The 57671-nt window shown below is 38.3% G+C and carries 59 protein-coding genes and 1 riboswitch (1 of these 60 running past the window's edge); of the genes, 25 read left to right on the top strand and 34 right to left on the bottom strand.

The genetic code is table 11. The features are described from left to right. Positions 1-482 carry the 5' end (the start) of an NADPH dehydrogenase NamA gene (gene namA / locus AC3WV0_RS17440; RefSeq protein ID WP_488847369.1) on the bottom strand. 571 nt of this gene lie to the left of the window's left edge, so 482 of the gene's 1053 nt are visible here — the first part of the coding sequence; the start codon lies at positions 480-482; its stop codon lies beyond the left edge, outside the window. Between the two features lie 102 nt (positions 483-584). Here namA and AC3WV0_RS17435 point away from each other — a divergent pair, with 102 nt between their 5' ends. The 3 genes from AC3WV0_RS17435 (at position 585) to AC3WV0_RS17425 (ending at position 4611) form a co-directional block, all read left to right on the top strand. Next, complete coding sequence (locus AC3WV0_RS17435; protein ID WP_488847368.1) at positions 585-1067, top strand: cytidine deaminase; 483 nt, start codon at positions 585-587, stop codon at positions 1065-1067. A gap of 458 nt (positions 1068-1525) precedes the next feature. Continuing rightward, positions 1526-1702, top strand: a riboswitch (cobalamin riboswitch). Positions 1703-1731: 29 nt separating this feature from the next. Then, on the top strand, positions 1732-3558 hold the full coding sequence (locus AC3WV0_RS17430; RefSeq protein WP_488847367.1) for a TonB-dependent receptor plug domain-containing protein: 1827 nt from the start codon (positions 1732-1734) through the stop codon (positions 3556-3558). A 12-nt stretch (positions 3559-3570) separates the two neighbouring features. Beyond that, positions 3571-4611 (top strand): YncE family protein, encoded by a 1041-nt coding sequence (locus AC3WV0_RS17425; protein ID WP_488847366.1) that lies wholly within the window; start codon positions 3571-3573, stop codon positions 4609-4611. A 149-nt stretch (positions 4612-4760) separates the two neighbouring features. Here AC3WV0_RS17425 and AC3WV0_RS17420 read toward each other — a convergent pair whose 3' ends face one another. Next, positions 4761-6182 carry a CCA tRNA nucleotidyltransferase gene (locus tag AC3WV0_RS17420; protein ID WP_488847365.1) on the bottom strand — a complete coding sequence of 474 codons (1422 nt, stop codon included), beginning with the start codon at positions 6180-6182 and terminating at the stop codon, positions 4761-4763. A 9-nt stretch (positions 6183-6191) separates the two neighbouring features. Next, a complete protein-coding gene (locus AC3WV0_RS17415) occupies positions 6192-6557 on the bottom strand; it encodes a winged helix-turn-helix transcriptional regulator (RefSeq protein ID WP_488847364.1) in 366 nt (121 codons plus the stop codon). Between the two features lie 93 nt (positions 6558-6650). On the opposite strand from AC3WV0_RS17415, the gene AC3WV0_RS17410 reads away from it, so the two are divergent. Continuing rightward, positions 6651-7049, top strand: coding sequence for a hypothetical protein (locus AC3WV0_RS17410; RefSeq protein WP_488847363.1), 399 nt, complete (start codon positions 6651-6653; stop codon positions 7047-7049). 18 nt (positions 7050-7067) lie between these two features. Here the strand turns inward: AC3WV0_RS17410 and AC3WV0_RS17405 are convergent, their stop codons facing one another. From AC3WV0_RS17405 to gldB, 10 genes are all read right to left on the bottom strand, one after another. Further along, a complete protein-coding gene (locus tag AC3WV0_RS17405; protein ID WP_488847362.1) occupies positions 7068-7616 on the bottom strand; it encodes an L-threonylcarbamoyladenylate synthase in 549 nt (182 codons plus the stop codon). Positions 7617-7670: 54 nt separating this feature from the next. Beyond that, entirely contained in the window at positions 7671-8108 is a 438-nt protein-coding gene (gene tnpA, locus AC3WV0_RS17400) for an IS200/IS605 family transposase (protein WP_488847361.1), read from the bottom strand. A gap of 63 nt (positions 8109-8171) precedes the next feature. After that, on the bottom strand, positions 8172-8639 hold the full coding sequence (locus AC3WV0_RS17395) for a hypothetical protein (RefSeq protein WP_488847360.1): 468 nt from the start codon (positions 8637-8639) through the stop codon (positions 8172-8174). Further along, on the bottom strand, positions 8636-9139 hold the full coding sequence (locus tag AC3WV0_RS17390) for a DinB family protein (protein ID WP_488847359.1): 504 nt from the start codon (positions 9137-9139) through the stop codon (positions 8636-8638). Before AC3WV0_RS17390 ends, AC3WV0_RS17395 begins: the two co-directional genes overlap by 4 nt. An 84-nt stretch (positions 9140-9223) precedes the next feature. Beyond that, positions 9224-9661 (bottom strand): GNAT family N-acetyltransferase, encoded by a 438-nt coding sequence (locus AC3WV0_RS17385; protein ID WP_488847358.1) that lies wholly within the window; start codon positions 9659-9661, stop codon positions 9224-9226. A 74-nt stretch (positions 9662-9735) separates the two neighbouring features. After that, on the bottom strand, positions 9736-10875 hold the full coding sequence (locus tag AC3WV0_RS17380; protein WP_488847357.1) for a cystathionine gamma-synthase: 1140 nt from the start codon (positions 10873-10875) through the stop codon (positions 9736-9738). 84 nt (positions 10876-10959) lie between these two features. Continuing rightward, on the bottom strand, positions 10960-11286 hold the full coding sequence (gene gldC, locus AC3WV0_RS17375) for a gliding motility protein GldC (protein ID WP_072885393.1): 327 nt from the start codon (positions 11284-11286) through the stop codon (positions 10960-10962). Between the two features lie 32 nt (positions 11287-11318). Continuing rightward, the gene (locus AC3WV0_RS17370) at positions 11319-13520 is read right to left on the bottom strand and encodes an ABC transporter permease (protein WP_488847356.1); all 2202 of its coding nucleotides are present in this window, start codon (positions 13518-13520) and stop codon (positions 11319-11321) included. An 11-nt stretch (positions 13521-13531) separates the two neighbouring features. Then, positions 13532-14434, bottom strand: coding sequence for an ABC transporter ATP-binding protein (locus AC3WV0_RS17365; RefSeq protein WP_488847355.1), 903 nt, complete (start codon positions 14432-14434; stop codon positions 13532-13534). 134 nt (positions 14435-14568) lie between these two features. After that, positions 14569-15549 (bottom strand): gliding motility lipoprotein GldB, encoded by a 981-nt coding sequence (gldB, locus tag AC3WV0_RS17360; RefSeq protein ID WP_488847353.1) that lies wholly within the window; start codon positions 15547-15549, stop codon positions 14569-14571. A 53-nt stretch (positions 15550-15602) separates the two neighbouring features. Here gldB and AC3WV0_RS17355 point away from each other — a divergent pair, with 53 nt between their 5' ends. From AC3WV0_RS17355 to AC3WV0_RS17335, 5 genes are all read left to right on the top strand, one after another. Beyond that, positions 15603-16238: a leucine-rich repeat domain-containing protein gene (locus AC3WV0_RS17355; protein ID WP_488847351.1), complete on the top strand. Its 636-nt coding sequence runs from the start codon at positions 15603-15605 to the stop codon at positions 16236-16238. A gap of 4 nt (positions 16239-16242) precedes the next feature. Further along, positions 16243-16767 (top strand): GNAT family N-acetyltransferase, encoded by a 525-nt coding sequence (locus AC3WV0_RS17350; protein ID WP_488847350.1) that lies wholly within the window; start codon positions 16243-16245, stop codon positions 16765-16767. Between the two features lie 63 nt (positions 16768-16830). Further along, positions 16831-17625: an NAD(+) synthase gene (gene nadE, locus AC3WV0_RS17345; RefSeq protein WP_488847349.1), complete on the top strand. Its 795-nt coding sequence runs from the start codon at positions 16831-16833 to the stop codon at positions 17623-17625. Positions 17626-17761: 136 nt separating this feature from the next. After that, on the top strand, positions 17762-18265 hold the full coding sequence (locus AC3WV0_RS17340) for a ribonuclease domain-containing protein (RefSeq protein ID WP_488847348.1): 504 nt from the start codon (positions 17762-17764) through the stop codon (positions 18263-18265). Positions 18266-18272: 7 nt separating this feature from the next. Continuing rightward, positions 18273-18554, top strand: a complete 282-nt coding sequence (locus tag AC3WV0_RS17335; RefSeq protein ID WP_312901708.1) for a barstar family protein — start codon at positions 18273-18275, stop codon at positions 18552-18554. Positions 18555-19448: 894 nt separating this feature from the next. Here AC3WV0_RS17335 and AC3WV0_RS17330 read toward each other — a convergent pair. The 3 genes from AC3WV0_RS17330 to AC3WV0_RS17320 form a co-directional block, all read right to left on the bottom strand. Beyond that, complete coding sequence (locus AC3WV0_RS17330; RefSeq protein WP_488847347.1) at positions 19449-20183, bottom strand: DNA-binding domain-containing protein; 735 nt, start codon at positions 20181-20183, stop codon at positions 19449-19451. 106 nt (positions 20184-20289) lie between these two features. Then, positions 20290-21882, bottom strand: coding sequence for a fibrinogen-like YCDxxxxGGGW domain-containing protein (locus tag AC3WV0_RS17325; RefSeq protein ID WP_488847346.1), 1593 nt, complete (start codon positions 21880-21882; stop codon positions 20290-20292). A 234-nt stretch (positions 21883-22116) separates the two neighbouring features. Continuing rightward, the gene (locus tag AC3WV0_RS17320) at positions 22117-22686 is read right to left on the bottom strand and encodes a hypothetical protein (RefSeq protein WP_488847345.1); all 570 of its coding nucleotides are present in this window, start codon (positions 22684-22686) and stop codon (positions 22117-22119) included. 688 nt (positions 22687-23374) lie between these two features. Here AC3WV0_RS17320 and AC3WV0_RS17315 point away from each other — a divergent pair. Continuing rightward, positions 23375-23971 carry a Crp/Fnr family transcriptional regulator gene (locus tag AC3WV0_RS17315; RefSeq protein WP_488847344.1) on the top strand — a complete coding sequence of 199 codons (597 nt, stop codon included), beginning with the start codon at positions 23375-23377 and terminating at the stop codon, positions 23969-23971. A 35-nt stretch (positions 23972-24006) separates the two neighbouring features. Here the strand turns inward: AC3WV0_RS17315 and pafA are convergent, their stop codons facing one another. Next, complete coding sequence (gene pafA, locus AC3WV0_RS17310) at positions 24007-25653, bottom strand: alkaline phosphatase PafA (RefSeq protein ID WP_488847343.1); 1647 nt, start codon at positions 25651-25653, stop codon at positions 24007-24009. A gap of 241 nt (positions 25654-25894) precedes the next feature. Between pafA and AC3WV0_RS17305 the strand changes: the two genes are divergently transcribed. The 3 genes from AC3WV0_RS17305 to AC3WV0_RS17295 all read left to right on the top strand — a co-directional run bounded on the left by AC3WV0_RS17305 (position 25895) and on the right by AC3WV0_RS17295 (position 27320). After that, positions 25895-26227 (top strand): hypothetical protein, encoded by a 333-nt coding sequence (locus AC3WV0_RS17305; RefSeq protein ID WP_488847342.1) that lies wholly within the window; start codon positions 25895-25897, stop codon positions 26225-26227. Between the two features lie 26 nt (positions 26228-26253). Further along, positions 26254-26799 (top strand): GNAT family N-acetyltransferase, encoded by a 546-nt coding sequence (locus AC3WV0_RS17300; RefSeq protein ID WP_488847341.1) that lies wholly within the window; start codon positions 26254-26256, stop codon positions 26797-26799. Positions 26800-26876: 77 nt separating this feature from the next. Continuing rightward, positions 26877-27320 carry a hypothetical protein gene (locus AC3WV0_RS17295; RefSeq protein WP_488847340.1) on the top strand — a complete coding sequence of 148 codons (444 nt, stop codon included), beginning with the start codon at positions 26877-26879 and terminating at the stop codon, positions 27318-27320. Between the two features lie 88 nt (positions 27321-27408). Here the strand turns inward: AC3WV0_RS17295 and AC3WV0_RS17290 are convergent, their stop codons facing one another. From AC3WV0_RS17290 to AC3WV0_RS17275, 4 genes are all read right to left on the bottom strand, one after another. After that, positions 27409-28335 carry a malate dehydrogenase gene (locus tag AC3WV0_RS17290; protein WP_312900347.1) on the bottom strand — a complete coding sequence of 309 codons (927 nt, stop codon included), beginning with the start codon at positions 28333-28335 and terminating at the stop codon, positions 27409-27411. A gap of 194 nt (positions 28336-28529) precedes the next feature. Beyond that, the gene (locus AC3WV0_RS17285) at positions 28530-29084 is read right to left on the bottom strand and encodes a biliverdin-producing heme oxygenase (protein WP_488847339.1); all 555 of its coding nucleotides are present in this window, start codon (positions 29082-29084) and stop codon (positions 28530-28532) included. A gap of 27 nt (positions 29085-29111) precedes the next feature. After that, entirely contained in the window at positions 29112-31304 is a 2193-nt protein-coding gene (locus AC3WV0_RS17280) for an ATP-binding protein (protein WP_488847338.1), read from the bottom strand. 315 nt (positions 31305-31619) lie between these two features. Next, the gene (locus AC3WV0_RS17275) at positions 31620-32633 is read right to left on the bottom strand and encodes a nucleoid-associated protein (RefSeq protein ID WP_488847337.1); all 1014 of its coding nucleotides are present in this window, start codon (positions 32631-32633) and stop codon (positions 31620-31622) included. Between the two features lie 212 nt (positions 32634-32845). Here AC3WV0_RS17275 and AC3WV0_RS17270 point away from each other — a divergent pair, with 212 nt between their 5' ends. The 4 genes from AC3WV0_RS17270 (at position 32846) to AC3WV0_RS17255 (ending at position 34030) form a co-directional block, all read left to right on the top strand. Then, positions 32846-33007 (top strand): hypothetical protein, encoded by a 162-nt coding sequence (locus tag AC3WV0_RS17270; RefSeq protein WP_488847336.1) that lies wholly within the window; start codon positions 32846-32848, stop codon positions 33005-33007. A gap of 12 nt (positions 33008-33019) precedes the next feature. Further along, the gene (locus tag AC3WV0_RS17265; protein ID WP_488847335.1) at positions 33020-33376 is read left to right on the top strand and encodes a DUF7674 family protein; all 357 of its coding nucleotides are present in this window, start codon (positions 33020-33022) and stop codon (positions 33374-33376) included. A 79-nt stretch (positions 33377-33455) separates the two neighbouring features. Continuing rightward, positions 33456-33587: a hypothetical protein gene (locus AC3WV0_RS17260; protein WP_488847334.1), complete on the top strand. Its 132-nt coding sequence runs from the start codon at positions 33456-33458 to the stop codon at positions 33585-33587. 47 nt (positions 33588-33634) lie between these two features. Further along, a complete protein-coding gene (locus AC3WV0_RS17255) occupies positions 33635-34030 on the top strand; it encodes a DUF7674 family protein (RefSeq protein WP_488847332.1) in 396 nt (131 codons plus the stop codon). A gap of 48 nt (positions 34031-34078) precedes the next feature. Here AC3WV0_RS17255 and AC3WV0_RS17250 read toward each other — a convergent pair whose 3' ends face one another. Beyond that, positions 34079-34594 (bottom strand): DUF255 domain-containing protein, encoded by a 516-nt coding sequence (locus AC3WV0_RS17250; protein WP_488847330.1) that lies wholly within the window; start codon positions 34592-34594, stop codon positions 34079-34081. Between the two features lie 417 nt (positions 34595-35011). Between AC3WV0_RS17250 and AC3WV0_RS17245 the strand changes: the two genes are divergently transcribed. The 4 genes from AC3WV0_RS17245 (at position 35012) to AC3WV0_RS17230 (ending at position 38373) form a co-directional block, all read left to right on the top strand. Next, entirely contained in the window at positions 35012-36031 is a 1020-nt protein-coding gene (locus AC3WV0_RS17245) for a sensor histidine kinase (RefSeq protein ID WP_488847329.1), read from the top strand. Further along, positions 36028-36804, top strand: a complete 777-nt coding sequence (locus tag AC3WV0_RS17240; RefSeq protein WP_488847328.1) for a LytR/AlgR family response regulator transcription factor — start codon at positions 36028-36030, stop codon at positions 36802-36804. Before AC3WV0_RS17245 ends, AC3WV0_RS17240 begins: the two co-directional genes overlap by 4 nt. Before the next feature lie 100 nt (positions 36805-36904). Continuing rightward, positions 36905-37291: a DUF4890 domain-containing protein gene (locus AC3WV0_RS17235; RefSeq protein WP_488847327.1), complete on the top strand. Its 387-nt coding sequence runs from the start codon at positions 36905-36907 to the stop codon at positions 37289-37291. Continuing rightward, entirely contained in the window at positions 37288-38373 is a 1086-nt protein-coding gene (locus tag AC3WV0_RS17230) for an alpha/beta hydrolase (protein ID WP_488847326.1), read from the top strand. Before AC3WV0_RS17235 ends, AC3WV0_RS17230 begins: the two co-directional genes overlap by 4 nt. Positions 38374-38481: 108 nt before the next feature. On the opposite strand, the gene AC3WV0_RS17225 is transcribed toward AC3WV0_RS17230, so the two are convergent. The 11 genes from AC3WV0_RS17225 to AC3WV0_RS17175 all read right to left on the bottom strand — a co-directional run bounded on the left by AC3WV0_RS17225 (position 38482) and on the right by AC3WV0_RS17175 (position 52568). Beyond that, positions 38482-38688 (bottom strand): YgaP family membrane protein, encoded by a 207-nt coding sequence (locus AC3WV0_RS17225; RefSeq protein ID WP_488847325.1) that lies wholly within the window; start codon positions 38686-38688, stop codon positions 38482-38484. A gap of 17 nt (positions 38689-38705) precedes the next feature. Beyond that, entirely contained in the window at positions 38706-39005 is a 300-nt protein-coding gene (locus tag AC3WV0_RS17220) for a hypothetical protein (RefSeq protein ID WP_488847324.1), read from the bottom strand. A gap of 38 nt (positions 39006-39043) precedes the next feature. Beyond that, on the bottom strand, positions 39044-42271 hold the full coding sequence (locus AC3WV0_RS17215; RefSeq protein WP_488847323.1) for an efflux RND transporter permease subunit: 3228 nt from the start codon (positions 42269-42271) through the stop codon (positions 39044-39046). Between the two features lie 91 nt (positions 42272-42362). Further along, positions 42363-43451: an efflux RND transporter periplasmic adaptor subunit gene (locus AC3WV0_RS17210; protein WP_488847322.1), complete on the bottom strand. Its 1089-nt coding sequence runs from the start codon at positions 43449-43451 to the stop codon at positions 42363-42365. Positions 43452-43535: 84 nt separating this feature from the next. Further along, positions 43536-44843 carry a TolC family protein gene (locus AC3WV0_RS17205; protein WP_488847321.1) on the bottom strand — a complete coding sequence of 436 codons (1308 nt, stop codon included), beginning with the start codon at positions 44841-44843 and terminating at the stop codon, positions 43536-43538. Positions 44844-44978: 135 nt separating this feature from the next. Next, complete coding sequence (locus AC3WV0_RS17200; RefSeq protein ID WP_488847319.1) at positions 44979-45413, bottom strand: OsmC family protein; 435 nt, start codon at positions 45411-45413, stop codon at positions 44979-44981. 4 nt (positions 45414-45417) lie between these two features. Further along, on the bottom strand, positions 45418-45729 hold the full coding sequence (locus AC3WV0_RS17195) for a rhodanese-like domain-containing protein (protein ID WP_488847318.1): 312 nt from the start codon (positions 45727-45729) through the stop codon (positions 45418-45420). A 65-nt stretch (positions 45730-45794) separates the two neighbouring features. Next, entirely contained in the window at positions 45795-46403 is a 609-nt protein-coding gene (locus AC3WV0_RS17190) for a Crp/Fnr family transcriptional regulator (protein ID WP_488847317.1), read from the bottom strand. 582 nt (positions 46404-46985) lie between these two features. Beyond that, on the bottom strand, positions 46986-48272 hold the full coding sequence (locus AC3WV0_RS17185; RefSeq protein WP_488847316.1) for a TolC family protein: 1287 nt from the start codon (positions 48270-48272) through the stop codon (positions 46986-46988). Between the two features lie 93 nt (positions 48273-48365). Then, positions 48366-51506, bottom strand: a complete 3141-nt coding sequence (locus tag AC3WV0_RS17180; protein WP_488847315.1) for an efflux RND transporter permease subunit — start codon at positions 51504-51506, stop codon at positions 48366-48368. 21 nt (positions 51507-51527) lie between these two features. Beyond that, positions 51528-52568 (bottom strand): efflux RND transporter periplasmic adaptor subunit, encoded by a 1041-nt coding sequence (locus AC3WV0_RS17175; RefSeq protein ID WP_488847314.1) that lies wholly within the window; start codon positions 52566-52568, stop codon positions 51528-51530. A 438-nt stretch (positions 52569-53006) separates the two neighbouring features. On the opposite strand from AC3WV0_RS17175, the gene AC3WV0_RS17170 reads away from it, so the two are divergent. The 4 genes from AC3WV0_RS17170 (at position 53007) to AC3WV0_RS17155 (ending at position 55451) form a co-directional block, all read left to right on the top strand. Further along, complete coding sequence (locus tag AC3WV0_RS17170; protein WP_488847313.1) at positions 53007-53192, top strand: hypothetical protein; 186 nt, start codon at positions 53007-53009, stop codon at positions 53190-53192. A gap of 585 nt (positions 53193-53777) precedes the next feature. Continuing rightward, a complete protein-coding gene (locus AC3WV0_RS17165; protein WP_488847312.1) occupies positions 53778-54224 on the top strand; it encodes an SRPBCC family protein in 447 nt (148 codons plus the stop codon). Next, the gene (locus AC3WV0_RS17160; protein WP_488847311.1) at positions 54202-54462 is read left to right on the top strand and encodes a hypothetical protein; all 261 of its coding nucleotides are present in this window, start codon (positions 54202-54204) and stop codon (positions 54460-54462) included. Before AC3WV0_RS17165 ends, AC3WV0_RS17160 begins: the two co-directional genes overlap by 23 nt. A gap of 83 nt (positions 54463-54545) precedes the next feature. Next, entirely contained in the window at positions 54546-55451 is a 906-nt protein-coding gene (locus tag AC3WV0_RS17155; RefSeq protein ID WP_488847310.1) for a helix-turn-helix domain-containing protein, read from the top strand. Positions 55452-55529: 78 nt separating this feature from the next. On the opposite strand, the gene dnaK is transcribed toward AC3WV0_RS17155, so the two are convergent. Continuing rightward, positions 55530-57425, bottom strand: a complete 1896-nt coding sequence (dnaK, locus tag AC3WV0_RS17150) for a molecular chaperone DnaK (protein ID WP_488847309.1) — start codon at positions 57423-57425, stop codon at positions 55530-55532. Positions 57426-57671: the final 246 nt, after the last annotated feature.

The following is a 57671-nucleotide window of genomic DNA, read 5'->3' as shown; positions in this document are numbered from 1 at the left end:
TTTACAGCTCTTTTTGCTGCATTTTTAAAATTCTGAACCTGTTCTTTAATTTCTTCAACCGTCAAAACGTGAGGAATTCTTTCAGTCGGGTGATATGGAATCGGGCTGGGTGCAATGGTTTCCCATCCTTCTTCCACAGGGATCTGAATAGTATTTTCCGTAGAACCCTTTCTGCCGGAGTGCGACAGTTGGATTCCGATTTTACTCTCTGAATTTTTATGAACAAATTCTACGATCTTCTTGAGGCTTTCTGCCTGTTCATCATTCCAGATTCCCATACAATGGTTGGTAATTCTTCCGCGAGGCTCTACGCCTGTAGCTTCCACTATAAGTAAGCCTGCACCACCCTGAGCCCGGCTGCCATAATGAACAAAATGAAAATCATCAGCAAGCCCGTTTTCGCTGGAATACATACACATAGGCGACATTACCCACCGGTTTTTCAATTCAACATTTCTGAATCTGATTGGAGTATACAACATTTTAAATTTATTTTTAAAATTGAGAATTGCAAATAGGAGGCCCTTATTGTCCACCTCATGAAAAAGAAGTAATTTTATCCCCCTTTTTTTAATCCACAATATATGAAAAAAGAAACTCACATCAGTTACGAATATTTTAAGAATAGCAGCGAACTGAACGATATAGAAAAACAATTATTCGAAAGAGCGAAAGACGCCCGTGAAAATGCTTATGCTCCCTACTCTAATTTTCTGGTAGGCTGCTCGGTATTGCTTGAAAACGGAGAAATATATTCCGGTAACAACCAGGAGAATGCGGCTTTTCCTTCGGGACTTTGCGCAGAAAGAACGACTTTATTCTGGGTAGCAGCCAATTTTCCTGAAGTGAAAATTAAGAAAATCTTCGTAGTTGGAGGCCCCAGGGAATTTAATGAGAAAAACCCTCCTATTCCGCCGTGTGGTGCGTGCAGACAAAGTTTAATGGAATACGAAACCAAGCAGAATGAAAATATTGATCTTTATTTTTCGAGCATGAATGAAGAAGTTGTAAAAGTGCATTCTATAAAAGATTTGCTTCCTTTTTATTTTGATTCTACATTTTTGTAGTCATTCTTTTTAGTGAATGGTGAATTTTGCTTCGCAAGTGAATGGTGAATTTGAAAAAAATTGAAAAATTGACAAGCGAAGCAAATTGACAGTTCACAGTTGACTTTTGAATTAGTGTTTTAAACCACCCCGTCTTAATTTTCTCTGAAATTAATCCACCCTTCCAAGGGAGGGGAATTCTTGCCGTGAAAATTCTTAATGTACAAAAGACTGAGATTTCTATGGTGGCTGAGCCTGTCGAAGCCACTTGTCCTGCTATTTTAGCCCTGATTGCAACGAAAATCCCGGAATGGAGCGGCGGAGCCTTTTGCCGGACTCAGGACGGCCAAGGCTCCGCCGCGTAATGAGGAATTGCAGTGGAAAGCAGGTTCCCGGCTCCTGAAAATTTAAAAATCTATTGATTTAAAGTTGTAATGCAGCTTTGTCATTTGTGTTTTTGGATTTCAGCGTAATAAGTTTATATTTGCAGAAATTTTGGTTTCCAATTATTTGGAATGAAAAGGGAATCGGGCGAAAATCCCGGACTGTCCCCGCAACTGTAGATCGCAAAAAAAAATTTCTACGACGAACCACTGTGCAAACGGGAAGGTGTAGAAAGCGAAAGTCAGGAGACCTGCCAGAATGGTAACTTAATACATTGCTTTCGGAGGAAAAGTAAAATAGAATGGATATAAAAAAATCTTTACTACTGATTTTTTCGGCTTATGGTTGCTTTCTTTCCGCACAGGAGAAAGCCATTGACACGGTTTTTATTTTTGACAACCAGATGAATAAAGTTAAACTTTTTCATAAAGTCAACACCATTAAACCGCAGGATTTTGAAAAAAACTCTACCAATCTTTCCGAGCTTTTGCGTTTTCAGTCACAGGTTTACATTAAGGAAAACGGGCGTGGCGCCGTATCATCACCATCTTTCAGAGGAACAAGCGCAGGACATACCGCTTTTGTATGGAACGGAATCAATATCAACTCAACATTTCTGGGACAGGGAGATGTGAATAATATCCCGCTTTTCGGGTACGACGAACTTGAGGTAAAAGCAGGCGGCGGAAGCGTACAGTATGGAAGTTCGGCCATTGGGGGAAGTATTCATCTTAATAATAATCTGGAATTTAATAAAGGATTCCATGCTCTTCTTTATTCGGAAGCAGGGTCTTTTGACACTTTTAATAATTTCCTGAAGGGTTCTTTTAGCAATGATAAATTCAGTTTTAAGGTTTCCGGAAACTATTTTATCAGCCAAAATGATTATGAAGTTCCGGAAAAGGAGTACATCAACAGAAACGGCAGATATTATAATACTTCCATCAACATCGGGACTTCTTACAAAATTGCGCCCCACCAGACGATTTCGTGGCAAAATCAGATCTTCGACGGTTCTCAGCATTACCCGATTTTCACTGAAAATGGCAATAAAACAAAGTATAATGCCCAGACACTGAGAAGCCTTATTTCATGGGATATTTCCAGAAATGATTTTTCAAACAGCCTGAAAGCGGCTTACACAGAAGACAATTTCCAATATTTCGGGGATATCGATAAACCGAAAGAAAGCGGTGCGGAAGGTAAAAATTATATTTTCAGGAATGATTTTAATTATTTTATCACTCCGAAACTTAATGTAAATGTAATTGGCGAATTCCAGGTAAACAAAGGACTGGGTTACCAGTCGGGCATTGGCGATATCAGCAGAAATATGGGTTCCGTTGCCGGACTTGCCAGGTATTTTGTGAGCCAGAAACTTCGTTTTGAAGCCGGATTTAAAAAAGATTTTGTAGAAAATATATCTTCGCCTGTTCTCTATTCCTTTTCAGGAAAATGGGAGCCGTTGAAATGGTATCATATAGGATCAAGTGTTTCAAGAAATTTCAAAATTCCTTCATTTAATGATCTTTACTGGCAAAAAGGAGGGAATCTTGATTTGGTTCCTGAAACTTCGACCAATTTGGATATGGATCATGAATTTATTTTGGGGGATTTCAGGCTGACATTGAGTCCGTATTATATGGACATTAAAAATTACATCGGCTGGCTTCCTACATCGGCTGGCTATTGGGCGGCCTTCAACACTTATAGTGTAGAAATATACGGACTTGATTCTCAAATCACTTATCAAAAGAATTTTGGAAATCACCATTTCAGGGTTAATGCAGGGTACACGTATTCGAAATCTACCAACAAACAGACAGGAATGCAGATGATGTATGTTCCGCTGCATAAAGCGTTTGGAAATATGGATTACCGTTATCGTTTCCTGAATGTTTATGTTCAGGGACTTTTCAACGGTTTGACCTATACCACTACTGATGAAAAAAGGGCTGATGCCATTGATCCTTATTTTGTGCTGAATACGGGAATTTCGGCTAATCTTTTAAAACATTACACCTTAGGGTTTAAAGTAAATAATATTACTGATACTGTATATCAGACCGTTTCATATTATCCTTTACCCAAAAGGAATTATAGTGTTTATGTACATATTAATTTTTAACATTTAAATATTATGAAAATAACTAAACTTCTGACTCTGATTTTAGCTTTTACTTTGCTGTTTAATGTCTCTTGTAGCAGTGAAGACGGTATAACAACAGGAGAAATGTACTACAGCAACGGATTTTTACTCAGTAATGAGGGGAATTTTGGGAAACCAAATGCTGATGTCACTTTTGTAAGTTCAAATCTCGCCAGTAAGCAGGATAATATTTTCTCTGCCAACAACGGAGGATCTAATCTTGGTGATGTTTTGCAGATGATTGCCTTTAATGGTGATAATGCTTATCTGTTGCTGAATAACTCAAATAAAATTCAGGTTGTCAACAGGTTTGATTTCAAAAAAGCAGGAGAAATTACCACTCAGCTGAATTCACCACGTTTCATGGCCTTCGCGAACAACAACATTTATGTAACCAATGACAAATACGGAGGTGACAAATTTGTAAGTATTTATAAAAGTTCTGATTTGTCTTTTGTGAAAAAGATCAATTTTACGGATACGGTTGAAAGAATTGTAGAAGCGGGAAACAATATTTTTGTACAAAATGCCTCTTTTGGATTTGGTGATAAAATTACTTACATCACGACTTCTAATAATGAAGTTCAATCTACCATTACGATCCCTAACGGCAATATCAATAAAATGATTGTAAACAACGAAACGGTATATGCTATTGCAGCAGGAACCAGCGATTCTTACATTTATCAGATTTCAGCTACGGGAGTTACAAAGACATACACTTTAACAGGTATTGCTGATGCTAATAATCTTGAAATTGAAAATGGTAAATTTTATTTTACCTCAGGACTTAAAGTATACACCATGGACCTAACGGCTACTTCAGCACCTTCTGCCCCATTATTTACAGTAGATAACAGCGTTGATCCTTATTCTAATTTATATGGATTCAGCGTTGTAAACGATAGAATTTTTGTTTCGGATGCTAATGGATTTACCGAAGACAGCAAGATCAGCGTATATTCTAAAAACGGTCTTCTGCTGAAAAGTTTTACAGCAGGTAAAGCTACAAACGGAGCGTACTGGAACTAACAGTAAATTGTATTAAACCTTAATACAACTTTTTTTCATCATTTGTGTTTTTTTCCGGGCGGTTTCTTCGAAACCGCCCGGATTTTATTTTAATTCAATAAAAGCAACAGACCGGAATCTATTGCTTTGGTATTTTTAATATTACATTTTCAGGCTAAAGTTAATCCTAATTTTAATGCTTCTTCGATCACAAATTGCTTTGCCTTTTCGCCGTCGTTTTCAATCTCGCCTTCAAGGATGGCTTCTTTTACCTTTTCTTTTAAGATTCCGATTTCACGGCCGGGTTTCAGATTAAACATCGCCATGATTTCTTCTCCCGAAATGGGCGGCTGGAAATTTCTCACCTGGTCTTTTTCCTCTACTTCTTTAATTTTTACTGCAACATATTCAAAATTTTTCTTGAATTTTTCCTGTTTTTTTGAATTCTTTGTAGTGATATCGGCTTTACAAAGTGTGAAAAGGTCTTCCAGATCCTCTCCTGAATCAAATAACAGTCTTCTTAATGCAGAGTCAGACGCATCATCGGTGATAAGTGCAATCGGACGTGAGGAAAGCTTTACCATTTTCTGGACATACTTCATATCGTTTCCTAAGGGCAGTTTCAGCCTTTGGAATAATGTTTTCACCATTTTTGAACCTAAAAACTCATGTCCGTGGAAAGTCCATCCTGTTCCTTCAACGAATTTTTTTGTCGGTGCTTTTCCGATATCGTGAAGCAGTGCTGCCCAACGTAGCCATAAATTGTCTGTATTTTCCGCGATATTGTCTACCACTTCAAGGGTATGGTAAAAATTATCTTTATGGGTTTGTCCTTCCACTTCTTCTATCCCTTTCAGATCGATGAGTTCAGGAATGATTAATTTCATCAGACCGGTTTCCTCCATCAGTTTAAGACCGATAGAAGGCTTTTTGGAAAGCATGATCTTGTTAAATTCAACCATGATTCTTTCCATGGAAACGATTTTAATTCTTTCCGCTTCCTGTTTTATGGCGTTAAGCGAATTTTCTTCGATCCGGAATTGGAGTGTAGAAGCAAAACGGATGGCTCTCATCATTCGCAATGGATCGTCAGAATAGGTTTGTGCAGGTTCAAGCGGTGTTCTGAGAATTCCTTTTTCCAGATCATCAATGCCGTTAAAAGGATCTATGAGTTCGCCAAAATTCGTCTTATTTAAAGAAATTGCCATTGCATTAACTGTAAAATCCCTTCGTTTCTGATCATCTTCTATCGTACCACCTTCCACTTCGGGTTTACGGCTGTCTTCGGAGTAGCTTTCTTTCCTGGCTCCTACAAATTCAAGCTCGAGATCTTTATATCTGATCATCGCTGTTCCGTACGTTTTGAAAACAGAAACTTTCATTTTGGGATCAATTTCTCTTCCTACGTTTTGGGCAAGTTCAATTCCACTTTGTTCAGTCACAAAATCAATATCTGTAGACGCCTTTCTTTTCATGAGTAAATCACGGACATAACCTCCCACGATGTACACCGACTGGCCATTCCTTTCCGCGACTTCAGAAATTATTTTAAAAAGTTTAAGGTTTTTATTTTGATTAAGATTGATATTCATTGTAAATATTCAAAATTCAGAGTCTGCAAAGATAAGCGTATCATCCTTTTGTTCTATAATTAATTTTCTATGTTTTTGTCCCCATTCCACGATCGATTCTATGAGAGGCTCTAAAGATCTGCCATGTTCTGAAAGCATATAATAAGAAGTATTGTCACGTTCTTTTTTAGTAATCAGTAAGTTTTGCTCCAAAAACTTGAGTTCCCTGATCAGCGTTCTTGCAGTAATATGCTGAAGATCTCTCTGTAATTCATTAAATCGTTTTTCTTTATCACATAAGCTGGCAAGAATGGCACTTTTCCATCTTCCTCCGATAATATAAATAACGTCATTGACGTCTCTAAGTTGCAGTTGCTTTTGTTTATTTTTCATCATCCTGTTTTTCCGGTATCCTGAAAGATACTTATATTTTCATCAAAGATATTACAGCAAATTGGATTTTTATTTAATTTTACCAAAACATTTATGATGAAAGACAAATTACATGTACATCAAAGCATTCCCTTATCGGTAAAAATATTCTCGTGGATTCTTATTGTAGCGGGAATATTTTTCTTTTATGTTTTCACCTTCAATCCCGGATTATCTTTTCCGGGGGCAAGTATTACAGATTATTCCTCACAGCTGGGATTTAGCAGCACAGGAGTAAGGGTATTAGGCAGTGTCGTTGCTTTACTGATCTCTGTCATCTTTAATAAACCTCAATGGCTTTTTATTACTTTAATTTCAAGATTGGTCATAGAAGCCGGTGATATTATTGTTAATATAGTTACGGATGGTACTATGGTCAACACCATTATGATCGGAATAATAGCCATTCTTGAATTTTGGGCTGTTGTAAAGCTGTACCGAATTATTAAAACTTAGTTCGGCAATGATTCTACATTATTCCCTAAGAACCTTTATTCTGTTATCGCTCCAGATTTTGATGACGGATGAACCCGAATATTTTGAAACTTTCTCTCTGTCCTCTTCCACCGCATAATCTACCAAATTGATAATTTCAGGAGAAATATCAGAGAATTTCAAAGGACTTTTTTCACCACTGAAATTGGCTGAAGTTGAAACCAACGGCTTATTTAATTTTGTGATTAATTTCTTACAAAATTCATTTTTAACCAGCCGGATTCCTATGCTTCCGTCTTCAGCAAGAAGTTCTTTCGGCAGTCCTCTGGGATTTTCATAAACGATTGTTACCGGCTTTTCGCTCAAATCAATGATTTCCCAAGCCATTTCCGGAACGTCAACTAAATCCTGAAGCCTCTTTTCAGATTCTACGAGGATGATCATGGATTTGTTTTTTTCGCGTTTTTTGATCTCAAAAATTTTATTGACGGCTTCTATATTTGTCGCATCACAGCCAATTCCCCAGATCGTATCGGTTGGGTATAAAATGGTGCCGCCGGATTTTAATATTTGTATGATGTTTTCCATAATTCAGTAGGGACGGGCTTTAGCCCGTCTTCAAAATTAAGCATTCATTCGGCTTTAGCCAAAGCCTAATTTAAAATTATATTTTTCAATGAATTCCAGATATTCTTCTGTAAAACTTTTTTTCCTGTGATGAATTTCCTGATTCTTAATATAATTTCTGATAGATTCAATCATAGATTCTGATATAGAAACTGCAAAATATTCATCCTGCCACGAAAACTTTTCTTTTGTTAATTGATTTTTGTTAATCCAATGAGAAGACTCTCCTTTCAATAATTGTACAACTTTTTCAATATTCTGATTCGAACCAAGAGAAATCAGACAATGACAATGATCCGAATAACCATTAATCATATCTAGAAAAATTCCTTTTTCTGAAGCATTTTTTTTTATATGCTTCCAAATTTTGAGTCTTAATTCAGGAGAGTTTAAATAAGGAATTCTATTTCTAGTCGAAAAAACAATATGAATATAAATTTTAATAAATGGCATTTGTGTTGTTTGTCCAAAAATATAAATTTATTTTAGATTTTGGCTAAAGCCAATTAAATTGTATTAAATAGAAAGCGGGCTAAAGCCCCTATTGATGGTTGTAAAATTGTTTTTAATTCTCAAATAAACAGAAGAACACATTATAAATAAAATTGAAGCCAGCCATAAAAAATATCCGATTTCTAGGCTGTAAATAGGAGCTTCTCTTCCACTTTCTGAAACTAATACAGAATTCCAGAATAGAAAAGATACAGAAATTAATAAAGCAATGATGCCGGTAACAATTGAAGCAAAAAATTTCTCAAAAAAGAAGCAGGCTATTGAGATAAAAAACCAAATATTTGCTGACCAAATAAAGAATTCCAAAATTCCACCACCTAGAAAACTTATACCACCGATTAGTAAAAGCTCAAAAGAACTAAAATCTCTAATTTCCTTGGATTCTGTAACTTTAAAAGCAGTAAAGAAGAGAGAGGCTATAAAAGTTAGCAGACTTATGAGAGCTAAAATATTTTTTAGGGAATACTTCATAATACCGGCAAATATCTTTCCTCAATAATATTCAGATGATGTACATTGTGACCGACAATTAATTTCCCGATAGTTTCTACGGAAATTTCATTTCCATTGACTATTCCGGTATTGTTTAAAACAGAAGGATTCAATGTTTCCAGCAATAACTGTGAAGATTTTCTCACGGTCTGATATTCGTCCAGTAAAGAACTCAGGCTTCTTTCATTCGCATAAGAATTTTTGGCGTAATTTTCTTCGTCAAAACCGGGAAGTTCATTTTTATCGCCTCTTGCGAAAGCCAGAATTCTATATTGAAAAACCCTTTCGGTATCCGACAGGTGTAAAAGCAATTCTTTAAGAGTCCATTTTCCTTCGGCATAAGCGAAATGCGATTGTTCTTCCGAAAGTTTACTATAAATTCCGACTGTTTTCTTTTCTGTTCTTTTCAATTCTTCCAGCCAGTTTTCAGAAGGAATCAAATCTAAATATCGCTGTACGTATTTTTGAAATTCTGTCATAACTTATGTAAGTTTAACAATGTATCAATCTAGCAATGTAGTAATTTATCGGTAAACTGCTACATTATTAAATTGTTACATTAATTATTTGGTCCATTCATAGAAATTCACTTCGTCGTAAATTTTAAATCCGCAGGATGGATATAATTGATTTCCGATATTATTCGATTTCCCGGTTTCCAGAAGAATTCCGCAGGCATCAGTTGTTATTGCCATTTTCTTGGCTTCTTCAATCAATTGTTTAGAATAACCGTTTCCACGGTGATTTTCATTAACATATAAATCATTCAGCAACCAATAGCGTTTCATCCTTGTAGAGGAAAACAATGGATATAATTGTACAAAACCTACCAATTCGCCTTGATTTTCAGCAACAAAAATTTCAGAATCTTTATTTTCAATTCTTTCTGTTAGGAATTTTTCGGCTGCAGGAATATCAGATTCTTTATGGTAAAATATCCTGTATTGATCGAACAATTCAGACAATTGTCTCACATCCTGAATGGTGGCTTTTCTTATCATGATATTAGGTTGTAAAAACTTTGTCAAAGTTAAAAGCGTTGAAATCTAACTTTGACAAAGTTGTGAAATTCAAATTAAGAGAATGCTCTTTCCAGATCGGCGATCAGGTCTTTCGCATCTTCAATTCCTACGCTTAAACGGACTAAATCGTCTGTAATTCCTAATTCTGCACGTTTTTCTGCAGGAATAGAAGCGTGAGTCATTAAAGCCGGATGATTTGCCAAAGATTCTACACCACCCAAAGATTCAGCCAAAGTAAATACTTTTACTTTTTCCAAAAACTTAATTGCATCTTCTTTCTTACCAGATTTGAAAGTGAAAGAAACCATTCCTCCGAAATCTTTCATCTGGGATTTTGCCAGCTCAAACTGAGGGTGGGATTCCAATCCCGGATAGATGACTTTATCTACTGCAGGATGAGATTCAAGATATTTTGCCACGGCCATTCCGTTTTCCGAATGCCGCTGAACTCTTAATGCCAATGTTTTAATTCCTCTTAATACTAAATAAGAATCGTGAGGGCCTAAAATTCCACCGCTAGCAAACTGGATAAAGTGAAGCTTTTCTCCCAATTCAGCATCTTTTGCCACTAAAGCACCCGCGATCACATCGGAGTGACCTCCTAAATATTTCGTTGCAGAGTGCATCACGATATCTGCTCCAAGATCGATTGGTCTCTGAAGATAAGGTGTCGCAAACGTATTGTCTACGGCAACCAGAATATCTTTTCCTTTTGCAACTTCCACAACCGCTTTAATGTCTACGAGTTTCATTAAAGGATTAGTCGGCGTTTCGACCCAGATCAGTTTGGTTTTATCGGTAATAACGTCAGCGATTTTTGAAACATCATCGAAATTCACGAAAGTAAATTTCAACTGGTATTTCTCGAAAAGTCTGGTAAACATTCTGTAAGTTCCGCCATATAAATCATCTACAGCGATTACCTCATCTCCGGGATTTAATAATTTTAAAACACAATCGATTGCTGCCAGCCCCGATCCGAAGGCTAGTCCTCTGGCTCCATTTTCAATGCTTGCCAGAGAATCTTCCAACGCCTGTCTTGTAGGATTTGCCGCTCTGGAATACTCATATCCTGAGTGTACGCCCGGGCTTTTCTGTGCAAATGTTGATGTTAAAAATACAGGAACATTCACAGAACCTGTCGCCGATTCGTGGTGTTGCCCACCGTGTATAACTTTTGTATTGAAATTCATAATCTTAATAATTTAACAATGTATCAATGTACCAGTTTACCAATAATTGTTACATTGCTAGACTGATACATTATTAATTAATTTTTACATTTTTATCGCAGATTTTACGGCAAACTCTTCTGCCATCTCCTCCATCCACTGGGCTACATCTTCTTCTCCCGTTGCTCTCTGGTAGGTATTTCCGAGAGACACTAAAATCTGATGGATAAACATTTTCATCTGATCTACCGGCATTTCTTTTGTCCAAAGATCGATTCTTAAAGCTTCCATGGCTTTATCATCCCATACCGAGATCATGGTAGCTTTTGTCGCCTCTTTCTCAATACCACCGTCCTGCGCATTCCAGGTAATGTTTTCCGGGATGTGATTTTCGTCCAGTTCTACATCTATCGTAATCTGAGTTTTTCTCATAACTTTCTTTTATTTCTAAATTTGTTGCAAAGTTAATACTTCTTAAGCTTATCCAAAATTTCTACAAAGTTATCTTCATCCGGGAACGGTGTATTCAGGTTAAATATTTTACCTTCAGGATCAATAATGATAAATCTCGGAATCGACTGAATTTTATACGCTGCAAGAAATTTTTCGGTATTTTTAAGCCAAAACTGGGGAACACCTGACGGTTTTGTCTTTAAATAATTTTTCCACTTCGACTGATTTTCATCTACGCTTACAGAGATAAACTGAAGATTCTGATAATATCTATATTGATTATTTCTTGCTTCAAAAACCGGCCGGATTTGTCTGCACGGTGCACACCAGGTTGCCCAAAGATCGATAATGACATATTTTCCTCGGAATTTTGAAAGGTTTACAGTTTTTCCGTTGTCATTTAAGAAAGTAAGATCCGGAAACAAGGCTCCCTTTTGGGACCTATTGATCTGATCCATTTTTGAATACAACATGCTCCGGTAATCGGAATTTTTGACATTATTGATTTTACCTGCGAATAATTTATTTCTCGCCAAACTATCGGTTTGCAACTCCATTGTTTTAGACAAATGTTTCGACAACAGTCTGTCTTTTTCTAATCCTTGCGGCAGTTTATTGATTTTCGCGAAAAGGATACTGTCTGCATTGATCGACTGGTCTTTATCCGTAAGAAGATGGTCCAGCTTGAACTGAAGGTAATTTTCGTTTTTGCTTAAAAGCCGTGATGGTTTACTGATATTGGCATTCAGTTCATCCACAAAAGCTTTAGGAGGGGAAAATTTAGGATCATTCCACGAGGTCATTTTTCGGTAATTGCTAATCTCATTTAAGTAATTAATGGCCATCAACTGTGTTCTGTACGTTTTATATTCATCGGAAAGCGCATTGTTAGCAGGATCAGCAAAAACATTCAGAATTCTTTTCTTCTCTTTCCAGTCATCCTGAGCTGCCTCGTAGAATTTTTCCGGTTCATTGTTGTAGGGTTGGTCATTCAGCACATACGTAAAATCCCTTCCAAAGGAATCCTGCTTTTCACGATAGGACTGATCTGCTTTACGATTTGACTTTATATAAGTCACCATTACGGTGTTATTAAATTTAAAATCAAGATCAAACCAGTCGCCGCTTCCCATCACCAGGATCAGCTTTTTATTCCCGATTTCAATAATATATTCATCCAACGGAAGTTTTTCTTTTGTAGCCCAGCTGAATGTATTATTGATTACAGGTGCGGCTCCGACTTTCTTGTGAAAATCTGAAGTGTAAATTTTAACGGAATCAATTTTAAGATCAGTATCTAATGTTCCTTTCATGAAAACTCCTGCACCACTGCTTTTATAAGGCTTCGGCAACTGAATAAAATAGAGAAAACAAAATCCGGCAAAAAATAGTACCGATGAGATGACGATCTGTTTTTTATTTTTACCAAAAGCATTTTTAAATCCTTTTTTGCTGTACCAGAAATATCCTATGATGAGAAAAATTACCATCCAAAAAATACTCATATATTCCGAGTGTGAAATAAAAGTATTGAGGTTCCTGATCTCCGGAGCGTTCCAAAAGGTATATAAAGAACCATAGGGATTAAAGAAGAATGACTGCTTCTGAATGAGTGCTGTAATATTTGAAGCAATACCCAAAGAACCAATCAGGAAAGACCAGATAAATCCATGAAAAGCTACCGAAATACAGAGCTGAAGAGCTGCAATTCCTAAAACTGTAATGCATATCCTGATATATGTTTTAATAGCCCATACTACATCAAAATCCATCAGTTTTACGGCATTCGGATGAATATAATAATCTGCCGTTGCCATGATCATACTAAATATAAAATATGAAGTGATGCACATTACACTCAGGATCACCACAATGATATATTTTGACAGATAAAGCTGCAAACGGCTTACCGGCTGTGTTTCCATAAGTTGCCATCCGTTGTTTTTATGGTCAGTCTGGGCAATCCTGTTTGCGGCCACAATAATCAGCAGCGGTAATATGAAAAACACAAAATATTTTAACTGATCACCACCGATAGCATCTTCAAAAACAGAAAATTTCAATGTTCCTTCCGGAACCGTTTCCGGCATAAAAAACGAAGGAACATATACCAGAATCGGAAGTAAGCCACCTAAAACAATGGCAATATAAATGATTCCTAATCCTTTAAGCTTCAGCCATTCCGTACCGGCTGTTGTGAGTAATTTTTTCATTGATCTGCGTTTTAATTTTTAGTAATTTCCATGAACCATTCTTCCAGTCCCGCACTGTTTTTGACTTCAAAGATGGCGGCATCCTTCAGCACAAGTCTCTTTACAAGATCGGTAATATCTTCCCGGGATGCGGCCGTAACTTCTATATTCGTTTCGTCCAGCATTTTCGGAGAATAGCTTTCAGGAATTTCGTTGATGAAAACTGCAGCATCATTCAACCCGATCTTTATGCGGTTGTATCGATACATTTCATTGAGGTCTTTAATGCTGCCTGCAAATCGGATCTCACCATGAGAAATAATGGCCAGATGCGTAATCATCTTTTCAATTTCCTGCAAAAGGTGACTTGAGATAAAAATAGTAACCCCTTCCTCTTTATTAAGTTTGATGAGAAGTTCACGTATTTCCATCATTCCGTTGGGATCAAGTCCGTTTACCGGCTCATCTAAAATCAGAAGATCGGGTTTTCCCAGTAAAGTTATGGCAATCGCCAGCCTCTGCTTCATTCCAAGCGAATATCTTTTCATCTTCATATTTCTACTTTCCCACAACCCGACCAGATGCAAAACTCTTTCACACTCGGAAAGCGGAAGGTTTCTGAGCCTTGAAATCACAAGAAGATTATCCCAGCCCGAAAGGTGATCGTAAAAAGCAGCCGTATCGATAAGGCTTCCGATTTTATTAAATCCTTCGGGATAAAGCACAGATAGTTTTTCGTCAAATATCCTTATTGTATTATTCTCATCAGGAATGCTGCCAATCAGCATTTTCATCGTGGTAGATTTCCCTGCTCCATTTGCTCCCAGAAACCCGAAAATACTTCCTTTCGGAACCGAAAGACTGATATCTTTTAAAATCGGTTTATTTCTGGAAAATTCAAAACTGAGATTCTGAATCCTTATAATATTTTCCATAAGTTATTATTTTATTGTACAAATATATAATATAAATAGTAATATGCAATACAAAGTAGTGAAATTAACAACCAAAGCCAAAAAAAACCTCCAGCAACTGCTGAAGGCCTACTATCATTGAAATTCTATGATTACTATAATTTAGGTTTGTATCCGGATTGGTTAAAAATAACCGTTGCATCCATATTCAGAAAATCCTGAAGTTTCGTTTCCGGTTTCTCTTTTAAATATGCTTTACAGATCTGCCATCCCGTAAAAATTCCGATTTGTGGTGAAGATTCATTGTCAATTTCGGTATAAAACTTGGAAAACGGACCAGGCGCGATGAAGCGATCTTCCAGCCTGTGATCATCCCCAAAGATCAGATTATTCTCAACGAAATAATTCCAGATATTGGCTTCATTGGATACGGCCCATTCATATTGCTTTTGGGTGTAGTTCATCTTCAGATAATCCGGATAGGTCGGCAGGAAGGCATCTTTCAGAATCATGATTTTCCCGTTGAGAATGATCATATCGATAAATTTCTGATGGTCGGGAGATTCTTTTACAAAGCCTTCTGCATAGAGCTGTGCTACTTTCGGAACAATATTGTTTGGGTTCATGGATTTTTGAAAATACATTTCAAGACCTTTATAATTGGGATTTCCTTCTCCCATAAAGCCTGTAACATCGATGAACAGCAGATTTCCTTTTGGATCATAAAAAATAGGATCCTGAACCATCTGCAAAGCGGATGAAAAAAGATATACTTTCGGACTCTTAAATGAAGGAAAATAATATTTGATATGGGAAAAAAGATCCTGAAGATCTGCCTGAAGCTTTTTCTCATCGATCTTACCGATAGCTTCTTTATAGATCTTGATTTCCTCCTGATCAGCTCTGCGTTTTGAAAAATCGGCATCGGTCACCGTACCCTGAAACCAGGGAAATTCTGATGTAAACTGCTCCAGAGGAACATTCTGATCATAAAACTTTTTGGAAATGTCGGTGATAGTTACTTTTTCCGCAGGGTTTTTCACTTCAACCTTCCATTTGTTTTCAGCTTCTTTTTTACAGGAAACCAATCCTAAAACCAATACCAATGAAAGTGCAGTAATTATGAAAATCTTCATATTTTTACATGAAATTAAGTGTACAAAAATAATGATTTAAACACAATTCAGTGATGAAATTTAAAATAATAATCCCTTTGCTCCTTATTTCAATATCTACATTTCTTCGGGGCCAAAAACTTATTTTTAAAGATAAAAACCTTGAAAAAGCTGTCCTTGAAAATTTTGACACCAATAAAGACGGTAATATTACCCAACCGGAAGCCGACCTTGCTGAGAACCTTTTTCTCGTGGGGAAAGGGATCACTTCTGCAGAAGATATCAGCCATTTTAAGAATGCTAGAATGATTGTAATGGATGAAAACACGATTCCCAAGATTTTAATTAAAAATATGAATCGTCTCCAGCTGTTTTCCTGTACGGGATGTAAGATCAGCACATTCAGCATTGAGAATGTCAAAAGCCTTACGTCGTTGTATCTTGACAATAACAATATTGAACATATTTCACTGAAATCAGCTCCCTCAATTAATCAATTAACCTTATCTTTAAATAAAATTAAGATCATTGATGTAAGCGCTCTTAAAAGCCTTAAAAATCTTAACCTTGAACATAATCAGATCCAAAAACTGGATATTTCAGGAAACCCGAATCTGCAGACTTTAAATGTAAAACAAAATCCTTTAAAAGAGACAGATATCATAAAAGGGAATCAGAACGTAACCATTTTTGGATTTCATCAACAATAAAACTATGCATCTGGAAACCGAAAGACTGATTCTAAGAAAATTTGAAGAAACCGACGCGGAACGCATGTTCCTCCTCGACTCCGATCCTGAAGTGATGAAATACCTCGGAATGCCTCCCCTTTCCGACATCAGCGAATCTCAAAACGTTATTACAATGATCAGACAGCAATATTCCGACAATGGTGTTGGCAGGCTTGCTGTAATTGAAAAGGAAAGCAATCTGCTGATCGGATGGAGCGGATTAAAATTACTGACCCAGGAAATAAACGGCTATAAAAATGTGTATGATCTCGGATATCGTTTCATACCTGAGTATTGGGGAAAGGGTTATGCTTTAGAATCCGGAAGGGCTTCCCTTGATTTTGGCTTCAATGGTTTAAAAATTGATATCATTTATGCTCACGCTCATTCCGAAAACCTGGCTTCCAACCATATTCTGAGGAAATTGGGATTCAGAAAAACAGGAGAATTTACCGAACCGGACGGAATCTGCTTCTGGTATGAGCTGAATCGTGAAAATTATCTTTAATAATCTTTTCAAAACATTTAATTTTGAAAGTTCTTATATAAAACCTATTTAAAAATATAAACAATGCAGACACAGAAAGTAATAGATCATATTGTCAGCTGGCTGAAAGACTATGCCGTAAAGGCCAATGTAAAAGGATATGTCATCGGAATATCAGGGGGTGTGGATTCAGGAGTGGTTTCTACGCTTTGTGCCATGACGGGACTTGAAGTTCTTCTTCTCGAGATGCCGATCCGCCAAAAGGAAGACCAGGTAAACCGTGCGCAGGCTCATATAGAAGATCTGAAAAAAAGATTTCCGAACGTGCAGGGAAAAACCATTAACCTGACTCCTGTTTTTGAAAGCTTTGAGGAAACTGTACACGATCACATAGAAGGAAGATGGAGCAACAACCTTGCTTTAGCGAATACGAGATCCCGTTTCAGAATGCTTACTTTATATTATTTCGGACAACTTCATGGGCTTCTGGTGTGCGGTACCGGAAATAAAGTAGAAGATTTCGGAATCGGATTCTATACAAAATATGGCGATGGCGGTGTCGACGTTTCGCCAATTGCCGATCTCTATAAAACAGAAGTTTATGAACTGGCCAAAGCGCTGAACCTCATCAAAAGCATCCAGAATGCAATTCCGACAGACGGACTTTGGGATGCCGACAGAACCGATGAAGACCAGATTGGTGCCACCTATCCCGAACTGGAAAAAATCCAGAAAGAGTATGGTACAAAAGCCGTAGAAGATTATGAAGGTCGCGATAAAGAAGTATTTATGATCTTCGACAGAATGCATAAAGCCGCCAAACATAAAATGGTTCCTATTCCGATCTGCGATATTCCGGAAGAATGGAGGATAAATTGATTACATCAATTTATCAGTGTAGCAATGGATTAATGTAACAGTCTGGCAATGAATTAAACGATCAATCATTTAAAGTTGTTACATTATTACATTGGTAAATTGTTACATTTCTACATTGGTACATTAAACAAAATTTATGAATAATAAAACAAGACCGCTGTTTTTCATCTGCCTTGGACTTCTTTTCGGGATGTCCGTGATGTATGTTTACAATAATTTTATTGCGGATAAAAAGGTGAATGATTCAAAACCTGTCATTGAATATGGCAGTGCAGAACCTTTATCAGGTGAAGTTTCTTCCGCTCAGCAGCAATCTATCGACAAACTTACGGAAGAGAAGACTGTGATCAGTTTTGTAAAGCAGAATCATAAGCTCCCTGATTTTTACATTACTAAAAATGAAGCCAGAAAACTGGGCTGGGATCCTTCAAAAGGCAACCTTTGCGAAGTTCTCCCCGGAAAAGCCATCGGTGGTGACCGGTTTGGTAACAGGGAAAAATCATTGCCTGAAGGAATGTCTTATTTCGAGGCTGATGTCAATTATCATTGTGGCAACCGAAACGGCGACCGCATAGTATTCACAGAAAACGGTGATGTTTACCTGACGAAGGATCATTATAAAAGCTTTAAGAAGCAATAAGAAGAATATGAAAACAATATATATCGACTTTACAGACATAGGAGATTATGAAGACTTCTATGCGCAATTAAAAGAGAAACTTCCACTGCCGGAACATTTCGGCGATAATCTTGATGCTCTTTCGGATGTGATCACCGGCGGACTTGAAATGCCGCTTCATCTGGAATTTGTAAACATGACAGTAGATCAGCTCGAAATTTTTGAAGACCTGCTCACTACTCTTGAAGATGCAGAAGATGAGATGGATGGATTTACATTTACGTATTTTCTTGAGCAGTATGAAGAGTAAGTTTCTATAGTAGGTGACGTCGAGAGACACTCCCGTCTTTACTATGTTTTGTCAACAGGGAGTCCCTTCGGGACGACCTATATCAGGACAGGATAAAATCCTGTCAACGATAATTTGAATCAATTCGGCGAGCCTTTGGCTCGCCGAATTGATTTTCATACAGTGAATCCATCAAATCCAAGGCTTGGCTCAGTCACTTCCCTTTTTTTGTAACGCGGGCCTTAGACTCCGCTCAGGCGCCGCCATTCGACAACCCCGACGTTCCGCAGGAATATCCATACACACTAAGATGTTGGAACGCTCACACTCTAAAACTCTCCAACCTCTCAACCCTCACACACGGGCCCACACACTTTTGTCATTGACTACGTCGAATCTGTGATTTCCGGAGGGATCTCGGCAGTGTTGGTAGTATTGGATGGAAAGATTCATGCTTAGATCCTTTCAGGATGACAAGGTATGCGATGGCTGCCATTGAATGGTGGCTGAGGCGACTCGAAGCTACCAATCCTTAAAGTATAATGCGGGCCTTCGAGAACCTCAGGCCCCGCCAGCCGACTACTTTTTTTCGCTTCGTAGAATATCCATACTCATTATACTCTAAAATTCTCGCTCCAACTCTAAAACACTATAACGCAACGTTGGTTGAGCGGAGCCGAAGCCAAAAACTCCGGCCGGGAAAGATTTCCCAACCGGAGTAACACACTGATGAAAATACCCATCTTTACGATGGAATGATGGACTCTTACACTGATGAGCCTTACTTTGGTACTATATTACCTCCGTACGGTCAATACACCCACACTCGGGCGGTCAACACACCATTGACCGAGCGGTCAACGCACCCTTGATCGGACGGTCAACACGGTGTTGACTGTAGCGCTTCCTTTTCTCTTACACCACAGTCAGTACTTTATCAAGGGTAGCCGTTCGAACTTCTTTCAAAAGAGCGCCTTGCGTGAACTGCGTCACCACTTCCAGATTATAGGTTCCCGCAGCCAATGCAGGAATCACTACCATGAGTTCAGAAGGATTGTTGGTGACAATATCACTTTGCTCTACTTTGGTTCTTCCCTGTGTTGCAGTTTCTACAAAATAGATTCCCACTAAAGCATCATCACCGGCGACTTTGATCTTGCTTCCCACGATCTTCAGGTTTCTGCCGGGTGTAAGGAGGTCGTTTACCGAACCACTCTTCACATCGGTTACCTGTAAGATAACCGAAGAAGCTTCTGCTACACCCAGGATATTAACCTCAATATTAGGAATCTCCGCCCGTAGCTTTTCTCCCTGGTTGAACTGGAAAATAATGCTGTGCTTGTCTTTATTAAAAGTCTCCGAAGGGCTGTCGAAAACCCCACGAATGGTAGTGCTTGCGGTAAAGTAACTGGTGTTTACCGAAAAGCCGTCACACAACTGATACGCCATTTCTTTCAGGAAAAGCTCAGTCGCATGCTCCATTGCCGAAGCGGAAACATCTGCCCCACCACGGCTGGCGGCAGCTTCACAGATCTGCTTTACAGAAAGGGAACGCTCGCTTGCCGTACGGGCAATGAAATCATTGGGATTGTCTTTGGTTAAGGTGTTATCGTAGAGATACGCTTTGATTTTGTGGAGAATGTTTGCCATTATTTTAGTTTTAAATGATTGGTTAAGTAGTTGTTTTAAACCTTTGAGATTTCTGAGACCTTGAAGGTTTAATTTTATAAATCAAGGATTATGATCCGCAAAGGTTCTATTTGATCCAAACTTGATGATAAGTCGAGTTTGCCGCATTAGTCAGAAAATCATCTACTTCCCATCTTGGAATCCCCACACCCGCACCGTTAATTCCCCAATGATAAGTATTACCTTTATAAAATGGGTACGTTGTAAGAGATTGATCACCTTGATCACTAGAATATGTACTTGTGTTAACAGGCAAAAAAGCAGTATGTCCTGACAGAGCAGTATAATTTGTTGATAGTCCTGTAAAACTTCCTGTTCCCGTCTTTATGTATGAAATACCATTAGCAAGTGATGTTTTAAAATGTATAATTCTGCTATGACCACTTGTCTTGCCATAAAAACGGATAGAACTAAAACTCATTGTATTGAGCATGTTTGTTGAGGTATGCCCCCAATTATCTGTATTACTACTTTCATCATTACCAAGGGCAGTGCTTCCAATGACTGGAAAAGAATTAGTTTTCACCGAAAGAGAAGGTGTTGTATTGCCTTTATGGAGATAATTTAGTATTAGTGTCCACCCACCACCATCAGTCGTCATATCACATTGCGCTTTAACAGGGGTATAAGTACTTCCTGCCTGATCAATATCTACGTAATAAACACCATCCGCTGTTGTCAATCCTTTATCTTTAATTTCCTTACAACTTGCACATGGTCCTAAATAAACGGTACATCCGCCAGCTGTCGTAAAGGTTACTGCTCCATTAGTTGTGCCTGTGTAGGTTCCGGATAAAGTATAGGTAAGATTTCCGCTGGTACTGTAGGTTCCCGCTGTTAATGTCAGTGTAAGACCGCTTTGGGTAATGGTTTCCCCTGTGTAAGCACATCCTCCTACAGTATATGGTAATGTGTAAGTACCGGAATAAGAAGTTCCATTGATCAGTCCATTAAGCCTATATTCAGGTAATACACTTGACCATGATCCTCCACTACAATTGAAGTTAGGGATCACCGGAGATGTTTTGACAGAATTTAAAGCGAGCTTTGTCCATGTTGCCGTAAGCGTTCCACAGGCAGCTGGTGTCCCTGAAAGGGTGTAAGTTACCGTCACACTAGCTCCTGCGACCATGTCAGTGACATTAGCTGGACTCACCGAAGCGACCGATAAACCACCGATCCCTGAAAGCAACAGATCTGAAGTACCGAAAGCAATGGTGGCCGAACTAAAAGAATTATTAGTTATTGTTACCGTAAAAGTATTAGAGGCAGTCATTGCGGTTCCTGCCTTATACGCTCCGTTGAGGGCTGATGATGTTACGACTACTGCCGGAATTGAGGAATTCGACAGTTTCTGCCATACGCTTCCGTCAAAATAATAATATCCCTCTGCGGTAATATTAGCCGTTTTGGTACTTGGAGAAGTGGCGGCAGACAAAGCATAAATGATTGTTCCTTTTTGAGCGGTACCATATTGCCCATCAGCTGACTGGATCTGGTCACCAGTCAACCTGGGTGCAATTAGTCCTTCCGGCTTGGTGCCATTATTTGTTTTGGCAGTAATATCAAGGGTCGCTTTGGGAGAGGTATTATTAATCCCCACCTGAGCTTTAATAATCAGGCTGATGAATAGAACAGCCATTGTAATAAAATGTTTCATTGTTTTGTATTTAGGTTGTTGTTATATTTTAATTGTGAACACGAAGCGCGCTAAGCTTTTTGTTAACACGAATGGCACTAATGACTTGAACACTAATTTCACAAATGTTGTGCGAAAATGCTTTGCTGAGATCCCTACGGGATGACAAACGGAGTGGGAAGTGTCCTGTTGCATTAAAAACATTTGTGCTATTTGTGCATAGATATTTGTGCTCATTTGTGTTTAAATTCGTGTTCATTTGTGTTTAATAAGAAAAGCAAGTATGGGAGGAGGGCGGCTAAAATGGTTTGTAGTGATTTTTAAGAGGTTAATATGGTTAATAAACGGATATATGAATTTTCTTTCGGAAACAACCACTTTCTGCATTGCCCAAAAGTCAGAGCCGGTCATTTTATGATGTTGTTTTACCGGAGAGGGATTTCCTAAAACAGCTGTTGATAAAGAATTATTTGAGTTTCCAACATAATGTGAACTCTTCGGAGCTGTGAAGCAAGTCTGGCTTGATAGATAGATATGATTTTTGCTGGTAGATGAGTATAGCTTAAAGAAAGTTTTACGTTTAGTTGTATTGGCCTTTTTTACCACATTATTTGTCCCTGAAAAAGAAGTTGCATCGGAGACTTCAACCCGTGATTCAACATACAAATAGGAATCTTCGGAGATAAAAATTGTTGAGTCGGAATAGAAAAAAGGAGTCTGGGAACTGATGAAAACAGCAATGAAAAATACCTGCAAACACAGCATCCTTACGCTAAAACGCAGGAAATGAGGGAGCTGAGAAAGGGTCATCATTTGTTGTTTCATTGTGTATAAAAAAGTAGTCTGGGTTGGACTACTTTCAGAACCAATGATCTAGGAATCAGGATTATTTTGTTTTTTCAGGGTAAAAACGAGGGCTGTTTCTTTTCCTCTGAAACGGCCAGTTTTTAAAGGAAATTATAGTTTTTAATTGATTAACATATTAAAAAACAAAGGATTATTATTTGGAAGTAAGGATAATTTGTTTACATTTGTGACAGAAAAAGTAGTCCAACCCAGACTACGTTTTTTAAGATTTTATAGGGAAATATTCTGTCCGGAAAAATTAAGGCTTTCAAGGCTATTTGTATTCCAATCTAAATACTTACGCTCCTCCAAAACCGGCCGGGAAATTCTTCCCAAACCGGATTCATCATACTAATAATTAAACCTCATACCTGTGGTACTGACGGATACGACCGAGTGGCAGTGAACGGACAGTACTGATGGAAGTATCAGGACAGTGCGGGTGGGACGGTCCGGACAGCATTATTTAAAATTCTACTTTACAGGTTAAGTTTTGTATTCGAATCTTCTCTTTATTTCGCATTAGAAAAAGTATGCGGAATAATGAGATCACAATAGTAGAGTTATTTTCCGTATCTCGCTGTATAAGGCATGTATGTGGTATTAATAAATTTTTAATCGATATGTTTATTTGTTATTTTTATCTCAAATAAATAACAGTTAGATTATGATCATATGCGAAAACCTCTTGTTTTCCCATGGTGCTGAGCAACAAAATTATAATTCCGGTGAGTATATCTTTGAAGAAGAGAGTACTCCGAAGTATTATTTGCAGATAAAAACCGGGATGGTAAAAATAAGCAGCTTTCTGGAAGACGGCAAAGAGTTTATCCATTCGATGCCTTTCGATGGTCATTGCCTAGCCGAAAGCTATCTTTTTAGCAATAAGAAATATGCAGTAAATGCAATTGCCGTCAGCGATTGTGAAATTATAAAACTTGAAAAAAATAAGCTGATCGATCTTCTTCTGAAAAAGCCACAGCTGATCTTTAATCTGTATTCTTATACCGCAGATCGTATGCGCTATAAGCACATCACCTCTGCCCCATTCTCTTTTCAGGATCCGGTAACGAAACTAAATCTTATCCTGAATCATGTGAAGGGCCATTTCGGTTTTAACGATAAATTTTCCTTCCATGTTCCATACACCCGGCAGCAGCTCGCTTCGATCACCGGTATGCGGATAGAAACCGTAATCCGGGCGATCAAAAAAATGGAAAAGCAGAATATGCTCAAAATAGACGGGACCAAGATATTTGTATAAATTAAAAACCTTAACATCGCTGTTAAGGTTTTATGCTATTTCCCGATTGCTTCCGTAATAGGATTTCCTACGTTTCCGCTCGGAAACTGTATTCTCAATAATGAGGCAACTGTAGGAGCAATATCTGTCATATAGTAAGCTTTGCTGCTTTCTCCGTGCTGTATTCCCCAGCCCATGAAGATTAATGGGATATGTGAATCATATGAATTCCATACACTGTGTGTGGTTCCGGTTTTGGAGTATGGTGGCAACATGGAATCGTGAGAGATCAACTGAATATCGCCGCTTCTCTGTCTGTTGATGCCATTAATAATTCTTTGTTTGATCGGTTCCGGGATAGTAGACTCCTGTACCCTGGTTACTGAAACAGCATACAGATCATCCGGATCATTCTCTATTTCTTTAATGGTAAAATCTCTTACGACATCCAGATCAAGCTTATTGTCTTTCAGAAGCTTTCTGTCAAAATAAATCTGGTAATTGTCAATGGCGTTGATCAGTTTATCTACCCCGAATTTTTCTTTCAGCTTCTCATTCATGTTTTTATCCATTCCATCACCGAAAAATCCTGTGGTAATTTTATGTTCCTGTAAAAAACCTACCGAATGGGCTCCTCCGTGATCTGCAGAAAGAAAAACGGTATACTGCCCTTTTCCTACTTTAGCATCTAAATAATTAAAAAACTGGGCAAGATCCTGATCCAGCCTTAAGTATACATCTTCTACTTCAATAGAATTGGGGCCGAATTTGTGCCCGGCATAATCAGTTGAAGCTAAATTGATCGCCAGCATATCCACTACATTGTCGCTTCCCAACTGTTCTCCTTCAACAGCAGCTTCAGCAAGTTTCAGGGTCAGCGTATTTCCAAAAGGTGTATAGCGGATGTTATCTTTTTTAGCTTTGTAATCTGCGGCTAAATTACTGTAAGGGAATACAGGGGTTTTTGCACTTCCCAGCAGACCTTCCCAAGCAGAATTATCCGGTGAGCTTTCTGTATACTGACTGATCGGAAGTAAGGTATTCCAGCCGTTTGCCACTAACTTTTCAGGCATTTTCTGAGCATTGAACGCTTTTACCCATTGAGGCAGATCATTCATATACCAACTGCTTGTGATGAAGTCTCCGGTAGAATCATCAAACCAGAATGCTCCATTCGGAGTATGCCCTGCAGGCAAAATGGAAGCTCTGTCTTTAAGGGAAACCCCGATTACCTTACCCTGGAAATTGGTTGCCATTCTGAGCTCATCCGTAATGGTGGTTGACCACAGGTTTTTCGGTGAGTGGCTTCCTGCTTTTGCATTGGTGGTTCCCACGGGTTGTACAGATTCGTCTGTGGTACAGTATACGTTTTTGCCTGTTTCTTTATCGGTCCAGTCATTTCCTGCGATCCCGTGAATTGCCGGAACCGACCCTGTATAGATGCAGGTATGTCCTAATGCCGTAACAGTAGGAACATAAGGAATGTGAACATTATTCAGTGAATATCCTGTATTTAATAATCTCTTAAAACCGTCGTTGCCATATTTATTGTAAAAACGGTACAAATAATCCCACCTCATCTGGTCTACCACAAGTCCTACAACAAGTTTCGGCCGTTCCAGTTGTGAATTTTTAATCTTCTGCGCGTTGATCGTCATCACGGACAGCATAACTGCCGCTGCGATCGAAATTTTCCTAAGCATCCAGTAACATTTTTATTGAGAGCAAATTTACGGGTTTTGAATTTTTGGTATGTGAAATTTTATTTAAATTTCTTCAGTGCCCTGTTAATTTTCGTATCGTATTTTAAAATAAATCGAGAAAAATTAGGAAAATATTGAATGATTTTCTCATAAAAGGCTTTAAGGTATATTATTTGTATGGAATTTGTTTCAGAATAATTAAATTTGAACAAAATTCAAATCCCTATTAATACACAAACAAATGAAGCTTCTCCGACCTTTTCTTTTATTCGTCTCTATTATTTTATTTGCTTGGCTTTTTATAAGCAACATCAATCTGATCAACGTAGCTACGACCCTCAACGAAGCTGAGATCAGCTCTGAAATCGAAAAAGTAAATAATTTTACGGACATCACCAGCCTCAAGCAATTCAGCATTGAAAAAATCAATTATATGGAGGCCATCAGAAACCGTTTTACTGAAAATGCAATGATCCGGGTGGCAGTAATCTCAGTACTGATTATTTTACAGGTAGTTCTATATGCGACCGGTGGCAATATGTTCAGTTCCAGACAGCCCCGAAAATCACACTGATTGCAAAGGCCTTTAATTCCTTTATTATGTCACTGGAAATCAGAAAACTCGAAAAGCTGACCGGCAACCCTACGCTCGCATGGGGACGAAATGGCTATACTACCGATAAAATATTCGTGGTTTCCGCTATTGAAGCCGGAAGTACTTTTGAATTCAGCTTACGGGAGAAAAAACAGTCATACACCAAAACGTGGAATCTGAGTGAAGATGATATCCATGAACTAAATACGATTATCAGCCAGGGGCATTCTTTCGGAGCCTACCATGAAAATGAACTTATTGGCTGGATCATCTGCGATTTCAGATCTTGGAACAACAGTCTTTTCATTGAAAGCATATTAATAAGTGAAGCCTTCAGAGGGCAGAGCATCGGCAGATTACTTATCAAAGCCGTTAATCGTGAAGCGCGTGAACTACAATGCAGGATCGTAGAGCTGGAAACCCAGAATACCAATTACAAGGCTATTAAATTTTATCAGGAAGCAGGTTTTGCAATAACCGGCATTAACACAAAATTATATAATGATTCTGCGGAAACGGCTTTGTTTATGAGCTTTGAACTTTTAACATAAAGGCAATTTGCCCATTAATGATAATAAATATTTTTAATTAGAATATATACGTTATATTTATAAATCTACTTATTATCATGAAAAAAATCACATTTTTTATCGTATTTTTAGCAATCCAACAATTTATTTTCGCCCAGAAAAGTCAATATGCAGATTTTATTAAGACCTGGAATTTCATTAAATATTACCATCCCGACCTGGCCAGCAGAAAAATGGATACCGACAGCCTGTTTCTGATGAGTGTTGAGAAAGTAAACGCCAAAGAAAACTTCAACGACGTAATCAAACTGTTAACGCAGAATCTGAATACACGTTTTTCCACACCACCGATTGTTGAAACCCAAAAAGATGTACTCTCTGTCAATCAAAACTTTGACTGGTTTCGAAAAAACAAAAAGATCAGTCCTGAAAATAAAAGTTTAATGGATAACATCTATAGAAACCGTTTTGATTACACGCTTCTACCCAAAGGAAAATCAGTAGAGGATGAAAAAAAGTATGAATTTCCACCAAGAGCTTAAAGTTTATTGTTTTCATTTAAAATAATCAGGATACTAAAACTCCGCGCCCTTCGGGCGCGGAGCTCTTATAAGGTATAAAGTTTATGTATTAAAACTTCAAATCTCCATTCACTTCTCTTACCGCATTGGCAGCTTCAGCGAATTTCAATTGCTCTTCAGCAGTAAGGGTTACGTTCACGATTTTTTCTACACCGTTTGCTCCGATGATCGCCGGAACACCAAGGCAGATATCATTTTGACCATATTCTCCTTCAAGCATTAAAGAACAAGGAATCATTTTTTTCTGATCGCAAGCGATAGCCTGAACCATTACAGAAACTGCAGCTCCCGGAGCATACCAGGCAGAAGTTCCTAATAATTTAGTCAGGGTTGCTCCTCCCACTTTTGTTTCTTCGATTACATATTTTTGTTGCTCAGCATCAAGAAATTCAGTTACAGGAACTCCGTTTCTTGTAGCTTTGCTCAATAAAGGAAGCATTCCTGTATCACTGTGTGCAGCGATTACCATTCCGTCTACGTCTGAAATTGGAGCTTCCAACGCTTCAGCCAATCTGTATTTGAATCTTGCAGAATCCAGAGCACCACCCATTCCGATGATCTTGTGCTTTGGAAGTCCTGAAGTTTTGTGTACGAGGTAAGCCATTGTATCCATTGGATTGGAAACCACGATGATAATAACATCAGGAGAATGTTTCACCAGGTTTTCAGTAACGTCTTTCACGATTCCTGCATTGATACCGATCAGTTCTTCTCTTGTCATCCCCGGTTTTCTTGGAATACCTGAAGTAATAACGGCTACGTGAGAACCTGCAGTTTTGCTGTAATCACCTGTTGTTCCGGTAATTTTCGTATCGAATCCGTTAAGAGATGCTGTCTGCATCAAATCCATTGCCTTACCTTCAGCAAATCCTTCTTTAATATCCACCAAAACTACTTCTGAACAGAAGTTCTTCATTGCGATGTATTCTGCACAGCTTGCTCCTACAGCGCCTGCACCTACTACAGTTACTTTCATAATATACTTATTTATTGTTTTTTAATGGTATTATGGAACTTTACAGTTTCATAATATAACTTTAAAATTTATTTATCTGAATTATTTGTTTAGCTTAAAATTGAAAACTCCCAAATTTAACAATTCCTGAAAAATTGAGCAATCTTTCAGGAATTTAATTATCTTTAAAATATTATTTAGAATAAAATAGCTGATTAATTAACATTCAGCAGGAAAGTGTATAATTTTTTTGCACCCGACAATACATCATCGTAATGCGGCTCTTTAATTTCAGTATCCAGCACTTCTTTAAAATCTTTCCACATGGTACCCGTATTTTCATGGTAACAACCAAAGAAATTGAATGTCACCTCATCAAAACCATCAGTTTTGGAAAGCTGTTTTGCGATAACATTTCCACCAAGCGTAGAGCCCTCTATCACATACATTGCGCCCAATGCTTCGCTTTCATTGGCAAGTATCAGTTCCTGTGAAGCAATACTTCTTTTCAGCTCAAGGCTTTTAAGATCTTCTTCAATTAAAGAAAGTTTTTTTCTGTCATCAAGCTGAAGCTTTTCCGAGAACCTGTCTGATAATTTACTGAAAATCTCCTCTTCCGAATTCAGAAGCATCAGGTAGTTGGTACGGATGATTTTTTTATAATCTTCAAGTGTAAATGTTCTGTTGAAAATTTTTTCTGAGCTGAAAAGCTTTTCGGCAGCATCGTGATATTCTGCCGTATTTTGTTTAAGATATTCTGATATCGTCATAAAGATTTAAAAGGTATTCCTTTGATTTTAAGGTTTTTTGAAAGTTAAAATGAATGTAGTTCCTTGTTTACTGCTTTCGTAGTCTACATTTCCGCCTATTCTTTTCATAATCCTGTGAACAATTGACAATCCTACACCATTTCCTTTGAATTTCTTGGCATTATCCATTCTGTTGAAAATCTTAAACATTTTATGCTTATTTTCATGTGGAATACCGATCCCATTGTCTGAAATTCTGTAGATGATATGATCACCGTCTTCAGTTCCTTCAATTTCAACTTTTGGTTTTTCCTGTTGGGAAGAATATTTTATGGCGTTATTGATAATATTTAAAAATGCCTGGTGAAGCATGGTTTTATCAGCGAGAACTTCAGGACAATCTTTGATAACAACCTCACTGTCAGGAGTTCCAAAAGTGATTTTTGCGTTCTCGGTAATCTTTTCAATCGTTTGATAAGTCTCAAGGCTTTCCAGCTGAATTTCACTGTGTTTTGCACGGCTCAGCTGTAACACGTCATGCATCATTTCTGCCATATTATCAATTTCCTCTATGATAGAATTGATCTTATTTTTGCTTTTCTCCGATTCATCGGTAAGTGTTTTCAGCAGCATCTGCGCATTAAGTTTCATCACCGTAAGCGGAGTTCCAAGATCATGCGAAATGGTGTAAGAAAAGCTGTCAAGCTCTTCATTTACCTTTTTTAGCTCATCGTTGAGCCTTTTGATCGTATTATAATTTTTATGAGACGTTTCTAATATAAGATCCCGCACAGCCTGCAAGGCAACAATATTTCTGGAGTTCCATCTTTTCGAATTTCCTTTGATGTCTTCCGTAAATATTTTAAAAGAAGTTCTTGGAGAAACCATTTGTTTTTGCTCTCCATTCTGGTAAACGGTTTCAATTTTCTTTTGGGGATTTCCGGCCCAGTCGATATGCTCATCAAACTCTTTACGGAACCAGATCAGAAGATTATTTTTACTCCTTTCCACAAAATAAATGACAACCCCTGCAGCTCTGTCATCGAGTTCCAATTCCTGACCGTAATCTTTCAGGAAACTTCTGCTGAGATAAATGCTGTCTTCCGTATTTTCGTGTGCCCATTTCGTTATTCTTTCAATAGCAGACACATCGGGCGTTGTTCCGTCTGTAACGATTTTCTCTTCTGCAATAACGGCTAAACCGTCAGCATCAAGAAAACTTCTGATTTCAGCTTTGTTTTCAATTAAAGAATCGAATAAGCTGTTGTATTTCAGAAATTCGGCTTTTAGACGGGAAGCTTTATCATTTAATTCCAAACGGTAGTTCAGCTCATTTTTTGATTTAAAAGATGAATAGGCATTGGATGCTAAAGCCGTAAAAATTCCTGCCTGTACCCTGTCTTCAAGGTCGATATGTTTAGGTTCAGAATTCTGGCAGGTTACAAGTCCCCAAAGATAATCGTCAATGATAATGGAAACACTGAAGCTCGAAGAGGCTCCCGAATTTTTGATATACTGCCCATGAATAGGGGACATCCCTCGGGAAGTCGTATAAGTAAGATCAATATTTTCGTGGGTTCTGCTTAGCAGCGGAATGGTCTCCGAATGTACATTGCTGAAGATTCTCTTTCTTTTTTTAAGGTAAAGCTCTCTGGCCTGAATCGGAATGTCTGACTCCGGATAGTGCAGCCCCAGGTAGCTTTCCAGATTGTCGTTGGTTTTCTCTGCCACAACTTTTCCGGAACCGTCCATCATGAATTTGTACACCATCATACGGTCATAATTCACGATTTTTGACAATATATTCAGCAGCTGATCCCAAATTTCCTGCTCATTTTCTACAATATAAAAATTATCATATTTGTTGGAAATCTGCTTATTGGGATTTACAATTACCTTTTCGAGCTCAAGAAAAATATTGCCTTTACTTCTGAAAGCAGACAAATGATACTGCTTATCTTCAATAAAAATCTTATCAAAAAAAGTTTCGTTATCTCTCCTTGTAAATTCAGGTAAGGATTTATAAATATCGGAATTGATGACACTGCCAAAAACTTCAGGAAAGTCTGTAAGCTTCTTATCGAAAAGCTGTTCAAGGTTTTCGATTTTAAAAATATCCTCAATATTCTTGCTGAAGAAAGTGATGGAATGAGATTCTGCATCAATGCCAATCAGATAGCCAAAACTTTGTATGTAGCCCGGAATATGGATAGGCTCTTCATGACACTCTACAAAATTCATATTATACTTTGATCAATCAAATATAAAGAAAATTTTAAACCTGTGGTACTTTTTACAGTAAAATACATACCACACAGGCTAAACCATCGAGTCCTTTAAAAAAATAATGTTATTTAATATTAAAAAAAAGGAGTTATTTTCTTTATATTATCTTTAACCTTCTTGTTTACAGCCCAAAAGGCTTTTTTATTTAGACTTATTTAAAAATAGTTATCTCTCCTTTGGAGAGCAGTAAATCAGCCACAATTTATACATTGAATTATCCGAAAAGCTATAAGATTTTTCTTTCCATGACCGGCTGAATATTAAATGAAATTAAACTTCTTTTTCGAAGTACAGCATATAGTATTTTCCATTTTCATCTTCTCCCTGGGCGATCTTCTGGCGGTCACCATGGATGTAGATATGGAAATTCTTATCTAATTTAATGATGCTTTTAAAGTGCCTCTGGGTTTTCTTTACCGCTGTTTCATTAATCGGGAATTCTTCTGCGATATTGATCTGCATATCCTGCTCATAATCTGTTTTGAAGTTAACAAAACTTTCGATCACATGCTCATCCTGAAGAACTTCTTTATTAAAATCATCCAGGTTAAATTCTTCTTTTTCCTTAAAGAAATTAATGGATTTATTTAGGAAATCGGCCTGATCTGCTCTGGAAACTTCAAATTCCTGAGGCAACTGTTTGGTGATGTAATCTTTATACACCATCAAAGCCTCCTGGGTATGGAAATATTCGTCATCGCGTTGTTTTACTTTCAGGAAATCCTCAAACCAGTAATACATGTCGCCGTTTTTATTATTATCAACGACGGAAAGCACATAGCCGGTTTCTTTATCATTGTTGTAGATCAGAGCTGCTTTATCAATCTTCGAAAGCCCGATTCCCTGGTCTTTTTCGATTTCAAAGCTTTCTTCCTGCGGAGAAATTTTAAGGAACGATTCTCTTTTTTCAGTTTTGAAAATTCCGATTTTATCAACCTTTTCAGTACCTTCCCTTTCGTCTTCAAAATAAACAATAAATAATTCTCCTCCCTGAACCCGAGGGTTTTCAGCGGCTTCGAAAAGATGTTTTGCAATATTTTCAGCTTCCCAGAGAAACTTGGCTTTATCATCAAAAATTTCGGATACCGAACTGTACACCGGATTATTGACCAGGTATGAATCGCTGTAAAAATGAAAAGTTTCTTCTGATTTAAAAGATCCTAAAAAGTAATTTTCCAGAAGCTCCGCCATTCCTTCATCCAGCTGCAATTCTTCCTGAGAAAGTATTAATGACTCTCCATTGATTTTATTTCCGACTCTGTGTACTACGATTTTTGAAAACATCTCCTGAATATTTTTGGACTGCAAAGATATTAATTAAATCATACAATCCGTAGAATTTCATTCTGATAAAAACCTTATCAATATGAGATGATTTTTTTTTCATATTATCTCCAATCATGAATTAACCAAATGATTATCAACAACATAAAAAAACCAATCCCTCACAGGTATGAAATTTGGCATTTTGATTTTGAATATTAACAACAAATACAATGGACTTAAAGACTTTAAACAGAATTGATACGCTGAGAAGACTTAAAAGCAGAGGACCGGAAACTCCGAAATGGATGAAACCTTATCACGTGATGCTTTTTATATTTATGACAATCGCGATTTTAAGTGTATTGATCAGAACGTTACAACCCAATCACTAAATTATAAATGATATGAACTATTTACAAGCCACTCAGGAAATTACCGTTGCGATACCTGAAATCCGCGATGAACTTCAACAAACAAGAATACAGAATTCTTATCACATCATTGAGTTTTTAACTGATAAAATCAAATCGATGATTCGTCAGAACAATACAGATTGTGTATTCAAATGTCTTAAGAAAATGAATGAACTATACAGCAATGGCGATCATACTGTAAAAAGTGCCATTGAGAATTCTTTTGTATACTCATTAGACAACTGTACAGCCTTCTGCGACAAGGCATACCGTGATACTATTTTCAGCCGTCTTTCGACTGATTTGCAGAAAGTTTATATCAGACAGATTTACAGTCATAATATCTGACTTTATTACATTTTTAAACTGTTTCATTACAAAACATAGAAAATCAACTCAACAAAAATCGATTAATTATCAATTATTTATGAAATCTAAGATACGAAAAACATCAGACTGGAAAACCCTTGAAACTACGACAGACAGGCATCATATAGAGATTTTAGCAACGCACATCGCTGTGATTATAGGAGTATTTATTTTTGCCGCTTACCTTTAAACTTTGGTACAGTTTTAGCGTAGATAAAAACGCTCGAAATATTATTTATGATGAATGCACATATGCAAACTATTAATCAAAAAATAGCTGTTGAATATTTAAAGTTTTTTTATCCGCCACTTCGTACCGAAATCACACAACTGTCAGTACAGGATAACTTTGCAGGAATTATTCAGTCTACAATTAATTATCTGAAAAACCTCCTACTTGAATCAAAAATAAATATCATCTCCCATCATATCAAACTGATGGACTGGATCTACAGAAACGGAAATTCTTATGTCAGGGATATTATTGAAAATCTTTTTGTAAGATCTTTTGAAAGTTTTAAAAAACACGCTAAAATACAGCACTGGAAATTGCTTTATCAATATATGCCTGTGAGTTTTCAGGAAATATATGATCAACAGCGAAGTCAGGATAAAATATTTTTCGGTAAATAAAATATGCTAAAACAATTCGGGCGAAACCTTTGGTTTCGCCCGAACTTATTAATTTTTCTTCGTGAAAACTTTCTGTATCGTCTGAAGATCCTTGTCATTCATCTTTGAAGATTTTTTAAGTTTTGCAACAAAAACATCGACTTCTTCAGGAGTTGACGGACATCCAAGATTTTCATTTTTATCATTAAAGGAATCTGCAAGAACTTCCCCTTTAGGATTCAGAACCAACCAGAAAGGAAGACCTGCATCTTTTCCTTTATATTTGTCCATTAGTTCTTCTCCTCCGGGATTTTCAAGTTTCTTTTTATCTCCCATTTCCTGAACATCTACGTAAGCGGTAACGAATTTTTTCTCAAAAATAGGCTGGGTTTCAGGGAGATTCATATTCTTTTCCATGACGTGGCACCATTTGCACCAGGAAGCATGAAACATCAGAAGTACATTTTTATTTTTTGCTTTTGCTTCCGTGAGCGCTTTATTGAGCACAACATCCGCTTTTTCCTGGGCAAAATTTAACTGGAATAAAAACATTCCCAACAGGAAAAGTATCTTAGAAATTCTCATTTTTAATCGGTTTTAAAGTTATACGAATGTAAACATTTTCTTGTGTTTTTAAAATAAATTTATCATCTGTCTTTTATTTTGGAAAATCATATATTCCACCTAATTTTAAGTTTGTTTAAATTTTTATAACCAGAAAGTCACAAAGGATGAGTCTGACTTCCATTTAAAATTGATGACAACAAATAAAAAAACCACAGTAGATTAAAAAAAATCTTCGATTTTTATTCTTTTGAAAACTTTAAATATTCTTAATCATTGCGTTATGATTATCTTTTGTAACTTTTGCGGTTAATTCTGAAATTACTTTAAACAAGTTTTTCTTAAAATCACAAGTCAATAAACATTTCACCCTTTAGTTTTTCAGTTTGAACATTTTATTTATATCATTGGAATTAATATTTTACTTTCTTTGTACAAATGATCAGAAACGAAAGAAAAATTTATATTTACAGTGCCCTGCTGATTACTTTGGTCGCCAATTCCGCAAAATTGATGGCCCTTAATTCCGATGGAATCATTGCCCGCTACTGGCAGTTCAACATTTGGGAATACGGATTCCAGTTCCTGTATAATATGGTATTCTGTGTGGTTTTGCTGCATCTTAACCTTTCAAAGGGAAAACTTTTCAGCATTTACAGGGAAAATAAGCAGTGGCTGAAATTATATGTTTTTAATATATTACTCATAGTAGCATTCATTATTTTAGGCAGTTTCATTCACACTTTACTTTTTGGAGATTTACCTTTTCCAAGAATCAGAATCAGAGGATATTTTGCGAGATTTTTACTCAGCAGTATAATGATTGCAGTGGTCATTCGCCTTATCCTTCTGATGCGCGAAAGCAGAAATAAAGATCTTATTAATGAACAGCTGCACACAGCTTATCTTCAGGCTCAATTGAAGTTGCTTCAGGAACAGCTTAATCCACACTTTCTGTTTAATACGCTAAGCAGTCTTTCTGCCATGGTAAGGGAAAATCCCAACCTTGCCCAATCTTATATTCTTCATTTGTCTAAGGTTTTCAGATACACGCTGGTGCATTCAGGTAACGATATTGTAACGATAAACACAGAGCTTCAGCATTTGGAATCTTATATCCAGCTCGTAAAAATGCGGCTTGAAAACGCCTTTCAGATTCAGATCAATATTAATAAGGATACTTCAGACAAAAAATTGCTTCATTTGTCACTACAGCCATTGGTGGAAAATGCTGTTAAGCACAACAAGGCTACAATTTCAAATCCTTTGATTATCAACATTTATGAAGAAAATGACTGGATCATTGTAAAGAACAATCTTCAGCCAATGAGCAGCGAAGCAGAAAGCACCGGACTTGGCCTAACCAACCTGAATGAAAGATACAGATTACAAACAAACCATGAGATAGAAATTTATCAGAACGGTGAATATTTTATAGTTAAATTGCCATTATTATGATCCCCAACCTCCGTATTATACTGATAGAAGATGAGGCGGCAACAGCGAGAAACCTGGAATTTATCCTGAAAGAAATAAATCCTGATATTGAGGTTGTTGCAACCTTACAAAGCATCGCAGACTCTGTAGACTACTTGTCTGTAGGTAATCATGATTATGATCTTATATTTTCGGATATCAGACTTTCAGATGGACTGTCGTTTGAAATTTTCAGACAAACAAGCATCAAAAAACCAGTTATTTTTGTTACAGCTTACAGTGATTATGCACTAGAAGCTTTCCGGAACAATGGAATTGATTATGTTTTAAAGCCTTTTGATAAAGAGGAAATCCAACGGACTCTGCTGAAATACAATACCATCATTGCTGATATCAAACTGGAACAGACCAAAACATCAGCCTTACTTCAACAGCTTCAGTCTTCAACAAAGAATTATAAAAAGTCTTTCCTGATCCATTACTGTGGCCGACTTATCCCGGTAGAATCCGCTAAAATCAGTTGGTTTTATACGTCCAACGAAATTGTGTACGCCTACACAGAAGCTGGCCAAAAATATACCATAGAATTCACACTCGAACAGCTGGAACGAGAACTGAATCCTGAGCTTTTTTTCCGGGCTAACCGTCAGTTTATTGTTAACCGGAACGCCATAGATACCATAGAATACTTTTTTAACGGAAGACTTTTAATCAAAATTCATCCTTCACCAGATGAACAAGTGATTGTCAGTAAAGCAAAAGCCATGATGTTTAGAAAATGGCTGGACCAATGATCTGTTTTACCACTTGATTTGGTCGGTTCACCCTTTTTTATGTTAAGATCAACTATTGCGATTATTACATTTGTTTTATTAAAAACTTAAAATTTCCAAGATGATTCTAAAGACAAAAAAACAGATGACTTTTCTGGCAGCAGTTTTTATATGCATTGCATGTACAGGCTTATCGGCACAGAAAAGCAAACTAAAAGACAGCACTCCGGAGCAGCGTGCAAAAATGCAGACAGAGTGGATGACGGCTAAATTAAACTTAAATGATCCACAAGTTCAGCAGATCTCAGCACTCAACCTTCAATATGCCCAGAAGAATGAGCCTATCATTCAAAGTAATGACAGCAAAGTCTCCAAATTTAAAAAACTGAAAGCTTTACAGAAAGAAAAATCTAATGCGCTCAACCAAATTTTAAGCGAGGAGCAGTACAAAAAATATGAGGAGATTAAAGATCAAATGGTTCAAAACTTTAAAAATAAAAGAAAATGAAAAAACTACTTTATTCTTGGGTAATCATGATATTCATTACTGCTTCAGCATGCTCTCAGAGCAATACCGATAATGAAGAAGCTGAGGCAGGTATCGTACAGAAAAACTCTTTGCTTGGACTTCAGGGACCAATACAGAAACCAACTTCGGGATATGGTTCAGATGGAAATTATCAAGTGGCAGAAATTGATTTCGACAATCCTCAATATGAAGGGACTCAGGTTTCTATTTTTTATCCGCAGGGAATTACCACTCCCAGACCAACTATATTTTTTTCGCATCCCTATGGTGGCGAGGATAAAGAATACAATATCGAGCTGTACAACTTTATTGCGAAGAAAGGTTATGTGGTGGTATTTGTACCTTACCGTACCTTTGATGTAAGTATAGACCACCGCTACCAGACGCTTTGGGAAGGCTTCACAAAGGCCGCGGAAGATTATTCCGACATTATTGACACTCAGAAAGTAGGTTTTATGGGACACTCTTTTGGTGGTGGAGCAAGTATCGATCTGGCCTACAAAGCATTTACAGAGAAAGGATGGGGAGAGAATGGACGTTTTCTTTTCACGATGGCGCCGTGGTATGCTTTTAACTGGGGCAGCCCGCTAACAACTCAACAGCAATTACAGAATTTCCCTCCCAATACCAAAATGATTACCCAGGTCTACGATGAAGATGATGTCAACGATCACAGGATGGCCATCGATATCTTTAAAAACATCAATATTCCTAATGCTCAAAAAGACTTCATTTATATTAAATCATCTACTATTAACGGGTACAATTATGTAACAGACCATGCAATGCCAAGTTCAAGAGTGACTTTCGACGCATTGGATTATTATGGAGTGTACCGTCTTTTGGATGCTATGATGGATTATAGTTTCAACGGAAATCTCAGTGCGAAAAATATTGCTTTAGGTAATGGTTCTGCCGCACAGGTTACCATGCCTTCCTATAACGGACAAACAATGACTCCGCTTGAAGTCACAGATAATCCTACCCCGAAATACCTGCAATTTAAATATCAGTTTAAATGTGGAAGCAGTACCAATCCGCGAAACAACTATTGCAATTAATTAAAAAAATTTACAGTAAAAAAAATAAAGGCTTTACCATTCTGTGGTGAAAGCCTTTAAATTTAATTAAGCCCTTTCTCCCATGTGTAGAAAGGGCTACTTTAAACATTATCCGGAACACTTCATATCATCCTTCCTTACTCCTAATTTATTTAGGATCATATACATCAAACACCAGCCTGTAAGAGCGTGGATCCACATGTTGACTCCGACAAAACCGGTCAGCCAAAACCAGTTTTCACTGATATAAATTCCCAATAAAAGGCTAATTAAAATAATGGTTCCTGCAATGGCGTGTACAATTCTTGTCTGCATATCTCGATTTTATTTGTTTATAAAGATTTTTCAAGTGAAATACTGGCCATATGAATTTGAGACAGAATTTCGAGCCCTGAATTCAGTGTTTCTATTTTTGTATAGATTTCATCAACGAATCCATCCTCTATAAATACGGTAAATAGTAAAGAATCTACCGATAAATGCGGTGTTGAAAACCATCTTTCAATATCGTTTACGTTATTTCTATATCCTTCTACAGATTGATATGAGAAAGCCTTCACTCCTGAATGTGTAAGAATATTGATAATATCTTTTTCAAATTCTTCTACTGCAGTAATTAATAGTAATTTCATAAATAAATATTTAATTTTTAACGTTAAGGCTTTATTTTTTATACTTCAAAAAATGTATCATCAGAACCGGATTTGTTCTCCCACTTTTTCTTTTCGGTGATGTAATACACCAATGGCACCACAACCAGCGTAAGCAATGTGGAAACAATTGCTCCAAATACTAAAGAAATTGCCAGTCCCTGGAAAATCGGATCAAAAAGGATAATGACCGCTCCTATTACAACCGCACCTGTCGTTAATAAAATAGGTGTTGTTCTTACCGCTCCGGCTTCTATGATAGCCTGCTTCATAGGAATTCCATCTTTGAGGCGAATTTCTATAAAGTCGATTAAAAGAACGGAATTTCTTACCATAACACCCGCTAGAGCGATCATTCCTATAAAGGAAGTTGCCGTAAAGAATGCGCCTAATAACCAGTGACCTAGCACGATTCCAATAAGTGAAAGCGGAATGGCAACCATCATCACAATCGGGGTTTTAAAATTCTGGAACCAACCGACAATCAGCATATAAATAATGATAATCACCACCGCAAAAGCAGTTCCCAGATCACGGAAAACCTCTAACGTAATTTGCCATTCTCCGTCCCATTTTACCGTATAATTGCTCTCATCTTCAGGCTGATTCATATACAGTTCATTGATTGAATAGCCCTTTGGAAGCTGGATTTTTTTTAGCTTTTCTTCCATTCCGAGAATCGCATAGGCCGGACTCTCCAGTTTTCCTGCCATATCGGCAAGAACATAGACTACTCTCTTCTGGTCTTTTCTGTAAATGGTTTTATCCAGTTCTTTTTCCTCTACTTTTACAAGGTCACTTGCCGGAACCATCCCCATCTGTCCTTTAATTTTCAAACCTGTGATATCCTGAATTGTAGATTTATCCGCATTTTTCAGCTTCATTACAATATCCACAGGATCATTAGATTTTTCATCGTAAAGGTTTCCAATCGGATATTCTCCTATCAGATAGGTTATATTCCCGACAATCTGTTGCGGAGCAACCCCGTTCAGCATTGCTTTTTCTTTATCCGGAACAAGCTTGAATTCTTTCTGAGGTGCTTCCACCATCCAGTCAACATCTACGACATCATCTGTTTTCTTCAGAATATCTTCAACCTGTTTGGCAACTTTGATTTGTCCTTCATAATCCGGTCCGTAGATTTCTGCTACAATAGTTGAAAGAACGGGAGGTCCCGGCGGAACTTCCACCACTTTTACGTTAGCTCCGTATTTTGCAGCTATTTTCTGAATTTCAGGACGGATATTTTTAGCAACATCGTGGCTCTGTGCATCACGATCTTCCTTGTGTAAAAGATTGACCTGAATATCTGCGGTATTGCTGCTTCCACGCATATCGTAATGACGAACCAATCCATTGAACGTAATCGGCGCCGAAGAACCTATATAGTTCTGGTAGTTTACCACTTCCGGAACAGTTTTCAGATATTGTGCAATATCCTGAGTAACAGCTGAAGTTCTTTCCAACGTTGTTCCTTCCGGCATATCGATTACTACCTGAATTTCATTTTTATTATCAAAAGGAAGCATTTTTACCGCTACCCATTTGGTGAAAAATGCCGCCACGGAAATCAATAATAAAACAACAGTAACCGCCATCGTTGTCCATCTTTTTGATTTTGAATCTAAAAGCGGCTGCTCTATTTTTTTATAGATTCTATAAATCCTGTTGGTTTCCAGACCCTGCTCTTCTTTGTGCTCCTGCTCATCTTTTACTTTTAACAAATGATAACCGAGATATGGTGTAACCGTTAATGCCACAAAAAGGGAAAGCAGCATGGCAATAGAAGCCCCGATTGGCATTGGCGACATATAAGGTCCCATCATTCCGCTTACAAAAGCCATAGGCAAAATTGCAGCAATCACGGTAAATGTTGCTAAAATGGTAGGGTTTCCTACTTCATTAATGGCATAGATTGCTGCCTGTTTAAACGGCAGTTTCTTCATATGGAAATGCCTGTGCATATTTTCAGCAATGATAATACTGTCATCCACCACAATTCCCACAACAAAAACCAGTGCAAAAAGTGTAATTCTATTCAAAGTATATCCTAAAATATAATAGCTGAATAACGTTAAAGCAAACGTAAGCGGAACAGAAAAGAAAACCACTAAACCACCTCTCCAGCCCATTGCCAGCATTACCAGAACCGTTACTGCTAAAATTGCAATTCCCAAATGCATCAACAGTTCTGAAACTTTGTGGGAAGCGGTTTCTCCGTAATTTCTCGTCACCTCCACATGAACATCATTCGGAATGAGATTTTTCTTTAATTCATCTACTTTGGTAAGAATCTGCTCGGAAATTTTCATCGCATCGGCACCTTTTACCTTGGAAACAGAAACGGTAACCGCAGGATATTCCGATTTAAATTTCTTGCCGTTTTCTACCGCATTTCCATATCCGAAACTCACATAATTGGCAGCATCAGAAGCACCATCTTTTATCGTTGCGACCTGTTTCAGATACACCGGCATATTCTGTGAAGTTCCAATAACCAGATTTTCCACATCTTCGGCAGAGTTCAGGAATTGTCCTGTCGTTAGAAGATATTCCGAATCGCCTGAATCAAATTTTCCGGATTGGGAACTTCCGTTATTGGCCTGAATCATCTGCATTACAGAAAGTGCATCTACATTCAGTTCAGCCATTTTATCCTTGTCTAAAATGACCTGCAGCTGGCGGTTTCTTCCACCAATCGTTTTGGTAAGAGAAACATCTTTTATTTTTTTGATTTCGGAAGATAATTCCTCTCCTATCTGGCGAAGCTGAAAGTCATTGTAATTGACATTATCACTCCACAAAGTAAGGCCCAACATTGGAACATCATCAATGGAACGTGTTTTCACCATTGGTTCCATCACGCCTTTCGGGAAGATGTTTTTGTTCTTCATCAGCTCATCATAAAGCTTTACATAGGAACGTTCCGTATCTTCTCCTACATAAAACTGAACAATAATCATGGCCTGTCCGTTCATTGCCATCGAATGAATATGCTCTACTCCCTTGATGTTTGAAATAATCTTTTCCAGAGGTTTTACCACACGGCTTTCCACTTCTTTCGGGTTGGCTCCGGGGTAACCGACCATTACATCCGCCATCGGAATGATGATCTGCGGTTCTTCTTCTCTTGGTATTAATGTCGAACTGTACACCCCGATAATCATCAAAGCTATCATCAACAGAATGGTTAATTTTGAATTGATGAAAAATTCGGCAATACGTCCTGCGAATCCTTTTTCCATAAAAAATATTTTTTTTAATGTAACAATGAATCAATCTAACAGTGTAACAATGATTTTCATTGGTAAATTGCTACATTGATATATTGTTACACTATTTTACTTGCACTTTTGCTCCGTTATACAATTTCCCTGTTGAAGAAACGATGTACGATTCTTCAGGATTTAAACCTGAAAGGATTTCAATCTGATCTCCGATTGTTTTTCCTGTCTTCAGCCATCTCAACACTGCCGTATTTTGTGAACTGACTACATAAACGCCTGTGAGCTGACCTTTTTCTACCAGAGCTGTAGTAGGAATCATCATTGTTTCATTAAAATCCTGATTTATTTTTCCTGAATTTTTTATTGGAAACTGTACATTCACAAACATTCCCGGAAGTAAATCAGAAGCATTATGAATATTGATTTTCACCATATATTGTCCACCTGTATTGGCTGCCGATTTGCTGATTTCGGAAACCGTTCCGGAAACGGTTTTATTCAAGGATTTCAAAGTAATCTGAACGGGCATTCCGGTATTGATTTGGGTAATATTCTGTTCAGAAACCAGCACCTGAGCCTGCAGAGACGATGGTGATTCTATCGTAAGCAAAGGCATTCCGGGACTTGCCATATCGCCCTGCTCTGCAAATTTTGCTGTAATGGTTCCGGAAATAGGTGCAGTAACGTTGGTGTAACGGTATTGCGCATTGACCTCGTTTTTCATCTGCTGTGCCGCTTGTAAACCAGCTTGTGCCATTTCGTAGCGTGCTCTCATATCATCCAGCTCTTTTTGGGAAGTACTTTGGGATTTATAAAGATTCTGGAATCTTTCATAGTCTTTTTTGGCAATATTGTAGCTGGCCTGCGCCTGAGAAATCTGCGCACTGGCCTGTCCGCCTTTTGCCTGAATATCTGTGGCATTGATGCTTACCAGAAGCTGTCCTGCACTTACGTTTTGTCCAACTTCTGCTTTCATTGCCGTGATGTAACCCATCATTCGGGTAGAAACATTGACTGAGTTTTTGGCTACCAGTTTTCCACTGGATGTGACAAAAGCATCATTCGAACCTGTTGCTGACTTATGAACGGTTACAGAAACAGGAGAATCGGTGTTAACCACTGATTTTTCCTGGTCCGTCGAACAGCTTTGCAAAATCATTGTTCCTAAAATTAATGTTGAATAGATGTATGTTTTCATTATTAAAATTTTTATTTATTGATATCCCACAGGTTTCAACTGTGGCTTTTGTTATTGAACCCTTCGGGTTCCGGGTCCGGTACATTATTTTCTCAAAAACTTCTCATATTCCCCGGCTACGTTGTATTCGTAAACTGCCTGCTGATATTCCAGTTCTTTTTGGGACATCAGCGTTTCTGCTGAAAGAAGATCAGCGGACTTTTCGAGCCCCTGGTCGTAACGGTTTTTCCGGATTCTGTAGGCTTCTTTGCTTTGTTCCCAGGCCTGTTTTGTGAAGTTTACCTTAGATTGGGCATCTTCAATCTGTCGGATGGCTTTGTTGAGTTCCAGCTGGCTTTGTTTGGAATACTGCTCAATTTCGGTTTGCGCTTTAGAACGTTCTGCTTTGTATTTTTCCTGCTCACCTTTTGACTTTAGACCATCAAAAACATTCCACGAAAGCTGAATTCCTGCTAAATATCCATTGGCATTGAATTGCGCTACTTTATTGTCATACATCTCAAAACTACCGAATGCGTTGAGTTTGGGAAGAAATTTGGCTTTCGAAGATTTTATGATCCAGTCATAGGCTTCCAGAGATTTTTGGTAAGCCTGCAAATCTTTGCGGCTGTCGTTCAGTTTTGCATCAGAATCGATTATATTTTCTGTGTATTCCAGATTTTCTGACGGTTTCAGGATTTTGTTTTCTGAGCTTTCATTCAAAAGAAAATATAAGTAATCGGAAGCGTTTCTGATGTTGGATTTTGCGGTCTGAATCTGACTTTCGATCTCACTGATGCGGACATCCATATACAAAACTTCAGATTTCTGGATCATTCCGTTTTTGTAATAATTGTCGATGACTTTTTTATTGGCAAGGGTTGTCTGCTTTGCATTTTCAAGCGTTTCGAGCATTTTATAGGCCAGCTGAAGCATCATGTACGATTTTTTCAGCTCAAACTGAACGTATTCTTTAGTTCTTTCTGTTTTGATATTCAAAACTTCCGCTTTTACCTGTCCTGCTTTTTTCTGATACACCGCATCCATATTGATGATCGGCTGCTGCACCTCTATTTTTGTTGCAAAGTTGGAAATGCTTTTTGGGCTGTTCAGATTATCGGGATTGAAATCCATCATCGTTATTCTTTCCTGATTGAGCTTTGCACCAAATGCGTACAACGGATTATTGGTATTGGAAAAAGTATAAGATGCATTTACATTCGGCAAGTACATCGCCTTCGTTTCCAAAAGCTCTGCTTCTGCCAATGCTGCTTCCTTTTTTGCCATTTTTACCTGCAGATTATTATCTACAATCTTATTTTCCAGATCTGTTCTGGAAATGGGAATAATCTGTTGCGGAAATAATTTTGAATAGCTTATGAATAATAAAATAAGTATGGTTAATTTTCTCATTGTTCCAATTTTAAAGCAAAATTAGACCGATGATGTTTCCTGTACAGTAACCTTTATCACATAAGGTTTTTTTTCTAAGACATTCATAAAAAAACCGCCTGCAAGGGCGGTAACAATATATACACTGTAGAAATACTACATCAGTTTTATTTGTGGAATCATCGTTATTTTTGATTTCACGGAATTGGAGATTAAACAATTGGCTTCAGATTTTTGGAGAACTCTTTCCGCCTTTTCTCTTTCGGATTCGCTTTTAATGGTAACAACAGGTTCCAGAATCACCTCGGTCATCAGGAATTTACCCTCTACCTGTTCCAGCTTTCCTTTGGATTTACATTTAAAATCTGAAAATTCAAGTTTTGAGTTATCTGCTATGGCCAGAAATGTGGTCATCAGGCAGCTGCTTACTGCTGCGGTAAAAAGATGTTCCGGCGACCAGATTCCTTCTATTCCTTTCGGAAATTGCGGAGGAGTCGCTACTTCTATATTCTGAGAAAGTTCAGGAGAAGACATTTCGCCTTTACGGTCATTTTTCCACTCAATATTAACGTTATAAAAATGTGCGTCCATCGTTTTAAATTTTATTGTTTAAACTTACCCAACCGCCGCCGTTATGTACATTTTTATAGCCATTATTCTGAAGGATATTTTTGGCAGAAGCACTTCTCATACCGGAAGCACAGCACGTAATAATGGTTTTCTCTTTGTCTTTAAATTTAGAAAGGCTTTTCTCAAGCTGATCGACAGGAATATTGATGGAGTTCTTAATGTGTCCGCCCGCATATTCGCTTTTGCTTCTTACATCTACAATTACAGCACCTTGTTTTATAAGATCTGCATAATCGGTTTTATCCATTCCGAAAAGGTTTTTTATTGCATCTAACATTTTTATTGTTTTTAAATTGATAATGCAAATGTAGAATGAAAACAAAAGCCTGTCAGTGATGAAGGTTACAATAGAGTAATTTTATTTCTTGATAGTTTTATTTTGCCGTCGGTTTCGATTTGCTTGAGAACGCGGCTAACCGCTTCCCGGGTAATTCCGAGTTCGTCGGCCAGCTGCTGATGGGTTACATTAAGCTCTTTGGATTTATAGAGCTGAGATTTCTGATTCAAAAGATGCAATATCCTTGTATCAACTTTCTGGAAAGCGACAGAATTTACCACCTCCAGCAAATCTTCAAATCTTCTTTGGTAAAGGCCGAAGATAAAATCGGTCCATTCAGGGTATTTACGAAGCCAATCTTTTGCCTGCTGCAGGGAAATCATCAGAATTTCGGCATCTTCCTCCACTATAACTTTTACTTTTGAAGTATCCTGGGTAAGCCCCGAAAGAATGGAAGAGATACAGCTTTCCCCCGGAGTAAGGTAATACAGTAAAATTTCGCGACCGTCTTCTTCCGTACGGATCACTTTAATGCTTCCCGAAACCACCAATGGAATATAATTGATGTACGAATTGATATCTAAAATGACTGTTCCGGCGGGAAACAGTTTGAGATTTCCGTTTGACGCAATCTCTTTCTTGAATTCGGGATCAGATATTTTGTTAACATTCATATTCAAAGATAAATATAATTAACAATAACTTTTTAAGTTTAAATTATGCATCTGCTTAAAAGTTATATTAATGTTTAGATCCTGTAAATTTGATTAAATGTTACAAAATCATCATTCTTTTTTTGACGCAAAGATTTTATCCGATTTAATCATTTAAGTGGGCAAAGAAGAATCTACAAGTTAATTTGATGAAGCTGAGCTTTCAAGCTTCACAAAGCAAGTTTTATTTGCCTTTACTTTCTAAAATAATATGTAAAGTTGAATTAACACTTTACGTTATAAAAAATAACAGAATCATAAAAAATGTAAACATCCTATTGTTTATGAAGATCAGATTCAAAAAAACCGACTGCAAATACAGCCGGTTGGATAAATTGGATAATGAAAAATATTTTCTGTTTAGAATAAATTCGATCAATTCATTCCATACAACAGAAAGATAAATTATTTTTAACGGCCTTGCAGATTACCTGACAGGTCTATCTGCCAACTTCTTGTTTATAATTTCTTTAAAGTTTTAAAAGAACCGACTGTCTATAAACAGCCGGTTCAAAGGAAAAAGGGATTTCCTTCTAAAAACACTTAATACTCACCATATACCCCTGTAGCTTTTTTATATTTAGCCTCATTGATCTTATATTCTGCTTTGGCATCCAGGATCTCCGATTTCGCTTCCTGCCAAAGGACCTGAGCTTTCAACACTTCATCTGCCACAACGGTTCCCGCATCATACCGGTCCTGATTCAGACGTAAATTTTCCGTTGCCTGAACAAGAGACTTTTCTGCAAGCTCGATACGTTTAACAGACTGATTAAGTTGCATCACGGCATTCTGAACTTCCAGCACCAGGAGTTCCTTTGTTTCTTCCATTTCAAGTTTCTGAGCATTGGTTTTATACTGCTGCTCTTTTACTTTCTCTTTTCTTGCGCCCCAGTCATAAATCGGGATATTCACCGACAGCATTCCCACAAATCCCTGCATATTATTTTTCATATTAACAGGATTAACGTTTTTACCAAAGCTTGAGAAGCCGATTCCTGAAAGCGCAACGGTAGGCTTACGATCGCCATCCAGCAGTTTTTCCTGAAGCTCATTGATTTCTACTGCCTTGGCAAGAATGGATAGCTCGGGGCGGTTCTTCGGCTGTAGCTGATCGTCTGCCAAAACATTAGCAAAGTTTCCGCTTACAGCATCATCTACATCAAAATCGGAATTAGGAAGTCCTGCGATCTGGGCAAGGTTTAATTTGGCAATGCTAAGACCATCTTCTGCACGTTTCAGGTTGAGCTGAGCCTCGTTCTGCTGGACTTCTATTTTCAACAGATCATTTTTATATGTCAATCCCGCATCAAATGAATTCTTTACATTGGTATGCAGCTGATCCAGAAGCTTGATGTATTCTTTTGCCAATTCTATTTTCTCCTTGGCATTTACAATTTGCCAGTACATGGTTTCTGCAGAGAGTTTTACCTCTTCTTTGGTAAGGCTTTTCTGCGCCATCTGCAGATCTACGGCCGCTGAAGAAATCTTTTTACCGGTTTCTACTTTACCGCCGGCATACAAGACCTGGGTAACGTTCACAGTAGCACTTCCCAATACTTCCGGTATAAGGTTGGATAAGGGTTTCGAGAAATAATACCCTCCCACACTTCCGTCTACGGTAGGCTTTCCGCCTGTTTCTGCAGCCGTTCTGGCAGCTTTGGCAGCTTCGATATTCTGCTGCGCTTTTTTGATCTTTTTATTGTTCTCCAATGCCAGATTTTTCACTTCATCCACAGAAACTACTCGTTCCTGCGCCTGAGCGCCTATTGCTGCCGTAAGCATCAGCACCAGGACTATTTTTGATATTGTATCGTATATGATTTTCATTTTTTTATATAAAGGTTGCCCTGCAGCAATAAACGAAGGAGCTTATGAATAGGGTTTGATACAGGACAACCGGTTAAAAAATTGATATTATAATTATTCGTGATGAGGTTTGGGTTTATATAGAATAACCTCATCGTCCAATTGATCTTCAGGGGTTTCATCTTTAGGTACGGGATTTTTCAGAAGCTTGTAATACATCACCGGAACAATGAAAAGCGTAAAGATCATGGAGAAAATAAGCCCAAAGGCCAGCACACTTCCCAACGGTGCCCACATCGGGGATTTTCCCAGGATCATCGGAACTACTCCAACAGCCGCTGCGGCTGAGGTAAGAAATATCGGACGCATTCTTCGTTTGGCAGCCGCCATAGCCGCTGCTTTGTGCGTGTATCCATGTTCACGAATCAGCTCATCGGCATAATCTACCAGGATAATTCCGTTTCTTACTACGATACCGATCAAGCTGATAATTCCCATAAAGCCAGTCATTCCCAATGGATTTCCGGTAATGAATAATCCGAAGAAGGCTCCGAAAAGACTCAGAAGAAAAGTACACAGGATAATGAGTGCCTTCCCAAGACTCTTAAACTGGAACAGCAGCGTAAGGAAAATCAGGATAAGACTCACGGAAAGCGAGAGCAGCATTCCTGGAGTATTTTCCAGCGTTGATTCGGCATCACCGCCATATTGAATAGTCGTTCCTGCAGGTAATGCAAGCGCATCAATTTTAGGCTGGGCCTCTTTCAGGATCCTTGATGGCTTCGGCCCCAACTGGGCCTCTGCAAACACGCTGGTATATTTGATTCCGTTCTTTCTTAAAATGAGCCCGGTGTGCCATTCCGGCTGTAATGTCGCCACTTCCTTCAAAGGGATCTTTTCTCCGAAATAAGACTGGATGTGAAGATTTTCCAGCGCATTCATATCTTTTCTGCTGATGGAATCATATCTCAAGAAGATATCCACCGGCTTATCACCTTCCCATAAGGTTGATACAGAGTAGCCTTTCAGTCCGGCCCCAAGGGTTTGGGTAATGGCCTGGTTGGTGACGCCAAGACGATTGGCCTTTACATCATCAACATTCAGCTTTACCCCCATATAATCATATTCGCTGCCAAGACGTACATTATTGGTTCCCGGTGTGTTCTCAAGGATCTTTTTCACCTCAAGGGCTACTTTCCGCTGATCGGCTTCATTTTCACTTACCACGCGGATCTCGATTGGCGAACCTTCCTGGAAGCTGAGTTGCTTTACTTTAATATAGCCATCCGACATAAAGTTTTTCAGCTTTTCCAAGTATTCTTTTGCCATGTCATTCGTGGCATCGTTGCTCACAGTCGTAATGAAAACCTGGGCAAAATACTTCTTGGGAGACTCCGGGGCATAGGTGGTATGGAAACGAGGCGAGCTCATCCCTACAAAGCTGGTGACATCCACTACCCGGTGGTCTTTCTTAAGGATCTTTTCAAGTTCTTTTACCTTAGCTTCCGTTTTCTCCAGTGAGGATCCGTTAGGCATCCATACTTCCATATTGAACTGGTTTCTTTCGCTAAGCGGGAAAAACTCCGGGTCTACTTTAGTGGCGATGAACAGGGCGCTGATAATTGATAGCGCTCCAATAAACATGGTCATTTTAGGCCATTTGAAAGCCAGTCCCACCCCATTATCAAAGGCAGACTGAAGGTGATCCAGCATGTTCTTTTTTGGAGGTCTGTCGCTTACTTTATGCTTTAGTCCCTTTTTAATGAAAACATAGCAGGTATATGGCGTAAGGAACAGCGCAACAAGCATGGATGTAATCAATGCAATAGCTACAGTAATTGGCAATGAGACCATAAAGTCCTTAGCAATTCCTTCCATAAACAAAGCCAATGGAGCAAACGCGAAGATGATCGCCATTGTTGCCGTAAAGATCGGAAGCGACAGCTGTTGGGCTGCCTGCCAGGCCGCCGTCCACGGTGTTAATCCTTCGTCCAGCTTTTCGATATAATTATCGACGACGACAATGGCATTATCTACCACCATTCCGAGAACGATGATCAAAGCGGCAAGGGTTACCTGGTGAAGCTCCAGCCCCACGATCTGCATCAGTCCAAACGTAATCACGATAGAGATAGGGGCTGCTGCTGAAGCCACGCCGGCTACCCGTATAGGAAGCAGTAGCATCACTACCAACACTACAGAACCAATCGCCATGGCAAATTCAACCATAAAATGACTGATACTCTCTCCAACGGCTTCCGGCTGATTCACGATCGTTTTCATATGAATATCCGGCGGAAAATCTTTCTGGATGTCCTCGATCTTCTTCTCTACTTCTTTCCCGAAGGCGACGATATTGTTCCCGGGCTGCATGTCAACGGTGAGAACCATTGCCTTTTCATCACCCACCCTTACAAAGGAATCAGGTTCTTCGAAACGTCTTTCAAGGTCAGCGACGTCTTTCAGGCGAACCACATTACCCGCCGGGGTGGTATAGACGATCTGCTCAGCAATATCGGATATATTCTTATAGCGGCTGTTGGTATACACCGGGATGATGGCATTGGAACCGCCGGATATTTCTCCGTTGTATCCCGTTACATTCTGCTGCTGTATCGCACTGACCAATGTATTCACGCCAAAACCGTACTGCTGGAGTTTCTGGTCATTGATCTTAATGTAGATCTGCTGTCTTTGTCCGCCGGAACGATTAATTTTGGAAACGGTAGGGATTACCTTCAGACCATCTTCAAGTTTATCAACATAACTTTCAATCTCAGCATATGATCTATCTTTGGAAGATACAGAGATGATCATCGCAGTCACATTGGCAAAATTACTGTTGATAAATGGCCCGACAACACCGGCAGGAAGCTTCGGACGCAGATTGGCATCCATATCCAGCTGGAGGGTATGCCAGAACTTCTTACGGTCTTTAACATCAGCATTCATTTCTACGGTGAAGAATACCTGTCCTTCTTTCACTTCAGCCTTGACTTTTTTCTTTTTGATCTCTTCAAAGGAGAAAAGATACTGTTCTATCTTTTTTGCGACTTCCTCTTCTACCTGGTGTTCATCGGCTCCGGGATAAACTGCATATACAGCGGCAACGGGCATATCGATACGCGGGTTTTCGCTTCGGGGCATATTCATCAGCGAATTGATTCCCATGACCATCAACAGGATTACCAGCACGATCACCACCTGCTTATGCTTCATCGCAGCTTCCAGAAAATGCACTTTTTTATTCGTCATTTCTTTCATTTCTTTTTTGAATTAAAACTTAACCGGTTTACCGTCTTCCACACGCGTCTGCCCGGAAATAACGACCTGGTCATCCGGGGCCAGCCCGCTTTTGATGATCACATCGCTGGTACCTGCCATATTCTGCATTTCCACTCTCCTTTTAAAGGCGGTGGCACCGTTCTTAGCAGATTTCACGGTATACACATAACTGGAACCGTCAGGATTTTTAAGTACTGCCTGAGCAGGAATGATAATAGCATCCTTGCTTTTACCGGTATTAATGTTGATATCTGTGATCATCCCTGGCAGGATCTGCCCTCCCGGGTTGTCGAGACGAATTTTTACGGTGTACGTTCTGGAATTGTCATCCGCCTGTGGATTGATAATGGTGATATTTCCGTGAATCGTACGGTTAAGGCTCGGAATGGAAACCTCTACAGGATCTCCTATTTTTAAGGCACTAATCTCGTTTTCCGTGATGGACGCAGCGGCATATACTTTATCTGTTTTCACAATAGTAAATGCCGGAATTCCTGGTGCAGCCGTAGCGCCGGCTTCGGTTTGTTTTTGAGAAACAATGCCTGAAAAAGAGGCATACAGCTTCGTATCTCTCAAATTTTTCATCGCCATCTCTCTATTGGCTTTAGACTGTGCCAGCGCTACTTTTGCGGCGATATAATCCCTTTCCGGTAAACTTTTTTTAAGATACAGCTGGTTGAGACGGTTGAAATTATCCTGGGCCTGCTCCATCCCTGCACCGGCAACGGCCAGGGCATTCTGATAGGTATTGGTTTCAATGGCCGCCAATAGCTGACCTTTGGAGACACGCTGTCCCTCCTGAACATAGACGGCGGTTACACGCCCGGAAACCCCAAATCCAATGCTTACACTGTTGTCGGCCAGAATATTTCCACTATAAGAAAATGTTTCAGGCTGGGAAACCATCTCTATTTTCTGCACGCCCACCTTTACCGGCTCAGCTTTGACCACAGGCTGCTCTTTTCCGCCACATGCTGAAAGCAGCAGCAGGCTCCCTAATAAAAAAAGACTTTTCGTTCTTTTCACTATCATAAAATAAATTTTTACCGTTAAAGAGAATTCAATTGTAATTGGTTCACGATGCAAATTTGAGGTAAGGAAAAACATAATAAAAGGTCTGTTTTTGTCTGATATTGGTCTAAAACGAAACGCCACTTCCGCGTATGTTCTGCTTTGGCACTTCCTGTCATTTTAAATGGTGGTTTTGGCAATCTCTCTCAAACCACCCCCACCCAAAATTCTCTGAATTTTCGGTACCCCTCCAAGGGAGGGGAATTTTTTTTATTGTCTTCTTATGTTAGAATTTGGGGTGCTATGATTAAGGAAATGATTCTTTAAAAAGCATCTGATTTCCGAGAGGTGTTCTCATCGGTCGATGAGAACACCTTATCACGCCCGATGAGAAACCCTTTCGTCGCCCGATGAGATCTACTCTCGGAATTATCTGCGCTGACTACCCTCTGTATGATCATGATGGATAGAATTGAATCACCAAAACAGCTCTCTCCAAAACTCTCTAATACTCTTCCGCATACTTTTGTCGTTGATTCAGTCAAATCTGTGATTTCCGGAGGAATCTCGGCATCGTTGACATCAGCTTGGAAAGATTGGGGCTTAGATCCCTACGGGATGACAATCGGGATGGTAACATGGTGATTAATGCTAAATATGCTTTGTCAACACCGCTTACATCGGGCGGTCAACATACCCTTGACCGTACGGTCAACACACCCGCATTGGTACGATCAATGCGGTGTTGACAATAGAGGCTAATTTCTGCCTGTTGATAGTTTCTGTTTTTAAGTGAATATTGCTTAGCACGTAAGGGGATGTCACTTAGCGCCCTTAGGGTACCCCACTTAGCTGCCTAAGTGGGGATCACTTAGGTAGAATCGAATGTACATTTCCATTACAGTACCACGTACTGAGGACATACTATCCTTCGAGCGAGGGAAACAGAATCCTTCGAGCGAAGGAACACTCTTCGCTCGGACGAGGGATAACGGTGGCAACATGCGGGATCCTGCCTTATTAAACAGTTAATCGTTGAGAACTTCCTGCTACGAATATAAAGGGATCAGGACCATAAGCTCTAAAAAGAGTATCGGTTACCTTATCACTGTAATGTGTTGACAAGCTTCATCATGTTCAGATTCTGACCAGTTTACGCCGAATTCAGACCTTTTTTATTAACATTTCACTATAGAAATTTGCATTATTAACCAATATGAAAGAAAATACATGAAGAGTCTGGCTTTATCTGTAACCAGTAACCTGATTGATAAAAAAGAGGTTTGGAAACTGATTACAGATATTGACCATTGGAGTGAATGGGATTTCAACATTGAATATTCAGAGTGTATCGAAAGTAAAGCCGGACAGGAACGTTTATTTAAAGTGAAACACCGTAATTATTTTATAACAGCCACAGGTGTTATTGAGGAATTCAGACCTTATGAACGCTTCACATTCCGAATACGGCTTGGCGGAGCCAGACTGTACAGAAAATATGTAATGGAAGATACAGAGGATGGATTGAAAGTCACCATTATTACTTCTGTTTCAGGTTTTCTGGCCAGACTATGGAATTTATTGATAGTAAAAAGAATTGTGAAAGATACTCCGGAAGATCTTAACATAATCGTTGAACAGATAAAAAACAGATATGAAAAACAGTGTGCTTTTTAAAACAAGATTCAAAAAAATTATAGATGCGTTCTGGCTTAGGGAAGACATCCTGGAAATCATTCCCAACTGCCAATGTGAGTATCTCGACAACAATTTCAGACTGTTGAGTGTATCTTCGGAAACTTTTTTTTCGGAAAATGAGCTTAAACCTATATTTGAATTTTATGAAACGGAGTTCTCTATTGTAGAGCTCTATATTTCAAAAACAGGTGTAGGTCATTCGCCTAATATTGTATAAAAATAATCATTTATATCTTGAGTTTCTATGGGTAAGGGTTGCTCCTTATTTATTAACTTTACTAACATTCATATTTAAAAACCATGACTCATAAAGATATTGTTTTCCATAACCTCCACGATCTGTTCAAAATGTTGGATAAAAACAATGGTCATCAAAAATGCAACAATGATTTCTTTACTATCCGGGAGTCTCATAATCTTGATGAAAATTCTTACGCCTATCCCTTCAGAACAGACAATTGCGCCATTATGCTGATTACGGAAGGGGAAGGAAATATGCAGGTTAATCTTGAAGAAATATACATTAAAAAAGATGATATTGTTATTATCACACCCAATTCAATTATTCATCCGGCCAACAACGGTTCTTATGCCAGGGCAAAGGGTATTGTTTTCAACGATTCTTTCGTACAAAAAAATATCCGTCACATGCATTACATCAATGAGATCATCTTCTTTTCCGAAAGAAACACTCCGATCTTACATCCGGACTTTAATGAAAGGGAAACGGTAAGATTTCTGCTTGATAAGATCAGCCTGGCGGATGAGCAGGATAATTATTATTCCAAAGATATCATCAATCATTATTTTAATGCACTGCTCCTTGAGCTGATGGTGATATACCGTTATAATAATACAAGGATGATTGATCCTAAAACATCAAGAAAGAAAGATCTTATCAATCAGTTTCTTGTTCTGCTTTCGGAGCATTCAAAAAAAGAGAGAGCGGTTGAGTTTTATGCCGAGAAGCTTTTTGTGACCCCAAGTTATCTGACACGTATCGTAAAAGAAGCTTCCGGTGAATCTACCCGTACGATTATTACCAATTCAGTTATTATTGAGGCGCGTGATCTGCTTTTAAATTCTAATCTTTCGATTACCCAGATTGCAGAAGAGCTTCATTTCAGTGATCAGTCTTTTTTTGGTAAGTTCTTTAAAAAGAAAATGAAGATGTCTCCCAAAATGTTCAGGGTAAAGCATAAATAGAACTATATAAAACCAAAACCGCCTTAAACTGAATGTTTAAAGCGGTTTTTAATTATGTTATTACTGTATTATCAATACTTATTTTACTTCTTCGAAGTCTGCATCCTGTACATCATCAGCACCTGCATTATTTCCTCCAGGATTTTGTGCACCTGCATCAGCGCCAGGCTGTTGACCTGCAGCGTACAATTCTTCTGAAGCGGCCATCCAAGCTGCGTCTAAAGCTTCTGTTTTAGCTTTTACATCGTCTGCATTCTTAGCTTCGAAAGCGGTTTTCAACTCTCCGTGAGCGGCTTCGATGGCTGCTTTTTTGTCAGCAGATAATTTCTCACCGAATTCTTTTAACTGCTTTTCAGTCTGGAAGATCAATCCGTCTGCTTTGTTGAAGATTTCCACTTCTTCTTTTTTCTTAGCATCGGCAGAAGCATTTTCCTGAGCTTCTTTCTTCATTCTTTCGATTTCTTCATCAGAAAGTCCTGAAGACGCCTGGATTTTGATAGACTGCTCTTTACCAGTTCCTTTATCTTTAGCAGAAACACTTAGAATACCGTTTGCATCGATGTCGAATGTTACTTCGATCTGAGGAACTCCTCTTGGCGCTGGCGGAATATCTGTAAGGTCGAATCTACCGATTTCTTTATTGTCGTTGAACATTGGTCTTTCCCCCTGTCCTACTCTGATGCTTACAGCCGGCTGGTTGTCAGAAGCTGTAGAGAATACTTCAGATTTTTTAGTTGGAATCGTAGTGTTTGCTTCAATTAGTTTAGTGAAAACAGAACCCATTGTTTCAATACCTAAAGAAAGTGGCGTAACATCTAATAAAAGAACGTCTTTTACATCACCTGTCAATACACCTCCTTGGATTGCCGCACCAATTGCTACCACCTCATCCGGGTTAACACCTTTAGATGGCTTTTTACCGAAGAATTTTTCCACTTCTTCCTGGATAATCGGGATTCTTGTAGAACCACCAACCAGGATTACTTCGTCGATATCAGAAGTTGATAAACCTGCATCTTTCAATGCTTTAGCAACAGGTTCCATTGATCTTCTTACCAGATCAGCAGACAACTGCTCGAATTTAGCTTTCGTTAAAGTCTTCACTAAGTGCTTAGGACCTGTAGCTGTAGCGGTGATATATGGAAGGTTGATTTCAGTTTGTGGAGAAGAGGACAATTCAATTTTTGCTTTTTCAGCAGCTTCTTTCAATCTTTGTAATGCGATAGCATCAGATTTTAAGTCAACACCTTCTTCAGATTTGAACTCATCTGCCATCCAGTTGATGATCACATCATCGAAGTCATCACCTCCTAAGTGCGTATCACCATTTGTAGACAATACTTCGAATACACCATCTCCCAAATCAAGGATAGAGATATCGAAAGTACCACCACCAAGGTCATACACGGCAATTTTCTGATCTTTATGGTTTTTATCAAGACCGTAAGCTAATGCTGCAGCAGTAGGCTCATTGATAATTCTTTCTACTTTAAGACCTGCGATCTCACCAGCTTCTTTAGTAGCCTGTCTTTGCGCATCGTTGAAGTATGCAGGAACCGTGATTACCGCTCTTGTTACTTCCTGACCAAGATAATCTTCAGCAGTTTTCTTCATTTTCTGAAGGATCATCGCAGAAATTTCCTGTGGAGTATATTCTCTGTCGTCGATTTTTACTTTTACTGTATCGTTTGGTCCGGATACAACTTCATAAGGTACTCTTGAGATTTCAGCAGCATCTTCTTTAAAGTGTGTTCCGATAAATCTTTTGATAGAATATACCGTTTTCTTTGGGTTGGTTACCGCCTGTCTTTTTGCAGGGTCACCTACTTTTCTCTCACCATCTTCTGTGAATGCTACGATAGAAGGCGTTGTTCTTTTACCTTCTGCGTTAGGAATAACAACAGGGTCTTTTCCCTCCATTACAGCAACACAAGAGTTGGTTGTACCTAAGTCAATTCCGATTATTTTACTCATAATATTTTTATTTTTTCTATTTTAAATTTTTTATTTACATTCAGTATTTCTCAATATTTATACCATTCAAATTTTTGTGACAAATTGACATATTAAAAATACAAAACCCTGATAACTCGTAGTCATGGTCGGAAGAAAAATTCTTCCGACTTTTTTAGTTTTTTATCCTGAGAAAAAGCAATTTAATTATTTGATTATCAATTATTTAACTTGCGTTTTAGAAATTTATTTTCGTATCTTTATAGC

The organism is Chryseobacterium sp. 27AL (genome assembly GCF_057815395.1).
Note: the sequence above shows the minus strand (reverse complement) of the source record. Positions and strands in the feature narration are given on the sequence as shown.

Bases quoted from the DNA above. Each gene is read 5' to 3' on its own strand.
- AC3WV0_RS17435 (WP_488847368.1), top strand. From the start codon at position 585: ATGAAAAAAGAAACTCACATCAGTTACGAATATTTTAAGAATAGCAGC.
- AC3WV0_RS17430 (WP_488847367.1), top strand. From the start codon at position 1,732: ATGGATATAAAAAAATCTTTACTACTGATTTTTTCGGCTTATGGTTGC.
- AC3WV0_RS17425 (WP_488847366.1), top strand. From the start codon at position 3,571: ATGAAAATAACTAAACTTCTGACTCTGATTTTAGCTTTTACTTTGCTG.
- AC3WV0_RS17420 (WP_488847365.1), bottom strand. From the start codon at position 6,182: ATGAATATCAATCTTAATCAAAATAAAAACCTTAAACTTTTTAAAATA.
- AC3WV0_RS17415 (WP_488847364.1), bottom strand. From the start codon at position 6,557: ATGATGAAAAATAAACAAAAGCAACTGCAACTTAGAGACGTCAATGAC.
- AC3WV0_RS17410 (WP_488847363.1), top strand. From the start codon at position 6,651: ATGAAAGACAAATTACATGTACATCAAAGCATTCCCTTATCGGTAAAA.
- AC3WV0_RS17405 (WP_488847362.1), bottom strand. From the start codon at position 7,616: ATGGAAAACATCATACAAATATTAAAATCCGGCGGCACCATTTTATAC.
- tnpA (WP_488847361.1), bottom strand. From the start codon at position 8,108: ATGCCATTTATTAAAATTTATATTCATATTGTTTTTTCGACTAGAAAT.
- AC3WV0_RS17395 (WP_488847360.1), bottom strand. From the start codon at position 8,639: ATGAAGTATTCCCTAAAAAATATTTTAGCTCTCATAAGTCTGCTAACT.
- AC3WV0_RS17390 (WP_488847359.1), bottom strand. From the start codon at position 9,139: ATGACAGAATTTCAAAAATACGTACAGCGATATTTAGATTTGATTCCT.
- AC3WV0_RS17385 (WP_488847358.1), bottom strand. From the start codon at position 9,661: ATGATAAGAAAAGCCACCATTCAGGATGTGAGACAATTGTCTGAATTG.
- AC3WV0_RS17380 (WP_488847357.1), bottom strand. From the start codon at position 10,875: ATGAATTTCAATACAAAAGTTATACACGGTGGGCAACACCACGAATCG.
- gldC (WP_072885393.1), bottom strand. From the start codon at position 11,286: ATGAGAAAAACTCAGATTACGATAGATGTAGAACTGGACGAAAATCAC.
- AC3WV0_RS17370 (WP_488847356.1), bottom strand. From the start codon at position 13,520: ATGAAAAAATTACTCACAACAGCCGGTACGGAATGGCTGAAGCTTAAA.
- AC3WV0_RS17365 (WP_488847355.1), bottom strand. From the start codon at position 14,434: ATGGAAAATATTATAAGGATTCAGAATCTCAGTTTTGAATTTTCCAGA.
- gldB (WP_488847353.1), bottom strand. From the start codon at position 15,549: ATGAAGATTTTCATAATTACTGCACTTTCATTGGTATTGGTTTTAGGA.
- AC3WV0_RS17355 (WP_488847351.1), top strand. From the start codon at position 15,603: ATGAAATTTAAAATAATAATCCCTTTGCTCCTTATTTCAATATCTACA.
- AC3WV0_RS17350 (WP_488847350.1), top strand. From the start codon at position 16,243: ATGCATCTGGAAACCGAAAGACTGATTCTAAGAAAATTTGAAGAAACC.
- nadE (WP_488847349.1), top strand. From the start codon at position 16,831: ATGCAGACACAGAAAGTAATAGATCATATTGTCAGCTGGCTGAAAGAC.
- AC3WV0_RS17340 (WP_488847348.1), top strand. From the start codon at position 17,762: ATGAATAATAAAACAAGACCGCTGTTTTTCATCTGCCTTGGACTTCTT.
- AC3WV0_RS17335 (WP_312901708.1), top strand. From the start codon at position 18,273: ATGAAAACAATATATATCGACTTTACAGACATAGGAGATTATGAAGAC.
- AC3WV0_RS17330 (WP_488847347.1), bottom strand. From the start codon at position 20,183: ATGGCAAACATTCTCCACAAAATCAAAGCGTATCTCTACGATAACACC.
- AC3WV0_RS17325 (WP_488847346.1), bottom strand. From the start codon at position 21,882: ATGAAACATTTTATTACAATGGCTGTTCTATTCATCAGCCTGATTATT.
- AC3WV0_RS17320 (WP_488847345.1), bottom strand. From the start codon at position 22,686: ATGAAACAACAAATGATGACCCTTTCTCAGCTCCCTCATTTCCTGCGT.
- AC3WV0_RS17315 (WP_488847344.1), top strand. From the start codon at position 23,375: ATGATCATATGCGAAAACCTCTTGTTTTCCCATGGTGCTGAGCAACAA.
- pafA (WP_488847343.1), bottom strand. From the start codon at position 25,653: ATGCTTAGGAAAATTTCGATCGCAGCGGCAGTTATGCTGTCCGTGATG.
- AC3WV0_RS17305 (WP_488847342.1), top strand. From the start codon at position 25,895: ATGAAGCTTCTCCGACCTTTTCTTTTATTCGTCTCTATTATTTTATTT.
- AC3WV0_RS17300 (WP_488847341.1), top strand. From the start codon at position 26,254: ATGTCACTGGAAATCAGAAAACTCGAAAAGCTGACCGGCAACCCTACG.
- AC3WV0_RS17295 (WP_488847340.1), top strand. From the start codon at position 26,877: ATGAAAAAAATCACATTTTTTATCGTATTTTTAGCAATCCAACAATTT.
- AC3WV0_RS17290 (WP_312900347.1), bottom strand. From the start codon at position 28,335: ATGAAAGTAACTGTAGTAGGTGCAGGCGCTGTAGGAGCAAGCTGTGCA.
- AC3WV0_RS17285 (WP_488847339.1), bottom strand. From the start codon at position 29,084: ATGACGATATCAGAATATCTTAAACAAAATACGGCAGAATATCACGAT.
- AC3WV0_RS17280 (WP_488847338.1), bottom strand. From the start codon at position 31,304: ATGAATTTTGTAGAGTGTCATGAAGAGCCTATCCATATTCCGGGCTAC.
- AC3WV0_RS17275 (WP_488847337.1), bottom strand. From the start codon at position 32,633: ATGTTTTCAAAAATCGTAGTACACAGAGTCGGAAATAAAATCAATGGA.
- AC3WV0_RS17270 (WP_488847336.1), top strand. From the start codon at position 32,846: ATGGACTTAAAGACTTTAAACAGAATTGATACGCTGAGAAGACTTAAA.
- AC3WV0_RS17265 (WP_488847335.1), top strand. From the start codon at position 33,020: ATGAACTATTTACAAGCCACTCAGGAAATTACCGTTGCGATACCTGAA.
- AC3WV0_RS17260 (WP_488847334.1), top strand. From the start codon at position 33,456: ATGAAATCTAAGATACGAAAAACATCAGACTGGAAAACCCTTGAAACT.
- AC3WV0_RS17255 (WP_488847332.1), top strand. From the start codon at position 33,635: ATGATGAATGCACATATGCAAACTATTAATCAAAAAATAGCTGTTGAA.
- AC3WV0_RS17250 (WP_488847330.1), bottom strand. From the start codon at position 34,594: ATGAGAATTTCTAAGATACTTTTCCTGTTGGGAATGTTTTTATTCCAG.
- AC3WV0_RS17245 (WP_488847329.1), top strand. From the start codon at position 35,012: ATGATCAGAAACGAAAGAAAAATTTATATTTACAGTGCCCTGCTGATT.
- AC3WV0_RS17240 (WP_488847328.1), top strand. From the start codon at position 36,028: ATGATCCCCAACCTCCGTATTATACTGATAGAAGATGAGGCGGCAACA.
- AC3WV0_RS17235 (WP_488847327.1), top strand. From the start codon at position 36,905: ATGATTCTAAAGACAAAAAAACAGATGACTTTTCTGGCAGCAGTTTTT.
- AC3WV0_RS17230 (WP_488847326.1), top strand. From the start codon at position 37,288: ATGAAAAAACTACTTTATTCTTGGGTAATCATGATATTCATTACTGCT.
- AC3WV0_RS17225 (WP_488847325.1), bottom strand. From the start codon at position 38,688: ATGCAGACAAGAATTGTACACGCCATTGCAGGAACCATTATTTTAATT.
- AC3WV0_RS17220 (WP_488847324.1), bottom strand. From the start codon at position 39,005: ATGAAATTACTATTAATTACTGCAGTAGAAGAATTTGAAAAAGATATT.
- AC3WV0_RS17215 (WP_488847323.1), bottom strand. From the start codon at position 42,271: ATGGAAAAAGGATTCGCAGGACGTATTGCCGAATTTTTCATCAATTCA.
- AC3WV0_RS17210 (WP_488847322.1), bottom strand. From the start codon at position 43,451: ATGAAAACATACATCTATTCAACATTAATTTTAGGAACAATGATTTTG.
- AC3WV0_RS17205 (WP_488847321.1), bottom strand. From the start codon at position 44,843: ATGAGAAAATTAACCATACTTATTTTATTATTCATAAGCTATTCAAAA.
- AC3WV0_RS17200 (WP_488847319.1), bottom strand. From the start codon at position 45,413: ATGGACGCACATTTTTATAACGTTAATATTGAGTGGAAAAATGACCGT.
- AC3WV0_RS17195 (WP_488847318.1), bottom strand. From the start codon at position 45,729: ATGTTAGATGCAATAAAAAACCTTTTCGGAATGGATAAAACCGATTAT.
- AC3WV0_RS17190 (WP_488847317.1), bottom strand. From the start codon at position 46,403: ATGAATGTTAACAAAATATCTGATCCCGAATTCAAGAAAGAGATTGCG.
- AC3WV0_RS17185 (WP_488847316.1), bottom strand. From the start codon at position 48,272: ATGAAAATCATATACGATACAATATCAAAAATAGTCCTGGTGCTGATG.
- AC3WV0_RS17180 (WP_488847315.1), bottom strand. From the start codon at position 51,506: ATGACGAATAAAAAAGTGCATTTTCTGGAAGCTGCGATGAAGCATAAG.
- AC3WV0_RS17175 (WP_488847314.1), bottom strand. From the start codon at position 52,568: ATGATAGTGAAAAGAACGAAAAGTCTTTTTTTATTAGGGAGCCTGCTG.
- AC3WV0_RS17170 (WP_488847313.1), top strand. From the start codon at position 53,007: ATGATGGATAGAATTGAATCACCAAAACAGCTCTCTCCAAAACTCTCT.
- AC3WV0_RS17165 (WP_488847312.1), top strand. From the start codon at position 53,778: ATGAAGAGTCTGGCTTTATCTGTAACCAGTAACCTGATTGATAAAAAA.
- AC3WV0_RS17160 (WP_488847311.1), top strand. From the start codon at position 54,202: ATGAAAAACAGTGTGCTTTTTAAAACAAGATTCAAAAAAATTATAGAT.
- AC3WV0_RS17155 (WP_488847310.1), top strand. From the start codon at position 54,546: ATGACTCATAAAGATATTGTTTTCCATAACCTCCACGATCTGTTCAAA.
- dnaK (WP_488847309.1), bottom strand. From the start codon at position 57,425: ATGAGTAAAATAATCGGAATTGACTTAGGTACAACCAACTCTTGTGTT.